The organism is Rhizobium sophoriradicis, from assembly GCF_003939025.1.
GTDB classification, from domain to species: Bacteria; Pseudomonadota; Alphaproteobacteria; order Rhizobiales; family Rhizobiaceae; genus Rhizobium; species Rhizobium sophoriradicis.
In genome coordinates this window covers 230687-288357 of the sequence record NZ_RQIH01000008.1, presented here as the reverse complement: position 1 = coordinate 288357, position 57671 = coordinate 230687, and the positions used below count along the sequence as shown (strand labels likewise).

The following is a 57671-nucleotide window of genomic DNA, read 5'->3' as shown; positions in this document are numbered from 1 at the left end:
CCTCGACGGCGCGACCGGCGGCATCATCATCGTGCTCCAGACGCTGATCTTTCTTGCCGCCTTCTTCCTGGCGCCCAAGCACGGCATGCTGGCAAGCCGGCGCAGAGCCGCGCAAGCTCTGGAGGCATCCCCATGAGCGGTCTCACCGTCCTGCTGGCGCCGTTCCAGTTCGATTTCATGATCAATGCCTTGATCATCTCGGTGCTGATCGCCATCCCGACTGCGTTGCTCTCCTGCTTCCTTGTGCTCAAGGGCTGGGCACTCATGGGGGACGCCATGAGCCATGCCGTATTCCCAGGCGTGGTCATCGCCTATATCGTCGGCTTCCCCCTAGCGGTCGGCGCTTTTTCGGCGGGGATGGTCTGCGCGCTTGCCACCGGCTTCCTGAAAGACAACAGCCGTATCAAGCAGGACACGGTGATGGGCATCGTCTTTTCGGGCATGTTCGGGTTCGGCCTGGTCCTTTATGTGAAGATCCAGTCCGAGGTACATCTCGATCACATCCTCTTCGGCGATATGCTCGGCATCGGCTTCCGCGACATCGTCGAGACCGGAGCCATTGCGGCGCTGACGGCCATCATCATCGCCGTCAAATGGCGTGACCTGCTGCTGCACGCCTTCGATCCGGCGCAGGCAAGAGCGGTCGGGCTGAAGGTGAACCTCCTTCATTACGGCCTGCTCTGCCTTATTTCGCTGACGATCGTGGCAGCGCTTCGCTCGGTCGGGATCATTCTCGCCATCTCGCTGCTGATCGCACCGGGCGCCATCGCCTATCTGCTGACGCGCCGCTTCAGCACGATGCTCGCTGTGTCGGTCGCAATCGCGGTGATCACGGCTTTTGCCGGCGTCTATCTGTCCTTCTTTATCGACAGCGCGCCGGCCCCGACCATCGTTCTCCTGTTCGCTGTCGCCTTCATTGGAGCCTTCCTCCATGCCACGCGCAAGGCCGCGCAGATCGAAACCAGAGAGGCGAGCTGAGCAGCAGTCGTCGCTGGACCACCGCCCGCCTCCGCAACGGAGCGTCATCGGTGCTGTCGATTTTTGCGATAAGTTGATTTATTCGGTCTTGTTTCCTGGCTTCTCCTGAGGCTATACCGCGGCCGCATATACTCACGCACCGGGGATTTCTTCGTGACCAACCTCAAATCGCTACTGGCCGCCTGCGGCCTCTCCGCCCTTATCGGCCTTGCCGCAACCCCATCGCTGGCGGGTTCGACGACCTACCCGCTGACTCTGGAAAACTGCGGCGCTGAGGTGACCTTCAAGAAGGCGCCCGAGCGGGCGATCGGCCTCGGCCAGAACAGCGCGGAAATCCTGCTGCTGCTCGGCCTTCAGGACAAGATGGTGGGCACCGCCTTCTGGCCGAGCAAGGTCCTGCCGCAGCTTGCCGAAGCCAATGCCAAGGTGAAGCTCCTCACCGTCGAGATGCCGACCTTCGAATCGATGCTTGCCGAAAACCCCGATTTCGTCGCGGTGGCGCTGCCTAGCCTGGTCGGGCCGAACAGCAAGATCGCCAAGCGCGACGATTTCGACAAGGTCGGCGTCGCCACCTATCTCTCGCCTAGCACCTGCCTCAGCACCAAGGACGTCAAGGACCAGTACGGCAGCCGCGCCGAACTCTGGAACATGGATCTTCTCTACAAGGAGATCGACGAGCTCTCGAAGATCTTTAACGTCGCCGATCGCGGCCAGGCGCTGATCGCCGATTTCAAGGCGCGTGAGGCGAAGCTCCGCTCCAGCGTTTCCAAGGACGGCAAGAACCTTTCCTACGTCTTCTGGTTTTCGAGCCCCAGCCCGTCTGCCGATGCCTATGTCGGCGGCAAGAACGGCGCCTCCGGCTTCATCGCCGACCTGCTCGGCGGACATAATGCGATAACAGCGGAAGCGGAGTGGCCGACCGTCGGCTGGGAGGGCATCATCTCCGCCAATCCCGACGTGATCGTTGTCGCCAGCCTCGACCGTAACCGCTGGGAGCTCGACAAGCCTGAAGCCAAGATCAAGTTCCTGAACAGCGATCCGGCCGTCAGCCAAATCCCGGCGGTCAAGAACAAGGCGCTCGTCGTCATGGACGGACAGGCGATGAACCCAACCATCCGCACGATCTACGGCGCCGAGCAGGTGGCCGAGCAGCTGAAGGCCCTCGGTCTCCTGAAGTGACCGAAGCGGGCCGCCCCTTCCGGCAGTTGGGAGCAGCCGTCGCGCTGCTCCTGGCCTCCCTCTGCCTTATCGCTGTCGCTATCGGCGTCAGCGTCGGGATCGGCGACCTGCCGATCCCACTCGCCACTACATTTTCGGCCGTCACCAACCGGCTTGGCTGGACCACCGTCGAACTGAACCGCATCCATGAGACGGTGATCTGGGATTATCGTCTGAGCCGCGCGCTCGTCGCCGCTTTCTGCGGTGCGGGGCTGGCGCTGTCGGGCGCCGTCATGCAGTCGTTGTTGCGCAATCCGCTTGCCGAACCCTATGTGCTCGGCATCTCGGCTGGCGCCTCCACCGGGGCCGTCGCAATCGTCATTCTCGGCATCGGCTCCGGCGCGGTGTCGCTTTCACTAGGCGCCTTTGCCGGCGCATTCGCCGCCTTTTTCTTCGTGGCGCTGCTCTCGAACGGCACGCGTGGCGGCGCCGACCGCACCATCCTTGCCGGTGTCGCCGCTTCGCAGCTTTTCAACGCCTCGACCTCCTATATCGTCACGACCTCGGCCAATGCGCAGCAGGCCCGCGACGTCATGTTCTGGCTGCTCGGCAGTTTCGGCGGCGTGCGCTGGCCGGAGTTCGCGCTGGTCTCGATCGTCGTCGGCCTCGGCCTCGCCGCCTGTCTGCTCTACGCCCGCGTGCTCGACGCTTTCGCTTTCGGCGACGAGGCAGCCTCCTCGCTCGGCGTCAATGTCGGCCGTGCGCGCATGGTGCTCTTTGCGCTGACGGCGATGATGACGGCGACGATCGTCAGCATGGTCGGCTCGATCGGTTTCGTCGGCCTTGTCGTGCCGCATGTCGCCCGATTCGTCGTCGGGCCGCTGCATATCCGCCTCCTGCCGGCCTGCGCGATAGCGGGAGCGATCTTCATGGTGTTCGCCGATATTGCCGCGCGCGCCCTCATTCCCGGTCAAATCCTGCCGATCGGCGTGGTCACCGCGCTCGTCGGCGTTCCCTTCTTCTCCATCATCCTCTATCGGTTCCAGCGCGCATCATGAGCATCAAGGCCGACAACCTCACCTGGAAAATTGGTAGGAAGACCATCGTCGACGGCGTATCGCTGGAGGCGCAGCCGGGCAGGATGCTGGGCCTGCTGGGGCCGAACGGTTCCGGCAAAACCTCGTTGCTGCGGCTTCTCGCCGGCCTGCGGCGGCCGCATTCCGGCAGCGTCACGCTTGACCGGAACGATATTGGAAAGATCGGCCGCCGTTCGATCGCCCGGCGCATTGCCTTTGTCGAGCAGCATGCGACGACCAATGCTAATCTGAAGGTCATCGACGTAGTCAAACTCGGAAGGTTTCCGCACCGCTCCATGTTCTCGGGCTGGACGAAGGCCGACGAAGAAGCGGTCGAGGCAGCGCTCACCCGCGCCGGCATGGCGGAGAAGCGCGACGATCGCTGGCAGAGCCTGTCGGGCGGCGAAAAGCAGCGCACCCACATCGCCAGGGCGCTCGCCCAATCACCGCAGGAGCTGATCCTCGACGAACCGACCAACCATCTCGACATCCAGCACCAGATCGGCCTGATGCGGCTCGTCTCCGGCCTGCCGATCACCAGCATCGTCGCCCTGCACGATCTCAACCATGCCGCCATGTTCTGTGACGAGCTGATCATCATGCAGCACGGCAGGATCGTCGCCTCCGGCGCGCCTGAGGAAGTGCTGAGCGAAAGCCTGTTGCGCGACGTCTTTTCCATCGACGCCCGCGTCGAGGCCTCCCCCTATCATTCGCGCCCGCACATCCACTACCTCAGGTGAGGTGGCCGGAGCCGCGCGACGCTGTCACGTCACGATCTGCAGCGGCAGAGCCGTTGTTTTTTTGATCGTTTTCAGGACGATGCTCGACTTGACCGAGGCCAGATTGTCGGTGACCCGGATCATCCTTTCGAGAAATTGGCTGAGATGGTCGAGATCTCGCGTCATGACTTTCATCAGAAAATCGGCGTCCCCCGTCTGCGAATAGCACTCCAAGATCTCCGGCGCAGTCTCGATGAAGCGATGGAGCCGCTCGTTTCCACCTTCGGTATGCGCTCTGAGGCTGACGAGCGTATGGGCGACGACGCTGAAACCCAGTTTCGCGGGGTTGAGAATGGCCACGACGCTCTGGATATATTGCTCCTTGCGCAGCCGTTCCAAGCGGCGTGCGCATTGGGTGGCGGACAGGTTGACCTTCTGCGACAGCTCGCCCTGCGTCATCTCGCTGTTTTGCTGAAGCGCCGCGAGCAATTTGATATCGAACTGATCAAGCATGACTCACCCGAGATGAGAGGAATTTCGGCATAGTATAGCCATTTTACGCAGAATGTCTGCACCGACACACTGAAACAGGCAGACAATCGCAGAGTTTCGCCGTGGAACTTCAGTTAATCTCCAACCAAAGGATAAAACGGAGGTGTACCTGTGTTTGAAGAACTGAATAGCCGGCCGGCCGACAGCCTGCTTGCCCTCATCAAAGCCTTTCAGGCCGACGAGCGGAGCAGAAAGATTGACCTCGGCGTCGGCGTCTATCGCGACGCGATGGGCCGCACGCCGGTCATGCGGGCCGTGAAGGCGGCGGAGCAATTTCTTCTGGAGACGCAGGACAGCAAGAAATATCTCGGTCCGGAAGGCGATCTGCAATTCGTCCGTCTGCTGCAGCCGATCATTTTCGGGCAATCGCCGGCCTCCGAGCAGCGTCTTGTCGGCATTCAGACGCCGGGCGGCAGCGGCGCGCTGCGTCTCGGCGCGGAACTCATCCAGACGGCAAAGCCATCGGCGAAGGTTTTGCTGGGCACGCCGAGCTGGCCCAACCACGCCCCGATTTTCGGTTCGGCGCGGCTGGCCGTAAGGGAATATCCCTTCGTCGACCTCACCTCGCAGCAGGTGAAATTCGAAAGCATGAGCGAGGCTTTATCTTCCGCCAACCCAGGCGATGTCGTGCTTCTTCACGGCTGCTGCCACAACCCGACCGGCATCGATTTCACCATGGAAGAGTGGCGGCGGATTGCCGAGCTCCTCGTCGCGCACAGGCTGGTACCGTTCATCGATCTTGCCTATCAGGGGCTCGGCGACGGGCTCGAACAGGATGCAGCGCCGACACGCATGATCCTCGAAGCCGTCGACGAGGCGCTGATCGCCTATTCCTGCGACAAGAATTTCGGTCTCTATCGCGAGCGCGTCGGCGCGCTCTATGTCATGGCCCGCAACAGCAATGAGCTCGGAAAGGCTCAAAGCAATATGGCCGCCCTCGCCCGCGTCAACTGGTCGATGCCGCCCGATCATGGTGCGGCGATCGTCAGGACCATTCTCGAAAATGCCGAGATGTCGGCAATGTGGCGCGCCGAGCTCGATGAAATGTGCGAGCGCGTCAACGGCAATCGGGCTTCACTCGCCGACGCAGCACCCGATCTCGCTTTCATCCGCCGGCAGCGTGGTCTGTTCTCCAATCTCGCGATGTCGAAGGATATCGCGGCGGTCCTCCGAGCCAGGCATGGCATCTACATGGCCGATTCCGGGCGGATGAATCTTGCCGGTATGCAGCCGGCCGACGCCGGCGCCATCGTTGCCGCACTTCGAGCCGAAGGTTGCTTGAAGCAATAGTGGCATAACCGAACCCAAGTCATTGGATTTCCAGATGAACAGGAAAGAAACGACCGGCCAGGCGATCGCCCGTTCGCTTGTCGCCCATGGGGTCGACACGGTCTTCGGCATTCCGGGCGCCCACATGTATGACTTCAACGATGCCCTTTACGGCGCCGGCGACAAGCTTCGCTTCATCCATACCCGGCATGAACAGGGCGCCGGCTACATGGCCTACGGCTATGCCAAATCCACCGGCCGGATTGGCGCCTATACCGTTGTCCCCGGCCCAGGCGTCCTCAATTCCGGCGCGGCGCTGTGCACCGCTTACGGCGCCAATGCCCCGGTGCTTTGCATTACCGGCAACATCATGTCCCACCTGATCGGCCGGGGCAGAGGCCAGCTGCACGAGCTGCCGGATCAGCTCGCGACAATGCGCGGAATTGCCAAAGTGGCGGAGCGCATCAATCACCAGTCCGAAGCCGGCCCCGTTTTATCAGGGGTCGTTTGCAAGATGCTCTCCGGCCGGCAGGGTCCGGGGGCAATCGAAGCGCCTTGGGATGTGTTTGGACAATCCGGTCCCGAAGTCAATCTCCCCGTTGGCGCCAGCGCGCCTCATCCGGCCGTCAACGCCGATCAGGTCGCTGCCGCAGTGGCACTGATATCAGGCGCCAGGAATCCGATGATCATGGTCGGTGGCGGTGCGGCAGATGCCGGGGCCGAGATTGCCGCTCTTGCGGAACTGCTGCAGGCGCCGGTTACCTCGCATCGCTCCGGCAAGGGCATCGTCGCCGACGACCACCCGCACTATCTGAATTTCGTCGCCGCCTACGAATATTGGAAGAAGGTCGACGTTCTGATCGGCATCGGCAGCCGGCTCGAATTGCAGTTCATGCGATGGAAGTGGCTTCCCAAGGGCCTCAAGATCATCCGCATCGATATCGATCCGACCGAAATGGTTCGTCTCAAGCCCGAGGTGGGCATCGTCGCGGATGCCGAGGCCGGAACGCAGGCGCTGATCGATGCGCTGGCAGGTTGTCGTCACGAGGATCGCACCAGCGAGTTCGCCGAACTTAATAAAGAAGCCAGATCTCGTTTCTCAGGCGTGCAGCCGCAGCTCGCCTATCTCGATGCCATTCGCGAGGTTCTTCCAAGAGACGGCTTCTTCGTCGAGGAAGTCAGCCAGATGGGCTTTACCGCCCGCTTTGCGTTCCCGGTCTACGGTCCTCGCCAATATGTGACATGCGGCTATCAGGACAATCTCGGCTTCGGCTTCAACACTGCGCTGGGCGTGAAGATAGCCAATCCTGACAAAGCCGTCATTTCGATTTCCGGCGACGGCGGCTTCATGTTCGGGGTGCAGGAACTTGCCACCGCCGTCCAGCACAAGATCGCCGTCATCGCCATCATCTTCAACAATTCGGCCTATGGCAACGTGCTGCGCGACCAGAAACAGGCCTATAATGGCCGCTACCTTGGGTCCGATCTCACCAATCCGGATTTTGTCGCCCTTGGGAAGAGCTTCGGTGTCCGGTCATACAGGGTGACGAGCCCCAGCGAATTGAGAATCGTGATCGAAAAAGCCCTATCCCTCGATGAACCGGTTCTCATAGAAGTTCCCGTCGACAAAGGATCTGAAGCAAGCCCCTGGCCATTCATTCATCCGGCTCCCCACGTCGAGTGAACCCGATCACGGCGACGGTCCCGTGAGGAAGATCGTCGCCAGCGGCGGCAGCGTCAGCGACAGAGAGACCGGTCGTCCGTGGGCGGGGATGGGTTCGGTCGAGAGTGCACCGTTGACAAGGCCGGAGCCGCCATATTCCCGCGCATCCGTCGTGATCCGCTCGATCCACAGGCCGTCCTGCGGAACGCCGATCCTGTAGTCGTAACGCGGCACCGGCGTGAAATTCGATAGGACAAGCACGGATGAGGAGCGGTCCTTGGCATAACGGAGCATGCCCAGAACGGAATTGACGGCGTCATCGGCTGTCGCCCATTCGAAGCCCTCGGGATGAAAATCGCCAAACTGCAATGCCGGTTCATCGCCGTAAAACGCGTTCAGATCCTTCACCAGGCGCTGAATGCCGACATGCGCCGGCCGGTCCAGCACCTCCCAGCTCACCGAAGCGTCGTGGTTCCATTCGCCCGGCTGGGCGACTTCACTTCCCATGAACAACAGCTTCTTGCCGGGATGGCCCCACATGAAGGCGAGATAACTGCGCAGATTGGCGAATTTCTGCCATTCGTCTCCCGGCATCTTCGTCAGCAGCGAGCCTTTCCCGTAGACCACCTCGTCATGGGAAATCGGCAGCATGAAACGCTCGGAATAGGCATAGATCATGCCGAAGGTCATCGTGCCGTGGTGATAGCTCCGGTAGACGGGATCCTTCTCGATATAACTCAGGCTGTCGTGCATCCAGCCCATGTTCCATTTGATATCGAATCCGAGCCCGCCCTCCTCCGGCGGTTTGGTCACACCCGGCCAGGCCGTCGATTCCTCGGCGATGGTCATGGCGTGCGGGCTACGCTCGTGAATGATACTGTTGAGGTGCTTGAAGAACTCCACCGCCTCCAGGTTCTCGCGCCCGCCATACCGGTTGGGAATCCATTCGCCCTCGTTGCGGCTATAGTCGCGATAAAGCATCGAGGCGACGGCATCGACGCGCAATCCGTCGACGTGGTAGCGCTCGAGCCATTCGAGCGCGCTGGCGATCAGGAAGCCTTTCACCTCGTTGCGGCCGAGATTGTAGATCAGCGTGTTCCAGTCGCGGTGAAAGCCTTCGCGGGGATCCTCGTGCTCGTAGAGCGCGCTGCCGTCGAAACGGGCAAGACCCCAGACATCCGTCGGAAAATGGGCCGGCACCCAATCGAGGATGACACCAATGCCGGCGCCGTGACAGCGATCGACGAAATAGGCGAAATCCTCCGGCGTCCCATAGCGGCCGGTCGGCGCGAATAGGCCGAGCGGCTGGTAGCCCCACGAGCCGCCGAACGGATGCTCCATGATCGGCAGCAATTCGATATGGGTAAACCCCATGTCGCGGACATAGGGAACAAGCCGCTGGCTGAGCTCGGCCCAATCGAGATAGCTGTTGCCGTCCTGCCGGTCGCGAAGCCAGGAGCCGGCGTGCACCTCGTATACGGAGATCGCGCCTTCGAGCCTCGCTTGCCGGTCGCGGCCTTTCATCCAACCGTCATCGGTCCATCGGAACGGCGTCGACGATGCAACGATCGAGGCGGTAGATGGGGCGGCCTCGCTTGCCCGCGCCACCGGATCGGCCTTCTGCGGCAGGCAATTGCCATGCGCGTCGACGATCTCGAATTTATATCTTTCGCCGGGGGCCAGCCGGGGAACGAATAGCTCCCATACCCCGGCCGATTGCCTCAGCCGCATCGGGTTTCGCCGGCCGTCCCAGGCATTGAAATCGCCGACGACGGAGACCCGGCGGGCATTCGGCGCCCAGACGGCGAAACGAACGCCCGCGACGCCGTCGACCGACATTGCCACCGCGCCGAGCGTCCGGCTCAGACTATAATGGGTGCCTTCGGATATCAGATGAAGATCGAGTTCTCCCAGCAGTAGACCGAAGCTATAGGGATCTTCGGTGAGCTGCTCACCATCCGGCCATTGGATCCGCAGCCTGTATCCCATTCTCGAAGCCGTGGCAGCCGCAAACAGGCCGGACGGGTGAGCGATGCTGAAAGGCGTCACCACCCTGCCGCTTGATGCTTCGATGAGATCGACCGCCTCTGCTCCGGGCAGATAGACGCGCACGACGGTCATGCCGCCGGCCTCGTGCGGACCAAGGATCGAGAAGGGATCGCCATGGCGCCCCTCGATCAGAGCCCAGAGCGCATCGTGTCCGATGCCTGAAAGAAGTTCCGAGCGTTCAACATTCATGCATTGACCCCCGCTAAGCGCGATACGATTTCGGTAAGGCCGGCGAGCGGGATCGGCAGCCACTTCGGCCTGTTGCGGGCTTCATAGGCGATTTCATAGGCGGCCTTTTCCAGAAGAAAGGCATCCAGCACCCGCCTGCGTTGTTCGGCCGGCATGGCAAGCGCCTTCGAGGCGGAGACGGCCTGCCAATAGGCCGCGAGGAAGGCCGCCTCGGCATTGCGTCCGAAACGGGCAATGGCATCGCGGCGGACCTCGTTCTCATGTTCTGTCACCGCGTCATTATCGAGCTGGGCGGTGGCGACGAGATAGCTGAGCGAGCGCAAAAGCCCGGCGACATCGCGCAGGGGAACCGTCTTGGCCCGGCGCTCGGCGAGATTTTTCGCGGGCTCGCCTTCGAAGTCGATGATGACGGCATCGCCTTCGCTGACCAGGATCTGGCCGAGATGGAAATCGCCATGCGTCCGCGTCATCAGCGTGCCGCGGGCGCTTTCGGCAAGGCTCGCGCCAAGCTCGACGAGTTCGGAGCGGCGCTCGAGAAGCGGAGCGGCGAACAGATCCACGGCGGGATCGGCATTCTCCTCGCGTTCGGCAAGCTTTGACATGGCAAAAGCGACCTCGCCCGCCACGGCCTTCTTGATCGCCTCCACCTCATCGTCGCCGGCAACAACAGGGCTGAACGCGGCATCCGCGTTCTCGCCGGCGAGCACCACATGCAATTCGCCCAATCTCATGCCGACCATGGCGACGAAGCTGATCAGCGGCCGGAAGACATCGTCGCCGGGCTCTACCGCCGGATCGGCCAGCACGAGTTCGTCGGCTGCGCGCCGCAGATTGTTCAGCATCCAGTTCCAGGCGTCGCCCTGGTTGCGGATCGCACCCTGGACGATGATCAGGGTCGAGCGGCGCCCGCTGGAATCCGTGTGCGCGACTTCGCCGAGCAGCGGCGCGGTGTGGTCGTAGCCGGCGCGGGTCAAAAACCGCGTCATCTCCACCTCGGGATGGATGCCCGGGAAAATGTGCCGGATCAGTTTGATCATCGCAATGTCGCCGACGATGAGCGAACTGTTGGATTGTTCGGCCGAAAGCCAGTGGACCGGCATGTCATCGGTGATCTGAAGGCGGTCGAGCCTTTCCGTGCCGAGGAATTCCAGGGTGCCGGTGCGCCCGGTAGTACGCGAGCGGTCGGCAAGCCCGCGCAGGATGCCGCGCGCCATACGCTCCACGGCAAATCCATCCGTCAGGAATCCGACCCGCCTGCCCTGCCGGACACGCCCGAGCGCAAGCTGCTGAGTCAGCGCCGATGGCTGCGCATCGTCCCAGGCGACGGTCAGCGGCAACTGGTAGGATTCGGTATGATCCGGCAGCACCGCTTCCAATTCGCCGAGAACGACCCCATCGGCGAAGGGTATCGGCGTTGCGGAGATCAGCCTCGCCGCCTGAAGCGGCTGATCCTTGGCTCCGAACCAGCGCCGTCTTTTGAGATAGGCCGGCAGAATTTCGCTGCTCAAGACACGGGCATGCGCAGGTTCGTCAACGAGATCGAGCAGCCCGCGGCGCAGGACCATCGTCATGAAATCAGGTAGCTGCTCGGGCGGCGCGGTACGCCAAGCCGGCGGATCGGCATCGGCCTCCAGCTGAAACCAGAAGAAGCCGTAGGGGGGCAAGGTCAGGAGATAGGTCAACTGCCCGATCGGCGGAAAGGGCGACATGCCGGTCAGCTCGATCGGCACGCGGCCTTCGAAGGCCGAAAGGTCGAGCTCGACCGCCTGGGGCAGCCGCGAGAGGTTTGCGACACACATCAGCGTCTCGCCGTCATATTCCCTGAGGTAAGCGAGGATCTTGCGGTTCTCGGGCGAGAGGAAGCGTAGCGAACCGCGCCCGAAGGCGGGATGCCGGCCGCGCAGCGACAGCATCTTGCGCGTCCAGTTGAGCAGCGAATGCGCATCCGTGCTCTGCGCCTCGACGTTGACCGCCTCGAAGCCGTAAAGCGGATCGGCGATCAGCGGCAGGACGAGGCGCGCCGGATCGGTGCGGGAGAAGCCGCCGTTGCGGTCCGGTGACCATTGCATCGGCGTCCGCACCCCGTCCCGGTCACCGAGATAGATATTGTCGCCCATGCCGATCTCGTCGCCGTAATAGATGACAGGCGTCCCCGGCATCGACAGAAGAAGCGCGTTCATCAGCTCGATGCGGCGGCGGTCGCGCTCCATCAGCGGCGCCAGGCGCCGCCTGATGCCGAGATTGATGCGGGCCCGCTTATCGGAGGCATAGGTTTCCCAGAGATAGTCGCGCTCCGCATCCGTCACCATTTCGAGTGTCAGTTCGTCGTGATTGCGCAGGAAGATCGCCCACTGGCAATTCTCCGGAATCTCAGGCGTCTGGCGCAGGATATCGGTGATCGGGAACCGATCCTCCTTGGCGATCGCCATATACATGCGCGGCATCAGCGGGAAGTGGAAAGCCATGTGGCATTCGTCGCCGTCGCCGAAATATTCGCGTGTGTCCTCCGGCCACTGGTTGGCTTCGGCAAGCAGCATCACGCCGGGATGCGTAGCATCGAGGGCGGCGCGGATGCGCTTGAGGATCCCGTGGGTTTCCGGCAGGTTTTCGTTGATCGTCCCCTCACGCTCGACGAGATAGGGGATGGCGTCAAGACGAAAACCGTCGATGCCGGTCTCCAGCCAGAAGCGCATCACCTTCAGCAGTTCCTCCATGACAAGCGGGCTGTCGAAGTTGAGGTCCGGCTGGTGGGAATAGAAGCGGTGCCAGTAATAGGCGCCGGCAACCGCATCCCATGTCCAATTCGATTTTTCGGTGTCGATGAAGATGATGCGCGTTTCCGGAAATTTCTGATCGGTATCCGACCAGACATAGAAATCCCGCTCGGGTGAACCCGCCGGAGCCTGGCGGGCGCGCTGGAACCAGGGATGCTGGTCGGAGGTGTGGTTGATGACGAGCTCGATGATGACGCGGATATTGCGCTGGTGGGCGGCGTCGACGAAGGCCCGGAAATCCTCCAGTGTCCCATAGTCGGAGCTGACATTGCCGTAATCGGCGATGTCATAGCCGTCGTCGCGGCGCGGCGAGGGAAAGAAGGGCAGCAGCCAGATGGCGTTGACGCCGAGCGCAGCGATATGATCGAGCTTGGCGTGCAGACCGGCAAAATCGCCGACGCCATCACCATTGGCGTCGTAGAACGACTTGATATGCAGCTGGTAGATGATCGCATCCTTGTACCAGAGCAGCGGCTCGGTGTTGCCGGGGTTCATCGTGTCCATTCATGCCTCCGCTGCGCGAACGCGCCAGATCGCAAAGGGCAGAATCTGAGGATTGAGACTGATAGTCTGCCGTTTGCCGTTCCACCTGAAACGATGCCCGCCGACCAGATCCTCGACGTCGAGCGCGCCGCCGTCCCCGAGTGACCATTTCCAGAGCGGCAGCTCCACGTCGCTTTGCTGGAAATTATGGGGGTCGAGGCTGATCGCGATCAGCAAAACATTGTCGCGCGCGCGGCTCGCCTTTTCGAAAAACAGGATATTGTCGTTCCAGGCGTTCAGCAGCGTCAGCCCGAGATGCGAATGCAGCGCGATGTTTTCGTTGCGGATGCGGTTGAGCATCCTGATTTCGGCAATGATGTTGCCCGGCCGGTCGTAGTCCCAGGCGCGGATTTCGTATTTCTCGCTGTCGGCATATTCCTTGCGCTTGGCGTCGGGGCGCCCCTCGCAAAGTTCGAAACCGTTGTAGACGCCCCACAATCCGGAAAGAGTAGCGGCGAGTGCGGCGCGGATCAGGAAGGCCGGGCGCGGCGCGTTCTGCAGAAAATCCGGGTTGATGTCGTGGGTGTTGACGAAGAAGTGCGGCCGGAAGAATTCCTTCGGCGCCGTCTCGGTCAGCTCGCGCATATATTGCTCGAGCTCCCACTTGGCGTTGCGCCAGGTGAAATAGGTATAGGACTGGGAGAAGCCGATCTTCGCCAGCCGGTACATCACCTTCGGCTTGGTGAAGGCTTCCGACAGGAAGACGACATCGGGATGGCGCGCCCTGATATCGCCGATCAGCCATTCCCAGAACGGAAAGGGCTTGGTGTGCGGATTGTCGACACGAAACAGCTTGACGCCCTGGTCGACCCAGAGCTGGACGATATTCCTCAGCTCCACCCATAGGGAAGGCAAGGCGTCTTTCGTGTAGAAATCGACATTGACGATATCCTCGTATTTCTTCGGTGGGTTCTCGGCATATTTGATCGTGCCGTCGGGACGCCAGTCGAACCAACCGGGATGCTCCGTCAACCAGGGATGATCCGGCGAGGCCTGGATGGCGAGGTCCAGCGCAATCTCCAGCCCGTGCCGGCCCGCCTCCTCGACCAGTCGGCCGAAATCCTCGAAATCGCCGAGCTCGGGATGGATGGCGTCGTGGCCGCCCTCTTCCGAGCCGATGGCATAGGGGCTTCCGGGATCGCCGGGTGCGGCCTTCAGGCTGTTGTTGCGCCCCTTGCGGTTGGTCGAGCCGATCGGGTGAATGGGCGGGAAGTAGAGCACGTCGAAGCCCATGCCGCGGATGTCAGGCAGTCTCGGAATAACATCGTCGAAGGTGCCGTGCCGGTTGGGATCGCCGCTCTGGGACCGCGGGAAGATCTGGTACCAGCTGGCGAAGGCCGCTTCCTTACGTTCCGCATCGACAGCGCTTGCCGTTGAGCGAAGCCGGAACGGCCGCCTGTCGGCCCTGTTCATCAGCTCGGATGTCTCGGGAGCGAGCAGGATCGTCGTGCGCTCGCGATCGGACGCGTTTTCGAGGCTGTCGATCAGAGCCTGCAAGTGTGCGCCGAGCGCTGCCGGCGCTTGCGCCTGCGCCGCGCGAACGAGGTTCAGCCCCTCCTGGAGCTCCAGCTTCAGGTCCAGTCTCGCATCGTTCTTCTTGGTCAGCTCGTAACGGAAGACCGCGAACGGGTTCCTCCAAGCCTCGACCGCGAATTCGTAGCGGCCCATGCGCTCCAGCAGGAATTCGGCCCGCCAGCGGTCGTTCTCGACCAGTTGCATCGGCGTCTCGTTCCATTCCGCCATGGCGTCATGCGGCCGCCAGAGCAGGACGGCTGCGAGCGGATCGTGACCGTCGGCGAATATATCGGCCTCGACGGTGACGCTCTCGCCGACGACGCGTTTGACGGGAAACCGCCCGTCATCGACCCGCGGCATGATGTTTTCAATGGCAAGCCGCGGCGACGCCGTCGCCTGCTCGACGTCGAAGGCCGGCCTCGATGTGATCGGCTCCGGCGCCTTGCCTTCTATCACCCGGGTCTCCCCTGCCCGCAGGCGAAGGGTCGCGCCATCGGCAGTGACGGGAAGAAAACCGGAGGCGGCCTCGCGAAGCGCCGTCACCGGCGCAGGCGCGCTTCGCCTGAGGTCCCGGTTGAGCAGGATGAAGCGCACATCTGACGCGCTGCGAAGATCCTGCGCCTCGGATTGAACAAGCACCGAAACCGGCCCATTGGCATTGCGGATCAGACGAAGCGACGGAGCCCGCGCCTGGCCGGCCTTGCCGATCGCGCTGTTGGCGAGCCGGATCTCGGATGAGATATCGAAGGCGAGATCATGACGCAGCCTGCGCAGGCCCGAGCCATCACCATGGGTCGGATCAAGCGGTGTCGCCGCACCATATTCGAAACCCATGGGAATCATGAGGCCGCCGCCGAGCGAGGCGGCAAGCCGCAGCGCTCGGACGGCGCGCCGCTCGAGAATTTCACGGCTCTCGGTCCCATGCGCGATGCGCCTCGCGAAGGGCGGCTCGGGAAAGGCAACCTGCCAGCCGAGCGGCTCCTGGACACGATGCTCCTCAACGAACCATCTCTCGTCGAGATCCCACCACGCCATCGATGAAAAACACCCAGCGAAACCCGCATCGGCGATGGCGCTTCTCACCGCAAAGTCGGTGCCGGGCGTCCAGGCGAAGAATTGCGCTTCCGCCCTCTCGCGCACACCCACGATCAGCGACTTGAAAAAGGCCGGCGCCGCCCGGTCGATCCCGAGAACCCGATAGCCGGAAAGACCGCCGCCGGACAGACGCCGCAGCCGTTCGGTCCATTCCGTCAGAAGCTGCGATTGCCGCTCCGCTCCCATCATGGTCATCGGCTCCGCCGGATCGAGCGGCGAGCGCCGGGGATCGACGGGACGAAAGCCTGCTTGCGGGTCCTGCGCCTTGCCGTCGAGCATCAGGTCCATCATCAAGCCGACGCCGCTCTTGCCGGCGGCCTCCACCAGCCGCGACACTCCATCCGCGACCGCGCTTCCGAGCTGCAGCTCAGGATCGAGGCCATCAAAGTCTTGAGAGGAAAAGACGCTGCATTCCTTGCCCCGGTCAAACAGGGGAGCCGTCAGCACATGGTGGAAACCGGTATCGGCCGCATGGTCGAAAACCTCGCGCCATGCATCGATACCCTGGAGAAGTAGCGGATTGACATAATAGATCCTGGGTGGGGTGCTCACCGCACCCTGCTTCGCAGATAACAACATCGGCCGCCGCCTCGAGTTTGCTTTTCAGGCAAACTTCCTTTGGCGGAGGTTGTTCCACGCGACCCGTCAATTTACGGCTGCATGGGACATCGCAGTCGGCTTGCGTGCTATGTCTCGCTTCCTGGAGCATCGACACCGATCGCTCGACATCAGACAAGCACGGCTTCTTCGAAATCCGCGAGGAGGCCAGACGCTTTATCTCGCAGGAAAACGCCAAAGAGCAGTGGGATTTGTTGGAACCTAATGCGAAAGTGCTGGTCCTCGCTGCGGACGCAATGGACCCCGAAAAGCCTTGGTCGCTCCACCCAGCGAAATCGTGATATGCGCAGCCGCCGTGCCGAATGGCATGATGAGGCGGTGGGATGTGCATGTGGCGGTGGAGCGGAAGCCTGCCCGTCCGTAGAGGAAGCAGGTAACATTTGTGATATCAATCGAATTCTCGCGATTTTACAAAGGCGACCAGACGTGAACCCACAGGTGGAACTAAGCTCCTATCCCGGACTCGACGAGCGGATTGTGATCGTCCGGGCGGGAGACGAAGTGGATGCTGTGTTTGTCAGGACCAAAAGGTTCAATGTCATGATCGATACGCTCGGCACGCCCGAGCTGTGCCGGAGAGCGCTGGATCTGCTTGAGCAAAGACCCGAGGCGCGCCCACTGGTCGTTGTCAATTCGCATATGGATTGGGATCATTTCTGGGGAAATGCCGCCATTGCAGGGCGTGCTCCCATCATCGCGCATGCCGCAGCCCTCGACCGCCTGCGCGACCCAGCGACACGGCAGGTCCTGACTGATAAGGCGAGCGAGGAATCGCGGTTTCGCGATGTGGAGATCATCGGCCCCGACATCACTTTCTCCGGCTCGATGGTTCTGAACGGCGGCGATCTGACGCTCGAACTCATCCATACTCCGGGACACACGCCCGACCATATCGCCGTCTGGATTCCCGAATTGCGCATCTGCCTCGCCGTCGACGCAGTGGAATATCCCATTCCTGAGGTCTGGAGCAGAAGTGCAGATGATCTTCGCCTGATCCGCTCCTCGCTCGAGCGTATCCGTGACCTTGATGCGAGGCTGGTCATCCCTGCACATGGCAGGACGTCCTCCCCTTCGACGGTCGCTGAAAACCTGGCCTATTTCGAAACTTTGGCCGATCGCGTCGGTCGTTTGAGCGGGAGCCGGCTCGCGGACCCGGAACTCGGCAGCGCAAGTGGGTTCAGGCTGGAAGACTTCGTCGCCATTCCCCAGGACATGCCCTCGGCGACTTTGGCGTTCTACCGGAGCTGCCATGAGACAAATCTGGGCGCCACGATTGAGGCTCATGGCGAGGGGAGGCCATGACGTGAAACAGTTGGAGGGCGGACGGACCGGGCAGATCTGGCGCGACGGCGATAGCGTGATCAGACCATCAGGCGCATGGACGCCGACGGTGCATCGGTTTTTGCGCCATCTCAGGAATAGAGGCTTCCGGGCAGCGCCGGAGCCCATCGCGATATCAGCCGAAGGCGACGAAGTCGTCAGCTACGTCACCGGGCGCGTCTGCGAAGACCTCAGCGATCCCTTTGTCGGATCGGAGAGCATGCTGATATCGGCAGCGAGGCTTCTGCGCGGGTTTCATTCGGCCTCTGAAGGTTTTCTGGAAGCGGATGGCGAGATCAAAGCATGGATGCTGCCGCCGCAGGAGCCGCGGGAGATCGTCTGCCACGCTGACTTTGCGCCTTATAACGTCGCCACCGTAGATCACGAGGCTGTCGGGATCATCGACTTCGACACCGCCCACCCCGCTCCGCGCCTGTGGGATCTCGCCTATGCGGTCTATCGCTGGGCGCCTCTCTCCGATCCCGCCAATCCGGCTGTTGCATTCAGTCTCGACGAGCAGTTGCGGCGGGCGGAAATCTTCTGCACCGCCTATGGAGCGACGGCGGAAGAACGGCGCCTGCTTCCGGAGATGATCTGCAGGCGGCTTCAAGCTCTCGTCGACTTCATGCTGGCAAGTGCGGCTGCCGGAGACGAAGCCTTCGCCGAGGATGTCTCGGCGGGAGACGCACGCCTCTATCTGAACGACATCGGTTATGTCGGCATGAACCGGGATCGGCTTTTGAAAGCGCTGTCCTGACTAAAGCGTGTCGCGATTTTTCAGATTCGCTCGTTGTGCTTTAGCTCTTTATCTTCTCGCATGTCGTTGCCGCAAAACCGCTGCACACTTTTGCGCGACATGCTTTAAAGCCACTTCCGCCTGCGGAAGAAGGTGAAAAGGCTGAGGCAAAGGACACCGATGACGCCGAGCACGACGAAATAGCCGTATTGGAACTTCAGTTCCGGCATATCGTCGAAATTCATCCCGTAAATGCCGGCGATCGCCGTGGGGACGGCGAGGATCGCCGCCCAGGCGGCGAGTTTGCGGGCAATCGCCGTCTGCTCCGTCTGGCCGATCATCACGCTCGCCTCGAAGGCGAAGGCGAGGACCTCACGCAACGCGTCGATATCCTCCTGGACCCGACGCACGTGATCCGTCACATCGCGAAACAGCGACTGCAGCGTCGGATCCATGCCGGGAAGGTCGATGTGCTCGTATCGCCGGCAGACATCCACCAGCGGCACCACGGCGTTGCGCAGCCGCAAGAGCTTGCGACGCAAGAGGTACAGCCGTTCGATGTCGGACTTTCCCAGCTGTTCGCGCAGCACCAGATCTTCGAGTTTCTCGACCTCCTCCTGCACGACCTCGATGACGGGCATGTAGTTGTCGACGATGAAATCGAGGATGGAATAAAGGATGTAGTTCTCGCCATGGGCAAGCGCGGCAGGCGTCGCCTCGCATCGCTGCCTGACTGCCAGATAGGAAGAGGACTCTCCATGGCGAACGGAAACGACATAGCCGCGGCCGACGAACAGATGCGTTTCGCCGAAGATGATCTCGCCATCCTTCATATGGGCGGTGCGGGCGACGATGAACATCGCGTCCCCGTAAATCTCCAGCTTCGGGCGCTGATGGGGCTGCGCCGCATCCTCGATCGCCAGCGGATGGAGATTGAACTCGGCCTGCACCTGGTGCAGCAGCACTTCGTCCGGCTCATGCAGGCCGATCCAGACGATGGCGTTCTCCCGGCTGCGCCATTCGCCGGCTTCTTCTATTCTGATGTCGCGAATGCGCTGCCCGTGCTGGTATACGGCGGCAGCCACCACGCCCCGCCGCTCATGCCGCGGCGAGTCAGAGCCGTTGCCGGCCTGCGACGAAACACTGTCTGGATCCTTCAACCGTTCCAAATCCTGCCGTCCTCCATTTCCAGGAATAGCACCGCTATCCCAGCCTCCTCGCCGATCCGCATCGCGGCGATCATAATGCTATTTCACTAAACATGCATCCGCCTTGGTGGAAGCCGCGCAGGCGCAGGACGGCATCATGTGTCCGTCGAGATATCGTCCCAGTCCTGATCCATGTAGCCGATCAGCCAGTTGAAGGCGTAGTGGCGTTCGTAAACGACGCCCTTGTCCAATCCGGCGGGCGGTTCCTCTCCCTTCAGCCGGGCGTTCACGACAGCCCAATCATAGCGGTAGATCAGGTCGGCAGCGTCGAGCAGCTCCTTCTGCGGGCGCAGCCTGGCGCGGCGCATCAGCCCATCCGTCCCCAGCTCCCTGAGCGTGTTTGCGATGAACGGAACATCGCAAATATGGTCGGGACGTTCGAGCTCCGGCGCAATCCCGAGCGCCCATAACATGACGTGGACGCCCTCGTAGCGCCAAGCGAAATTCACCCGGTCCTGCTCCGATGGGTTGGGATCGTCCATGAATGCCCGTTCCTTCGGAGTAAAAAATTGTGCCGCGTCGAACTGCCGGATGAGCGTCTGGCCCATGGCGTGGTCGCCGGTCTCACCTTTGACGGCAACGATTACAAGCGCGATGGCGCGCTGAACGACAACCTTCCTATCGCGCCGGGTGCTGCCGCTCTCCGTTTCGAAGGCCGGCAGATGATCGATGGTCGGCACGCCTTCGGACTGAAGCTGGGCGATAGACCGGGCTTTGCGGGCCTGCGCCTCGTCAGGGGTTTGAGAAACGGCTGTCTGCACCGGAAGGATCAATGCAAGAAGGACTGAAAATATGCGCTTCATCATGACTGGCTCCTGTCATCGCTGACGATTATGGATAGGCATTTTCCTGTCTGAGCGGGATCATGAACACGCAAGGCGCGGCAAGTTTCCGGAAAACTGGTAAACGGCCTTGTTACCTCTCGGAACACATCGTTAAATTCTTTTCGTTACAAAGAGATCTCATCAAGCCGGTATGACGCCGGGACCGTTCGATGGGGACTTTTAATGCGTCGTCCAAACATTAAATCGAGTTTGCTGTTGATTTTCAGCGGCATAGCTCTTCTTTTCGGTCTCGTCGCCTATCTTGCGGTCGATGGTCTCCGAAACACGAACGGCTCCACCGAGGAAATTGCAAACCATTGGCTGCCGAGCGTGCAGGCTTCGCAGGCGATCAATCTCGCCATGTCGAATTTGCGCCTCGCCTATCGTGATCACATCATCGCGCAGACGGATGCGGAAAAGAAGACACGCGAAGAGGCCATCAATGTCGCCGAGGATACGGTCGGCAAATCGGTGGACGCTTATCTTCAGCTGGCGTCATCCGACCATGAGCGCGAGCTGATCAAGACGATCAAGGAGAGCGTCGGGGGCTATATCGCCAGCAGTTCGCAGCTGCTCGCCCTTTCCCGCGCCAACAAGACCGAAGAAGCCGGGCAATATCTGGGCGGCGAGATGCGCTCCTATTCGGACAAGCTCAAGGAAGCGACGTCGAGCCTGGTCGAGCTTGATGTCAGCGGCAGCAACAAGGCTGCCGAACTCAGTAAGGAAACCTTCGCCTCGATAGAATTCTACCTTCTTGCCGCGATCGGACTTGCGGGATTGCTCGTTCTCGGCGCCGTCGCCTTCGTGCTGAAGAGCATCGCCAACCCGATCGCCGGCATCACCGTCTCGATGCGGCGCCTAGCCGAGGGGGACACCGGCTCGGAAATTCCCTTTGCCGACCGCGCCGATGAGGTCGGCTCGATGGCTGCGGCAGTAGAGATCTTCCGCCAAGCGGCGATTACGAACAAGCGGCTGGCGCTGGACGCCGAAGAAAACCGTAACAAGGCGGAGGCCGATCGCGTTGCCGCCCAAAAGCAGGCGGAAGAAGACGCTTCGGAGCGGCTGCGCATTGCCACCTCGGGTCTTGCCGCCGGTTTGAAGCGGCTCGCCGCGGGCGACCTCGCCTTCCAGCTCAACGAGGCCTTCGCTCCCGATTTCGAGGCGCTGCGCCACGACTTCAACCAGTCGGTAGCACAGCTCGGCGCGACGCTGAGAGCAATTTCCGAAAGCATCGGCACGATCGACGAAGGCACGCGAGAAATTTCTTCCGGCGCCAGCGATCTTTCCAAGCGCACGGAGCAGCAGGCAGCCTCGCTCGAGGAGACGGCCGCCGCGCTGGAACAGATCACCGCCAACGTGTCGAATTCCAGCAAGCGGACCGAGGAGACGCGCACGGTCGCCACAGAAGCAAATCGCAGCGCCGGGATCTCCGCAGAAGTCGTCTCCCATGCAGAGGAAGCGATGGAACGCATCGAGACCTCGTCGCAGCAGATTTCCAACATTATCAGCGTCATCGACGAAATCGCATTCCAGACCAACCTTCTGGCCCTGAATGCCGGCGTGGAAGCGGCGAGAGCCGGCGAAGCGGGCAAGGGCTTTGCCGTCGTCGCCCAGGAAGTGCGCGAACTCGCGCAGCGCTCCGCGAGTGCTGCCAAGGAAATCAAGGGCCTGATCCAGAATTCCTCGAAAGAGGTGGAGAGCGGCGTGAAGCTGGTGCGCGATACCGGTCAGGCTTTGAAGACCATCGGCGGCTTCATCACTCAGATCAACCAGCACATGGATTCGATTGCCACGTCTGCGAAAGAACAGTCGATCGGCCTCAGCGAAGTCAACGTCGCGGTCAACCAGATGGATCAGACCACCCAACAGAACGCGACGATGGTGCAGCAGTCGACGGCGGCATCGGACTCGCTTGCGCAGGAAGCCCAGAAGCTTCGCGAGCTTGTCGCCCAGTTCAGGCTAGACGATACGGCCTCCGGCCAATCCACCACCCTTCGCGCGACGGCGAGATCCATGGCCCAACCCGCCGGCCGCCCTGCCATCCATGCGGTTGCCGCACGCCGCTGAACGAACGTCTGCAGGAAATCCGAGGTAAAAGGCGCCCGGCCATTTGCCCGGCGCCTTTTATTTGGTCATGCGGCGAAGGCCGGATTGCGCCGCGCGCCCATCCTCAGCACGAAATAGATCGCTCCGCCGATGGCGACGCCGAAGAACCAGCCATAGGTGCCCCACCAATCTGGCAGGATCGAGGTGAAGGTCGGCAAGATCGAGGAGAACAGCGCGCCGACCGCGAATGCGATGAAGGCATTGCCGTGCCAGCCGTTCTGGAAGCGGAACTCGCCATTCTCGCGGTAGAGCGCTTCAACGTTCAGCTGGCTCTTCCGGATGAGATAATAGTCGACCATCATGATGCCGAAGATCGGACCCATCGTCGAACCGATGAAGTTGACGAAATGTGCCGCACCCGTTTCCCAGGGAGCAAACGGATAAAGCACGAGAGCGATCAGGGCGGCGATATATCCCCCGCGTTTGAAGTTGATCTGGCGCGGGAAGACATTGGCGAAATCGAAGGCCGGCGACACGAAGTTCGCCACGACGTTGATGCCGAGCGTGGCGACTGCGAAGGTCAAAGCGGCAAGCAGCGCCAGGAACCAGCTATCAAATTTCGCCGAGATCATTTCCGGATGCAACAGCACCTCGCCGTAGACAGTGAAGGCGGCTGTGGTCGTGACGCCTGCGACGAGGCAGAAGGCCAGAAGATTGATCGGCAGGCCCCAGAGGTTACCCTTGCGCAGCGCCTTTTCGCTCGTTGCGTAACGCGAGAAATCGCAGAAATTCAGGTAGAGCGCAGCGAAATAGGTGATCCAGGTGGCGGCGACAGCGGCAAGCGCCGCAAACGAGCCGGGCTCGCCCGGCACGCCGGCATCCTTGGTCTTTTCGATCAGCACGTCGCGCGGGATCTCCGAACCGAAGGAAAAGGTGCCTGATTTGGCGACCAGATAAACCGCGAGGATCAGCATCATGATCCAGACGGCAGGGCCGGCCCAATCCTGGAACTTGCGGACCGTTTCCATGCCACGTTGGATGATCAGCAGTTGCAGCGCCCAGACGATGACGTAGCAAATGAGCTCCAGCGTCGAATGTCCAAGCATGTGGCTGTTCTGGTGAAAGGCGAGCAGGCTCTCGTTGCGGATCAGCAAGGCAACGATCGCACCGGACGCCGCGGCCGTCTGCGCCCCGTACCAGAAGCAGGCAACCACCGCACGGACGAGTGCCGGAACGTTGGCGCCGAAGGTGCCGAAGGACGCTCGCGCCAGAACCGGAAAGGGTACGCCGGTGCGCACGCCGGCATTGCCGACCAGGCTCATCAGGAAGAAGATGACCAGAGAGCCGATGCCGATGGCGATGACGAAATTGACGAAGCTGCCGCACAGCAGGAACAGGCTCGCCGCCAGGTAATAGCCCCACAGGCTGTGGACATCAGACGTCCAGACGTTGAAGATGCTGAATGCACCCCATTTGCGCTCCGCGGCGGGTGCAAGGTCCTCGTTATACAACGAGGGAGACGGATCTCGAATGCTCATGAATGCCCTCCCATATCCCCTGTGGCGACTCGACCACGGGGGGAAGTCTGCGCTTCATTTAGGCATCTGACAATTTAATAGTCACATTGTACACAATGCTGATGGCCGCATTGTACAGATCCTCCGGAGCGCGCCCGGGCCAGTCAGTGCGCGCCGACGAAACGTCCGGCCAGGCGAAACGGGCTTGCGACGGCAGCGCCGGCCGCATCGAAGACATAGGCGCCGACATCGCCGGCGGATGCACGCTTGCCGCTTTCGAAGGAGGCAAGCTGCGCGCCGTACTTGGCGAGCGACGCGTAGCGGTCGTGCCCCAGCCCGTCCGACGCCTGGATCGACGTGATGTCGATGACCCGAAGCCTTTCCCGCAAGGCTTCCTCCCCGATGACGGGATCGTCGATATCGAGGCGTCCAACCCGCGGCCTCTCTCCCGCAATGAAGCTCGAAGCAACCAGCGCCCGGTCGTCCTTCGAAACAAGAAGTGAGATCGGGATCGGCATTCGCCCGATATCCGCAAGCTGCGAGCGGAAGACGTCGACGTCGATATCGGGGGCGGCGAGCACCACCGCCAGCTTGCTGATGACATCGTCGCGATGCTGCAGCTTGAGCTGCCGCACGGTTTCCATGACCAGGAACCCGCCCATGCTGTGTCCGAACAGGATGATGCGTTTCACCTTGCCGGAAGCAGAGAGCGAGGTGACGAGCGAACCGAGTTCGCTACGCGAGGAAAGCGCTGCGTCGCGGTCGGCGACATATCCGGCGACGGCTGCGGCCGACGGCCAGGAAAACAGGATCGGGGCACCCGGAATTTTCGCGTCCGCAGCGATCTGCGCGGTGCGAAACAGCGCTTCCTGATAACTGTAATTGTAGCCGTGCACGAAGATGCCGATGGTGCCGTCGGATTGCACGGAGCGGATTGCCTCCTGCACGAAGGCATCCTTTGGAAGCTGCTTGCGCCCGGTGACGGCAAATTGCCGTTCGGGATCAGGCCTTGACGTCGGATAGCTAATCACCGTGCCCTTCCGGCCGGGAGGAACTGAAAATTCGTACTGTTCATAGGTAAGGGTCTCGGACCATGCGCTCCCGAACCCGCCTAGGATGGCATCAGCGCTCCGGTTGGTCGCAGCCAGGACGCTCACCCGTTCGGAGGTGACTTCGGAATGAAGCGCCTCATTCAGATGAACCGGCTTAAGAACATTCGGCGACGGCCTTGTGGCGCAACCCGAAAGCATGGTGAGCGCGATCGCCGCAAGGATCACTGGGCCTGCTTTCGGTAGCAATTTCAAACGCCGTTTCACTATCGCCCCCTCCCCTTCTATGCCGAAGACGCGTTTCAGTGCGCTCATGTCGAGGTCCCACACCCTGCTCCCGCGTGGGATGGCTTTGCTTGCGCCACCCACGCCTTGCGTTCGGTCCGTGTTGCAAGCCGCGGCGGCATGAGGTGGCTGTCAAAGCCTGTCCTCATGCTTCCGCCGCGGCATCGGCCCGAACGCCTTCATCCCTCGGGATCCTGAACCAGGCGACGTAGAGCGCCGGCAGGAACAGCAGGGTGAGCGCGGTTCCGATGACGATGCCGCCCATCATGGCGTAGGCCATCGGCCCCCAGAAGATCTCGCGCGAGATCGGGATCAGGGCGAGGGTAGCGGCCGCCGCCGTCAGCATGATCGGCCGCATCCGGTGTTCGGTCGCCTCGATCACCGCCTGCCACGCCGCGACCCCTTCGGCGCGCAGATGCTCGATCTGCACGACCAGGATGACCGAGTTGCGGATCAGGATGCCGATCAGCGCCAAAATGCCGAGGATCGCGACGAAGCCCATCGGCGCGTTGCTTAGCAGCAGTGCCGCAACCACGCCGATCAGCGCCGTCGGCGCGACCGCAAACACCAGGAACAGGCGGCTGAAGCTCTGCAACTGGATCATCAGGATCGTCGCCATCGTAAACAGCATCAGCGGCGCCACAGCGGCGATCGGTCCCTGAGCTTCGGCGCTCGATTCGACCGCGCCGCCCACTTCCACCTTGTATCCCACGGGAAGGTTCTTCTGGAACTCTTCCACCTTGGGCTTCAGCTGGTCGACGATCGTCGCCGGCTGCGTCGAACCGATCACCGCCGCCTTGAGGGTGATGGTGGGTTGCCGGTCGCGACGCCAGATCGTCGGCTGCTCGAGTTCGTAGCGGAAATTCGCAACCGCCGAGAGAGGCACGACCTTGCCGTTGGAGGTCGAGAGCTGCAGATTCTCAAGCGTCTGGATGGAGTCCCGCTCGGATGCCCTGGCCCGGCCAACGACGTTGACCAGGTAGATGTCATCGCGGATCTGCGTTGCCGTGGAACCCTCGACGATACCGTTAAGCGCGGTTGCGATATCCTCGGAGGAGACGCCGAGCTGACGCGCCTTGTCCTGCAGAACATCGACCTTCACGACGCGGGAGGGTTCGTTCCAATCCAGCACCATGTTCGACAGAAGCGGGTGGGTACCGACAACGCCGGCAAATTGCTGTGAGATGTCGCGCACCTTCTGAATGTCCGGGCCGCTGATACGGTACTGAACCGGCTTGCCCACAGGCGGGCCGATGTCGAGCAGCTTGACGAATGCGTCGGTGCCGGGAAAGGTCTTGGTCAGGTAGTCCTGAAGCTCCGCCCGGACCTTGTCGCGCACCTCAAGCCCCTTGGTGACGATCACCGTCTGTCCGAACGACACGTCGGGCGTCTGCACGTCGAAGGAGAGGATGAAGCGCGGCGCGCCCTGGCCGACATAGGTCGTCCAGTGATCGATATCCTTGTTACCGGCCAGCATCTCCTTTTCGAACTTGGCCATCTGCCTGTTGGTCTCGGAAATCGAGCTGTTGTGCGGCAGATTCCAGTCGATGACGAGCTCGGTTCTGTCCGAGTTCGGGAAGAACTGCTGCTGCACCAGCCCCATGCCGCCGACCGAAAGGGCAAAGACGCCGACCGTCAGCACGATGGTGACCCAGCGCCAGCGCATCGCCAGTCCCAGGAGCCAGGAGAACACGGCGGCGAAGCGCCCCTTCTTCTCGTGATGCGACTTCATGGTCTTCGGCAGGATCGTCACGCCGAGAAGCGGCGTGAACAGCACCGCCACGATCCAGGAAACAACCAGAGAAACCGCGATGACGACGAAAAGCGTGAAGGTGAATTCGCCGGCGGCGCTGTTGTTGAGACCGACAGGTATGAAGCCGGCGACGGTGACGAGCGTTCCCGTTAGCATCGGAAAAGCCGTCGAGGTATAGACGTATGTGGCAGCTTTCTTCAGATCGTCGCCCGCCTCCAGACGGGCCACCATCATCTCGACGGCAATCATGGCGTCGTCGACGAGCAGCCCGAGCGCGATGATGAGTGCGCCGAGCGAGATGCGCTGCAGCGAGATGCCGGAATATTCCATCACCACGAAGGTGATGGCGAGCACGAGGGGTATGGAAATCGCCACCACCAGGCCGGCGCGCAGACCGAGGCTGATGAAGCTGATGACGAGTACAATGAGGATCGCTTCGAAGAGCGCGCGAGTAAAGCCTGAGACAGCTTCGTCGACGACATGCGGCTGGTCGGAAACACGGTGGACATCGACGCCGATCGGCAGATCGGCGACGACCTGTTTCATCTCGGCATCGAGCCCCTCGCCGAATTCCAGAAGATTAGCGCCCTGCTTCATGCCGATGGCAAGGCCGATCGCCGGCTCACCGTTGAAGCGAAACAGCGCCGATGGCGGATCGACGTAGCCGCGCGTGATCGTGGCGACGTCGGTCAGCGGGAAGAAGCGGTCGTTGATGCGCAGGTTGATCGACCGCAGGCTTTCCTCGGATGTGAACTGTCCGCTCACCCGCAAGGCGATGCGCTCCGGCCCGGCATCGACGAAGCCGGACTGCGTCACGGCGTTCTGGGCCTGCAGGGTCTGGATGACCGACTGCTGGTCGATTCCGAGCGCTGCGATCTGGCGGGTGGAGAATTCGAGATAAATCGCCTCGTCCTGCGCGCCGATCACGTCGACCTTGCCGACATCAGGCACCTTCAGAACCTCGGAGCGAGCGTTTTCGACAAGATCGCGAAGCTGCCGCTGGGTCAGGCCGTCGCTGGTGAAGGCATAGATGTTTCCGAAAACATCGCCGAAACGGTCATTGAAGAACGGACCGACGACGCCGCTCGGAAAATCGCCCTTGATGTCGGCGATCATGTTGCGGATGCGCAGCCAGGTCGGCGCGACATCCCTCGCCTTGGTCGTTGGCAGAAGCTCGACGAAGACGGTCGTCTGACCGGCGACGGTCTGGCTCTTGGTATAGTCGAGCGATTCAAGTTCCTGCAGCTTCTTCTCGATCCTGTCGGTCACTTGCCGCGTCACCTCCTCGGCGGAGGCGCCGGGCCACTGAGCGGTGATCACCATCGTCTTGATCGTGAAGTTCGGATCTTCCTCGCGGCCGAGGTTCAGGTAGGAGAAGGCGCCTGCGAGAATGAAAACGATCATGAAGTACCAGACGAGCGATCGGTGTTCGAGCGCCCAGTCGGAAAGATTGAAGGACTTCACTGGCTGATCTCCTGGTCGATCTTGATGGCCTGGCCATCTTGAAGTTTATGCACGCCGGCCACGACCACCCGTTCTCCGGGTGCGAGCCCTTCGGTGACGCGGACAGTGCCGTCGTCGACGACCTCGCCCGCGATCCTCACGCGGCGCAGCGACACCTTCTTGCCGGGCACGTCGACGATCCAGACGCTCTGGCCGTCGCTGCCGGTAAGGATGGCCGAGGAAGGCAGCACGATCTCGGGCTCCGCCGATATCGTTGCAGAGGCGGTGATGACCGAGCCGAGCCTGAAGGCTTCAGGTGGATCGGTGAGCGCGATCTTGGTCCTGCTCGTGCGGGTGGCGGTCTCCGCCTCCGGCGCAATCTCACGCACGATCCCCGAGGTGCGGATTGTCGGATCGAGTTGCAGCGTCACTTCGAAGGGTGCGCCGATCTTCAGTTTCTGCGCGGCTGCCTGCGGCACGTCGACGACGGCGTCGCGTTTGTCCGGCCGGGCAATGGTCACCACCGTCTGGCCGGCCGATACGACCTGACCTACCTCGGCCGAAGTCGCCGTCACAACTCCATCGAATTCCGCCCGAAGCTGTGCATAGCCCAGTTGCTCCTTGGCCTTGTCGAGATTGGCCTGCGCCTTGGCCACGGCGGCCGCGGCCGTCCGCCTTGCCTGCTCGGCCTCTTCGAGCGAGGCTTCCGTGCCGGAGCGTGATTCCACCAGCGCGCGCTGCCGCTGCTCCGTGGTCACCGCGTTTCTAAGCTGGGCATCGCTGTTTTCCACATCGGACTGGGCACTGCGCACGGCAAGCTCCAGCGCCAGCGGATCGATGGCGGCGACGACGTCACCCTTCTTGACGACATCGCCGACATTGACATTGCGGGCAATCATTCGCCCGAGTATCCGAAAGCCGAGTTCGGTCTCAATCGTCGGTTCGATGGTGCCGGTCAGGCTGAGGCTCGTGGCGGGCGTCTGCCTGACCGTTGTCGACAGCACCGGACGAGGCGCGTCCGTCCTCTCTTCTGCCTTCGGCTCGCAGGAGGACACCAGGGCCGTGCCCAGCATAAGTGCGACTATCTTTAGACGAATACTCACTTGGACGCTTCCTTGACGTAAGACACGATCTCGCCGGGCCTGAGGAACTTGGTGCCGTCGGTCACCACGACATCTCCCGCCGACACGCCCGATTTCACGACGAAGCTGCCGGTCTCGTAGCCGGCGACGTCGATTGTCCTGGCCGAAACCACGGAGCATGCGGGGTCGATGATCCAGACGGCCGGCTTGCCGTCCTTCGAGGTCATTGCCGACCAGGGCAGCTGGATGACGTCCTGTGGGAGGTAATTGAATCGTCCAACGACGGGAGCGCCCAGCGGAATGGGAGCATCGCTCGATATCGCCACCTTGACCTTGATGGTGCCGGTGGCGGAATCGATCGTCGGCGAAATCTCGCGAACCTTTGCCGTGATCTTCTGGGTCGGATCCGACAACAGAGTTACGGTGCCGTCGCCTTCGATCGGACGCAAGAACGCGCTTTCCACCACCTCGAAGACGGCATCGCGATCGCCATCATGAGCAAGCGTGAAGACGACCTGAGCGGCCTGCGCCACCTGTCCGACCTCGGCATTGCGGGCGGTGATCACCCCGTCGGCATCCGCTTTCAGCTCCGTGTAGGACAAGGTGTCCTGAGCTGTTTCGAAGAGTGCCTGCGCCGACTTCGTCGATGCCTGTGCCGTCAGAAGCGCCTCCTGCGCCTGATCGAGCGCGGCGCGGGTCGTTACCTGCGTCCGAAACAGGCTCTGCTGGCGGTCGAATGCAAGCTGCGCCTGGGTCTGCTGCGCCTCGGCCGACTGTAGATTGGCCGCCGCCACATCCAGGTCGGCCTTCTGCTGTTCCGGATCAATGCGCGCGAGGAGCTGCCCCGCCTTTACGGACTGACCGACCTCGACCAGCCGTTCGATGATCTTGCCGCTGACGCGGAAGGACAGGTCGGTCTGGACGCGCGCCCGCACCTCTCCCGTAATCGCGCCCCCCTGAACCAGCGGCTCAGGCTTGGCGACGACGACACCGACCTGCCGCGGGGTCGGCTCAGCCGGCCCGCTCTCATCGCTGCAGGATCCGAGACCGATGGCGCATACGATCGCGATCAGAATGGTTCTCATAATTGACCTCTTGCTCTCAACGGCAGCTCCTATATAATTGACTGACGGATTAGTCAATGAAACTTTGCGTCGCAGGAAAACGACGGGGAAGACAGGAAATGGCAGCTCAGAAGAAGCTCACACGCGCGGAGCAGAAGGCCCTGCGCCCCGTCCAGATTCTGGATGCGGCTTTCGAGGAATTCGTCAGAAGCGGTTTCGCCGGCACGCGCGTCGAAGACATCGCCGACAGGGTCGGCGTCACCAAGGGCACGGTCTATGTCTACTTCGGGACCAAGGAAAAGCTCTTCGAAGCCATGATCAACCACTTCTCCGTGCCGTTTCAGGAACTGCTCGCGATCGCCGATCGGCTCAGCGGCAGCGCTACCGACAGGTTGATTTCCATTCTCGGCCTCTTCTACGAACAAATTCCAGAGGACCGCGCGACGCGAGAGTTGACGCGGCTGGTCATCTCGGAGGGGCAGCGTTTCCCCGACCTGATCGATCGCCACCACGATCAGTTCATTGCGCCGATCATCGCCAAGATCGACGCCCTGATCCTGGAGGGCGTGGCGTCGGGCGAGTTTCGCCCAATTCCGGTGGAATTCTCCGACATCGTGGTCGCGCCCATCCTGACGACGACGGTCCTGCGGCTGATATTCGACGACCGTCGCGTACCCACTCCCAACAAGGAGGCCTTCCTGCGGACCTATTTCGACCTGCTGTTCAACGGTCTGCTTGCCAAGCCTCACTGATCGGCAATGGCTCCCGGCGCCTGCATTCATCGATCGATGCAGACGGATTTCGCCGAAAGCAGTAAAATAGCTGCGGGCACGTAGCTTTTCTGAAGTCTTTATGTGAAAACATCGAGTTAGCTCGTGCCTTCAAAGGCGCCACCTGAACTCGTGACGGAAAAAGTGGAACGCAAAGTCAATCTTAAAGATGTCGCGCGCGATGCCGACGTGTCGCTGAGCACGGCCTCGCACGCCTTGAACGGAACCGCGCCGCTGACGGTCGAGGTGCGCGAAAGGGTTCTGGATTCGGCAAAACGTCTGGGTTACCTCGACCGCCGGAGAAAAAAGGCGACGATCGCTGCCCTGCACGTTCTGCTTCTCGCCATTCCTGATGACGCTGCGCCGGAGAGCGACCTCAACCTGGTGAGCTGGACGATCCTCAACGGTCTCAGGAGGGAATGCGAACGCCGCGGCATTCGGATCGTGCCTTTCGTCAGCACCGGCCGGCGCATCGACGGTGCCCAGGTCAGACAGATCGCGCTGGCGGAGCGGGCCGACGGCATCGTGGTCCTGAACGACGATCAGCCGGAACTGATCCGCAGCCTCGCCTCCGCCGATATGCCCGTCGTCATCGTCAATGGCGAGGACCCGACCATGCTGGTCGATACGGTGACCCCTGAAAACCGCTTCGGCGCCCGGCTCGGTATCGAGCACCTGCTGGGGCTCGGGCATCGCCGCATCCTGCACCTGACCTGGAAGGGCCGCACCACCATCCAGCGCCGTTATGACGGCTTTTCCGATGCCTTTCTCGCGGCACAGCTTCCGGTGCCGGCGGAGATGATCGTCGAGGCCGAGGGATATGAGCCCAGGCACGGCGAGGCAGCCATCAACGCGCTGCTCGACCGCGATCCGACGATGAAAGGCGCCAGCGCCGTCTTCTGCGCGGCCGACAATCTGGCCCTCGGTTGCCTGAAGGCATTGGCCGATCGCGACATCCGCGTGCCCGAAGCGATTTCCGTCCTCGGCTTCGACGACATCGTCCCCGGCGAGTTCAGTCGCCCGCCGCTTTCGACGATCAGCGTCCCCACGGACAGGCTCGGCGCCGCGGCACTCGCACTCATCGAACAGCGGCTGATCGCCAACGATCCGCAGCGGCCGGCTCATCGCCTGGAACTCGGATGCCACCTCGTCCTGCGCGGCAGCATAGCGCCGCCGGGTTGAACCGCCTGTAAGGTCGGGGCTCGAACTCCAAAGCTCAGATCAGCGCAAGCGCTCGGCCCGCAGTCGTGTATCCCGTGGGCTTTCGCCAAAAGTGCTGCGATAGACGATGGAGAACCTGCCGGCATGAGCAAACCCCCATATCGCGCAGATTTCGCGGACAGATTGCTGATTCGTCGGATCCCGCAACTGCTCGCGGGCTGCCTGCAGCCGGATCGTACGGAGATAGCCTGCCGGCGACGTCCCCCGGAAGGCCTTGAAACCCGTTTGCAGCGCACGAAGGGAAACGCCGACGTCATCGGCGACCATCGTCATGGTAAGAGGTTCCGCGATATTGGCATGCATGTACTCGATGGCCCGTCTGACATGCCAAGGCGCGATCAGCGACACGTTCTTCCTTTCGAGACGATCGGAAAGACGGTGGCGTGCGAATCGGATCACCAGGTGAGCGAGAGTTTCGCTCATCGCTGCCGTCGCAAGGGGTGAAGACAGCAGCGGACCACCGTCGCGCATACCCTGTACAATCGTCTGCACCAGATTGCCGATGAGTTGGCCGGCCTGTGTCGAGAGATCCAGAATGGGCTCCAGGTCGAGCGACTCGGAGAGCGGCGTCTCCACCAGCGAAGTAAGCGCCTGCCTCACGACCTTCCAGTCCAGGAAGAGAGCATCCGAGCGATGCGGGCCACCCTGGAGGACGCGATCGCCGGCCTCGTGATTGTTTGCCATAAGAAGGTAACCGGCGCCGCTTTCGACCGTTCTCCTGCCGATCGACACACGAAAGGATCCGGTGTGCGGCAAGAAAAAGGTGAGATGTTGCGGGCTCTCGTCAAGCGTTCGGATTATCCAGGGGCTCTGATAGACCGAATGAACCGTCGTGAGTGCCTCGGTTCTTCTCAAATCCGCGGCCCAGGCAAAGTTCCGTTCGTTTTTCAGCGGCTGGGCGCCGAAAACCCCATAGCCTGCCGAAAAGGCCTGCACCATCGATTCGAAGCTGGTGCCTTCATGCGTCGGCACAAAACCGTAACGCCCATGCTCTGCAAGGCGGACCGTATTCTCGGGTCTCAATGAATCCATGCAACTCGATTCTTTTCCCTTGCTACATGACTCGTCATCTCGACTGGTATGACCAATCTCGATGAGGTAAGCATGACCGGCGAAACCACGGACGACTTCCTTGCCCCGCAGAAGCAAAGCGTCCCCTTCACCTGCTTCACACTCACAGTGTAAATCAAAATGATCGGAAAATGAAGTACGTTCCTCTGAACCATGTCGCTGCACATTTCTTGCGAGACACACAACCGGCACGAGTGGCTTCTCGCAACGAACGGGACCTCTTGCGGTTGATCTGGAAGTCTCCCGGCATTGAGCGCTCCGATCTGACCGAGCCGCTGGATCTGACCCAGCAATCGCTGCATAGGATCGTCGGACGCCTTCATGAGCGGGGAATGCTCGTCTTTTCCCAATCGGAAAATCGGCGCGCGGGACCGCCGAGTCCGGAACTGACGCTCCGAAGGGACTGGTGTCTGACGCTCGGCATCTCCATTAACGTGGGTTCGATCGGCCTTTGCCTCATGGGTTTCGGCGAGCCGTTGGAGAATATGGAAATCCCGCAGGCTGGGTCCTCACTTTCCGTGGAGCTGGAGCGAATAGAGGCGGCGGTCGAAGACATTCTTGCCCGTCGCGGCGCCGGACGAAGCGATGTTCTCGGCGTTGGCCTGGCAGTCGCCGGCCACCGCATGCTGGAGACGGCATTCAACTGTCCGCTGCCGCTCGCCCATTGGTCGCTGATCGACCTTGCCCCCCTGCTTGGAGAGCGCCTTGGTCTGCCGGTCTGGGCTGACAATGTCGCCAGGACCGCTGCCTTGGCGGAAGCGATCTTCGGCGTCGGCCGTGACGTCGCCGATTTCGCCTATATCGCCCATCTTCATGGCTATGGCGGCGGCCTAGTTTGCGGGGGCATGCCATTCCGCGGCAGCTTCGGAAACGCCGGGGAATTCTCCGTTCTCTTCGGGCGTCAGGATTACGACGATCGACCCGCTCTCAACCAACTGCTCGAACATCTTCGCACCAAGGGGCGGCTGGGGCTGACCCTGAAGGACCTGAAGAACGAAAACCTGGTGGATTGGGACGGCGTCGAGGAGTGGGTCGGCCGTGTCACGCCGGCCCACAATCGGGCCATCAATGCGATCTGCGCGATCTTCGACCCGGCTTTGATCGTGCTGGGCGGCGAGCTTCCGCATTCACTCGCAAGAATGCTGATCGAACGGACCGAATTCAATAATCTGCCTCGGCACGGCGCATTGCGCGACGTTCCGCGGCTTGCCGTGGCGCAGATCATCGATGCCCCCGGCGCAATCGGTGCGGCCTTGATCCCCCTCTTCGAAACCGTTTTGTGATATTTCGCCCGCGGCAGGGTACCCGTTGCGGGCATTGCCTCACACAACATTTGAAGCGGCTCAGGCGATCGAGCCTGAATCGCTCCTGTCGAAAGCGGGAGGCCATAGCTCTACCCGCGCAATGGTGCCGATGTCGAATTCGGCCTGAAGGCGATCTGCCTCGCCGGCAAGCGTTGCGGCTGCGACGCCCGTGCGCCAGCTTCGCCTACTTCATCCCCGTGCCGGCGATGCCGGTCGTGATGTATTTCTGCAGGAACAGGAACACCACGGTCACGGGCAGCAGGCTGAGGAAGGTCATGGCCAGGATATAGTGCCACTGCACCGAGAACTCGCCCTGGAAGGCGTTGAGGCCCACCTGCAGGGTGAAATTCTCGCGGCTGTTGAGGACGATCAGCGGCCAGAGGAAATCGTTCCAGCGCCAGAGCACGGAGAAGATCGCGAGAACCGCGAGAGCCGGCGCCGTCAGCGGCAGGATGATGCGCCAGAAGATGCAGAATTCACTCGCGGCATCGACGCGCGCCGCTTCGATCAGTTCGTCCGGAATGGTCAGCATATATTGCCGCAGCAGGAAGACGGCTGTGGGAGAAGCGATGGTCGGCAGGATGACGCCCCAGAGGTTGTCGGCAAGCCCCACTCCGACGATGACGAGATAGGCAGGCACCATGACCACGGCGAGCGGGATCATCAGCGTCGAGATGATGATGACGAAAACCGTTGTGTCGCCGCGAAATTTGTATTTCGACAGGGCAAAGGCAGCCATGGCGTTGACGATCAGCGTCAGAAGCGTCGCAACGACGGTGACGAACACCGAATTCTTGAGGAAGGTCAGGAAGTTGAAGCGCGTCAGCGGATCGGTGTAGTTTTCGGTGGCAACGGTCATGTGCTGCACCGGCGTGATCCCCTTGACGTCGACGCTGACCGGCTGTCCCGGATTTGCCGGATCGACCATCTGGGCCTTGAGCCCGATGCGCCGGACCATCGCCATCTCACGCGGTTGGCCGTCGATCGTGACTTGCCAAAGGCTGAGCGGCTTGTCGAAGCCGGGCACTGTCTGCTCCACGGCGGCGCGCGGCAGCAGCGTCGGCGGAAAGCGGGTGATTTCGGCCGCCGGCTTCAACGAGGAGAGGCCGGCCCAGAGCACCGGAACGAGCACGGCGAGCGTGCCGCCGATCAACCAGACCCACGACAGGATGTCGGTGATGTCGATGCGTCCGGCCCGGCGCGTGCGCGTCATGAAGCTGATCGGATTCAAAGATCTGTTCATCTCAAGACTCCATTCGCTTGCCCAGGCGCAGCTGGATGAGGGTGAGAACCAGAAGCACCAGCCCCATCAGAACCGAAGCGGCCGAGGCAAGGCCGAAAAGGCGAAGATCGCTGCTGAAGGCCATCTGGTAGATATATTGGACGATGAAGCTGTTGGCCGTGCCAGGACCGCCGCCATTCGTCAGAACCCAAGCTTCGTCAAAGATCTGCACTGACTTGATCATCAGAAGGATGAATACGACGAGCAGGTTCGGCGCAAGCAGCGGCAGCGTGATCCTGAACAGCATACGGCGCGGCGAGGCGGCGTCGATTGAGGCGGCCTCATAGAGTTCCTTCGGGATCGCCTGGAGACCGGCAAGCAGGATGAGCGTGTAAAAGCCCATATGGAACCAGACGGAGACCACGACGACGAAGAAGCGCGACCAGCCGACATCGAGCAGGAAAATTTCAGGAGGCACGCCAATCATCTGAAAGAAAGCGTTCAGCAGTCCGTTGCGGTCGAGGAACCACTTCCAGATCAGGCCGATGACGACCGGCGACAAGAGAACGGGGTAGAAGAACATCGCTCGGAAGAAGCCGCGCGCAAAGATTGCCCTGTTGAGGATCAGCGCCGTGATCAGCGCCACCAGCAAAGTGGCGATGACGTTCAATGCGACGAACCAGAGCGTGTTCCACACCGCCGTCCAGAACAGCGATTCCTGGCAGGTGCCCGGCTGCAGATAATTGCCGCAGGACAGCAGGGCGCGGAAATTGTCGAAGCCGACGAAGGGCCGCTCCGAGACGAAGAGATTGGTGCCGCCGGTGAAGGCGTAACCGACCGCGATGGCGATCGGAAGAAACGTGAAGATGGCGAACAGAACGAGGTTCGGCGCCAGGAACAGCCAGGGCATGCGCTTGCGGCCGAAGAGGCGTTCGAACGCATTCATCGGAGCTTCAACCACCCTCATCGCCGTGTCGCCCGCCTGGGAGAGCAATGCAGCCGCAGCCATGGTCAGCGCCTCCCCTGTCCGGATCGGCGGGCAAAAGCCAGCCCGCTTTCGGGCTCGAACAGATGAACGCGTGCCGGATCGGCATCGATCATGATCCGGTCACCCTGAATGGGCGCGAAATGGCCGGCTTCATGAATGATGATCTGCTCCTCCTGCCCGGCAAGATTGCCGTAGACATAGGTCTCGGTGCCGAGTCCCTCGTGATACTGGACGATGAACGGCAGGCCCTTTTCGCCGGAACGGGAGAAATGCGCGGGCCTTATGCCGGCAAGCACCTCCTGACCGACCGTGATGCCCTTGGGATCGACATCGCTGACGATCCTGCCGCCGCCGACGACATCAATGGCAACGCCGCTCTCGCCGATGGCTGCGACCTTGCCCTTGACGATGTTCATGCGCGGTGAGCCGAGGAAACCGGCTACGAAGAGATTGCGCGGATGGTCGAAGAGTTCGAGCGGCGCACCGACCTGCTCGACGCGGCCGGCGCGCAGCACGACGATCTTGTCGGCCATCGTCATCGCCTCGACCTGGTCGTGCGTCACATAGATCATCGTCGTCTTGATCTCGCGGTGGAGCTTAGTGATCTCCGCCCGGGTCTGGACGCGCAGCGCCGCATCGAGATTGGAAAGCGGCTCGTCGAAGAGGAAAATATCCGGTTCGCGCACGATCGCCCGGCCGATCGCCACGCGCTGGCGCTGACCGCCGGAAAGCTGCTTCGGGCGCCGGTCGAGATAAGGTTCGATCGCCAGCATCCTGGCGGCTTCGGCGATGCGAGCGTCGATTTCAGCGCGCTTGAACTTCAGATTCTCCAGGCCGAAAGCGAGATTCTTGCGCACGCTCATATGCGGATAAAGCGCATAGGACTGAAAGACCATGGCGATCTTGCGCTCGGCCGGCGAAAGGGCGCTGACATCGCGGCGGCCGATCGCAATTGCGCCCGACGTGACCTCTTCGAGGCCGGCAATGACGCGCAGCAGGGTCGACTTGCCGCAGCCCGATGGGCCGACGAAGACGACGAACTCGCCGTCCTTGATATCGAGATCGACGTCATGCAGCACTTTGACGGAGCCATACGACTTGTTAACGGTGGAAAGTTTCAGTTCTGCCATGCCCCACTCCCATCGGGTGCCGCCGTTTCGAAGACGACGTCGATTGCGTTCCAGCCTTGCGGCAGCGGTGTCGGCCTTGTGATCCGCACCTCGTTCATCAAGATCCCGGTGACATCAGCCGCGTAGACGGCGGGCATTCCGCCGGGATAGTTCTGCAGGCCGATTACCCGCCCGTCCGCGCCGCGCGTCCAGGCATTGGCGCGGCCGCCGCCCTCGGCCTTCGGCGCGAGATCGGCATTCGTCGGGCGCAGGTCGTAAGACTGCGCGGTGCCGAGTTCGCCGGGCCGCTGGTCTATGCCGATGCGCGACAGCGATACATTGCGGATGCCGGCGGGCGAAGTCGAGATGACGGTGATCGCCCCCTCCATGCGCCCGGTAATGTCCTCGACAATGAGGTTTTCGACGGCGCCTGCCGGACGTTTAGCGACACGGTCGACGACATTGACGGTCAGCGCCTCCCCCGAGCCCCAGAAACCGTCGAGCGTTTCGCGGCATTCTACCGAAATCCGCGAAAACCTCACATTCGAGATCCGGCCGCCGTCGCGCGAAAATATGCCGAGCGCCCTATTGGAGGATGAGACGCTGCAATCCTCGAAGACGACATTGCTAACGTCGCCATGCGTTTCCGTGCCGATCTTCAGCGCGCAGCTGAGGCTCTGAACGGAGCAGCGGCGGATAAGAATATTCTCGCACCGCCCTATGGCGACACCCTGCGGGCCGATGCTGGTCTTCAGGCATATGCCGTCGTCGGCCGTCGATATCGTGCAGTCCTCGATGACGGCGCCGCGGCAGGCATCGAGCACGATGCCGTCCGTGTTGGGAAGGCGACGGTCGTTTTCGATGGTGACGTTGCGGACCGCGACATCGGTGCAGTTGACGAAGTGCAGCGTCCACATCGGCGAACGGCTGATATTCAGCGAGCTAATCTCGACCTCGCCGCAGCTCTCGAAGACGACGACGCGCGGGCGGAATTCCGCCGGAATGAAGGTCCCCACCGTCTCGTCGTCACCGATGATGAAGCTCTCGCAGCCGGCCTCGATGCGCCCCGGCCCCGTCAGGCTGATCCGCCGCTCACCCTTGGCGACGATCATGCCGCGATCCGACTTCTCGGCGATCACCGAAACAATCGTATGCGCGTAAGCCTCATAGTCGGGAACAGGACGCAGGATTGCGCCGGCGGTCAGATGCAGTTCGACGCCCGAACGGAGCTGGAGCCCCCGGCAGAGGTGGATGCCCGCCAGCAGCTCCAGGCGTCCGCCGCCGGAAGCCGAGAGATCGTCGATCGCCGCCTGCACGCGGCCGGTATTGTCGCCTTCGAGCGCCTCAATCGCGACGAGGGAGGTGGCACTCATTGGCGTCGGCCGCTCTCGATAAGGACTTCGGTCAGCAGCAGCATGGTCAGTGCCTGACCGTAGGGCGTCGGCAGGTTCGGGATGCGCCTGTAGAAATCGAGGTCATGGCCCATCGGCGTGCCGTCCGAAACGCCGTTGACGACGCCCTCTTCGTCGATCTGCGCCAGCACGGCCTTCAGCGCGCGCTCGGCATGGACCTTGTCGCTCTCGCCGAGAATGCCGGCATCGATAGCGCGCAAAATGCCGTAGGCGATTCCCGCCGTGGCCGAGGTTTCGAGCGGCGAGGACGGGTCGTCCAGCAAGGTCGTGAACATGCCGTCCGGCCGCTGATATGCCTTCAGCGAGCGCACCTGGCTGACGAGAACGTTCGACAGGAAGCGCCGGTCCTTCTCGCCGAGGGTCGGCACGAGATCGAAGAGTTCCGGGATGGCCACGGTGATCCAGGCATTGCCGCGCGCCCAGAAAGCTTTGGCGAAATTGTGCCGGCCGTTGAAGGTCCAGCCGTGATACCAGAGCCCGCTGACCGGATCGGAGAGATAGCGGGTGTGGATGACGAACTGATAGACGGCCTCGTCGATCCAGTCGTTGCGCTCGCAGAGCACGCCGGCGCGCGCGAGGAACAGGCAGGCCATGAACAGCGTGTCGTCCCACAATTCGCCGTCGTTGAGGCGTTCCTTGACGACGTGCTGGAAGCCGCCCTCCTCCGTCTTCGGCAGTTCCTTGACCAGCCATTCGGCCCAGTCCTCGACGAGGGCGCGGAAATCCGGACGATCGACATGCTCGACGAGGATCGCCAGCGGCAGCATCGGCGCCGTGCTGTTGATCTGGCGTGGCGGCAGCCCGCGTTCGATCTGGCCGCTGTACCAGACGACGAGCTCCTGCAGCGCCTTCTGGTCATTGGTGGAAATCGCGCGCCGGAGGAATCCGTAGAGGCCGACGCCGACTTCCCAGTCCCACTCGTCGAACTGGATCCCGGAGGTGGCGCTTCCACTGACGAGACCTTCCTTGATGCCTCTGAGCCGGCTGAAGGCCGTTGCCACGCGATCGATCGTCGTCAGGAGGGCGGCGTTATCGACAGATGCTGTGTTCATGCTGGAGACCTATGTTTCAGGAGTAGAAGGGTCCGTCAGTGCCGGCGCCGGACGCCGCACTGTCGTGGGTGAGGATCGGGTGCGGCTGATCATGCGTGAACGGCCGGGGCTTGCCGCCGATCGAAAGACCGTCGGCATAGGAAAGAGAGAGCGCCGGGCCGCCGGGCGGCGTCAGCTTTAGCTGGCGAAGCGCAGGATCGAAGGCAACCGTCGTCTGGCACAGGCGTTCGAGGAAGGCCTTGAAGGCGTCGCCATTGCCGCATCCGACGATGGCCGCCCAGCCGCAGAGCGACCCATAGGAGCGCGCCTCGCGGCCGGCGGTCGGCCCCTCGGTAATCAGTTCCAGGCCGTTCGAGGCCCAAAGAGCGGAAAATCCCCGGCCCGACCGGGCGATCAGCCATTTGTCCTCGACGATGAGATCGTCGAGACCGTCGCGGCCGATATAGGCATGCGTCCATGCATGCCGCGCGTCGCTTGTGTCCTCGATCAGCAGGGCGACATCGCGATGCTGGGCGACCCGCGGCAGGATGCCGTTACCGGCCCAGTAGGACGGTCTTTGATTGCCCCAGGGATCGTCCTCGCCGGGATGGTTGACCCACAACCTCGCCATCGGATGGCCGGCCAGCCTGATGTCGAGGACGTGCTGCTGGTGACCCTTCCGGCCGGTCTTGTGATCGACCACCGTCGAAAGCTGCGCCGCCTCGTTCTTGAACAGCACGAGCTTTCCGCTCTCCAGCCCCTGGCTGTAGCGTGCCTCGACGCTTCTACCCCTGGGAAGGGCTGCAAGCTCTGCGAGATCGGCCGGCGGCTCGTAGCCGCCGGCGCAGAACATCGTCAGCGCCGCCACCCCATTGTTCAGCCAGCCGGTGCCGAAAGCGACCTGGGCGAAGGGTGCAAGCTCGGTCAGCGGGCCGGCGCGCAGTTCCTTGTCGTAGGCGCGGCCCTGCGAGCCGGCCGGAACACCGGCCAGCGTATGAAGGGCGATCATGCGGAAGATGAGATCGATCTGGCCGCGGGCGCGATCGGCAATCCAGCTCTCCGCCCAGCGCTCCAGCGCCAGCAGGCCGATGAAATCGATCGGGTAATAGGCGGCCGAATTCCACTCCGCCAGGCCATGCGCCTCGACGCTGTCGAACCAGTGCCCGAGCCGCTCGACGGCAAGTTCCGCTTGCTGTCGTCCCGTCCGTCCGGAGGCGGAGAACACCGCATCGGGGAGAAGAAGCCCCGCCAGCAGCTGGCTGGTATGGAAGCAGAGCACATGGTTCTCGCTCCAGAACCACATCGCGTCATTGCCGGGCTCGTCGACCCAGTAGCGGTAGGAGAGAACGGAACGGCGGATGCGCTCGACCGTCGCCTCGGGCATGCGGTCGCCATAGGCGCCGAGAAGCCACAAGAGCGGCACCATGATGAAGTCCGAGCAATCCTCCCGCGCATCGATCGAGGCGAGCGTCGCATCGACGATGCGGTCGAAGCTTTCCTGGTCGGTATGGCCGGTTTCCATCATCGCGATGAGGCGCCCGGCGCGGTTGGCGCCGAAGCGGGCGCTATATTCCAGCGCCTGGCGCTTGCGGGCGGAAAGCGACGCCTCTGCCGGCAATGGCGAGATGCTGCTCATGAAGGCGGCATCGATGACGCGGGTGACGGAGCCAGGACCGGAGCCGATCGTCATGTGGATGCCATGATAACCGTCCGCAATGCCGCAGACATCCTCGGCGATCAGACGGCCCCGATGGGCGTGAAGGGTCAGTTTCGCATGGGCGAGAACCGGCCGTTCATGGCCGTGGCCGACGACCTTGAGTTCGACCGGCAGGTCGCGCTCGGGCGCCGTGTCGAAGATGATCTCCAGCGGCCGATTGACGAAGACGTCGCGGGCCGGGCGCACGCCACGCGAAAGCGCTTCCAGCTCGCGCACCTCGTCCTGATCGAGCGCGACCGGCAGCAGCACGCAGAGCGGCTCCTTGTCCAGCATTTCGAGCTCGAAGAACCACGTGGTGTCGCGTTCGGCCAGGTCTTCGGTATGGACGAGAATTTCGTTGTCGCCGGCCTCGAGCCGCAGCACTATCTCGGTTGCGTTCTCGGTGTTGCGGTTGAACGGCTCGAAACGCACAGCCTCTTCGCCGTTGACCCAGATGCGGACGCCGCCGCAGGTCTTCAGCGCGAGCTTGAGTGCGCGCGGGGCTTCCGTCCTGAACGTGCCCTTGAGCCATCGCCGCACATGCGTGGGCACATGCCAGAAGCTGGTAAACTCGACGCGCCGGTTCGAACCGGGAAGATAGAGGCTTTCGGTCGGCCAGGACGTGTCCGGCTCCAGCGCCCGCCCGACCATGCTGGACCAGAAGGCCTTGCGGCACGGCAGGTCGCCGACATCGACGAAACCGTTGATGAAACGATAGTTCACGCGATCTTCGGCCGGGGCCGGCTCGCCGGGAAAAGAGCGCTCGATGAGGGCGGAAACGGCCCATGCCGTGATCGTTTGCCCCTCGGCCACGCTGTAGGCTGGCGCCGAGTCGTCCGGCTGCTTGATGCTTTCCGTTTTCACAGATCGCCTCCTCCGCAATCCTATGAAAATATTTTCATTAGGTGATTTTGACGCGTTATTTCTGAAAATTGCTCAAAAACATCGCTATTCGCTTAGAAAATAGCTTGACGGAACGAATGTCAAGTATATGAAATTCACTTATCGATGGCTTATGCCGCGATTGATGAAAATGTTTTCATGGGAGGATGAAAATGAAAACCTATCTCTCAGGGGCTTTCGCACTGGCGCTGGCCACCGTTTCTTTCGCCTGGTCCAGCGTGGCCATGGCCGAAACCCAGACGATCACCTTTCTCTTCACCGACGACGACCAGGCTTACGTCGAGCGGATGGAAGCGCTGAGCAAGGAATTCGAGACGGCGCATCCCGACATCAAGGTGAATTTCGTCTCGTCGGGTTACGATGCCGTCGCCAAGCAGCTGCCGGTGCAGCTTGCCATCGGCGAAGGTCCCGACGTCGCCAAGATCACCGACTGGCAGCTGGCGCCCTATTACCTCGACATGCGGCCGCTGATGAAAGACCCGGATGGTTTCGCCAAGCTCCACGGCGACAGCCTGAACACGCTTCGTTTCCCGGGCGTCAATGATCCGAATTCGATCAACGGCTATGTCGCGTCGCAAACCTTCAACCTGCCCTTCGTCAACAAGACGCTGTTCGAACAGGCCAAGGAACCGCTTCCGCAACCGACCGCCACGCTGAAGGACATCGTCGAAGCTTCCGCACGTGTCGCCAAGGCAACCGGCGCCCAGATCCCCTTCACGATGGACCGCTCGGGCCACCGCTTCTCCGGCGCGGCCTTCTCCTACGGCTCCAACTACGTCAAGGACGGCAAGTTCTCGTTCCCCGACGATGCCGCCAAGCGCTACATCACCGATCTCTACAACTGGACGAAGGACGGCTCTTTCCCGAAGGAAATGTGGGGTGCGGCCGGCGGAACCCAGTACAAGAACATGGGTGACGAGTTCGTCAACGGCAATGTCGTGACCTATCTCGCCGGCAACTGGATGGTCAATCCGTTCCAGAAGAAGATCGCCGACGCCTTCGACTGGACGGCGATCAGCGCGCCCTGCGGCGATGCCGGCTGCTATGCGATGCCGGGTGGCACCGCGATCGTCGGCTTCAAGCGCACCAAGCATCCTGAGGCTGTCGCCGCTTTCATCGAGTTCCTCGGCTCTGAAAAGATCCAGCGTGAAATCGCCGAAAACTACGTCATCCTGACCGGCGCCGACATCAAGGATCCGCAGTACAAGCTCGAGAGCCAGAATGCCAAGGACGCCATGGCCGTCTTCCTTTCGGCCCGCAACAGCGCGCCGAAGGCAGCCCGCGACCTCGAACGCCTCAAGGGCTCGTCCGCCATCTATCAGCTCATCGTCCAGCGGATGAGCCAGCTGATCGTCGGCGAACTTTCCCTTGAAGACACGTTCAAGGCGATGAGCGCGGACGTCGACAAGGTCAACGTGGCGCTCGCCGCCAACAAGTAACCGGCCGCGCCTGTCTCCCACAGATTGCGCGCTGCATCAGCCACGGCCTCGCAACAGGCCGTGGCTGATCGTTTTTGGCCTGCTCTGCAACAAAGTCCGCGCACGGTCGCTCGGGTCATGAGGCGGTCGCAACGGCAATGGCGCTTGGGCGCTCGCTCGGACGATCCGGCTAGCCGCCGCGGCAGATCGGCGCGGATGGAAAGGATGGTTCCTTGGCGTCGTGACACGGACTTCGCGAGAGGCTATAGGCGTGTCGGCCTGCGCGGCGCGCCGGCGTCAGGCTCAACTTACTGAAGCCGGCAAACCGGCGGCAGTCCAGCCCATTGAGGTGCATCTCCATGCCACTCGGCTCCGAGCATCCGCTGCGAAGGGAACTTCACAACGAGCTCCATGCGCGCCCGTCGCTTTATTTCGATGGCGACACCGATGTCTGGCACGTCGCCATCGTCGGCGAGAATGGCCCTCCTTCGCTGCCCGGTTCCCTGCCGGGATTGGAAGATGTAACCACGACCGGCGAAGGCAACCACGGCATCGGCCGCGTCGGCGACGGCCGGCTGAAATGGGAAGCCCATACCGAGTTCCTCACCCTCACATTCGTCGTGCCGGCATCGACCGAACCCGGCAGCAACCCGCCGGAAGCCTTTCGAGCCTGCTGCAGCCGGATTGGCGGAAAGGTCATAGCCGCCGTGCGCGTGCTGGTGCGCGACGAAAAGGATGGGCGCACGCTGGAAAAACCCAAGCTCGACTATGTCGCTTCGCGGGTCGGCGGCGGCGACGCGGAGGTGCATTCGAACTTTCGACTGACCGACAGCGGCTTCCTCGAGTTCCTGTTTTTCAACCGTAATCTCAACGCCTATCGCACCGGCCGCATGGTCCGGCGTTTCCTGGAAATCGAGACATATCGGATGATGGCGCTGCTGGCGTTGCCGATGGCGCGCGAGACCGTGTCGAAGCTTTCCGCCTTTGACCAGCGGCTGGATCTCCTGATCGTCCATATGCAGAGCGCCGTCAAAGTCGACAAGGCGCTGCTGTCCGAGGTGACGAGGCTCTCCTCAGACGTGCTCAACTTCTCGGCACTCGCCCGCCACCGCTTCGGCGCGACGAAAGCCTATGCCGAGATCGTGGCGAGCAGGCTGTCGGAGCTTCGAGAAGAGCGGGTCGAGCAAAGGCAAAGGCTGGGTACGTTCATCGACCGGCGCTTCCAACCGGCTGTCCGCTCGGTCTATGCGGCGGAACGGCGCCTCGACGAACTGGCCGAACGCGTCAGCCTGGCCGGAGACCTGCTCAGAACCACCGTGCAGGTTCAGCTCGAAGATCAGAACGCCTCACTGCTGACCTCGATGGAAGAGCGTGCGCGCATCCAGGTGCATATCCAGCAGGCGGTCGAAGGCTTCTCGGTCATCGCCATCACCTATTATACCGTCGGCCTTGCGAAGATATGCCTCGAAAGCATCTCCGCACTGGGTGTCGATCCGCATGTGACGAAACTCGCTGTTCTCGGCGCCATCCCTCTCGTGTTCTTCGCCGTCTGGACCGCGGTTCGCCATGTCCGCAAAAGCATCACGGGTACGCCGCACGTTCCGACAGCCGGAAGCCACTGACACGACCGCCGCCCTTTCGAGGCGGCGGCGTTCTCTTGCTGCGTTAGAGCCTTTCCTGGTTAGATTGAAGCATTCTTGCGACGGCATCACGTCTTTGATTTTCGAGGTATTAGCGTCCGCCGAAGCCGGAGCCGACGGTGATGCCCTTATAAATCACCCGCTGCAGCACGATCGCGAGAATGACGCCCGGCACCATCGATATTGTCGCGCCGGCCATGATGTAGTTCCAGGAGGTGCCCTGCTGCGTCTGGAACAGAGTGAGGCCGAGCGGCAGCGTGGCTTTGTCGAGGCCGCTTGTGGCGATCAGCGGCCAGAGAAAACTCTTCCACTGCGCGATGAAAGTGAAGAGCGACAAGAGGCCGATGGCTGGCATGGCAAGCGGCACGATGACGGTAACCAGGATGCGCAGGCGAGACGCTCCGTCCATCATCGCCGCCTCGTCGAGATCCTTGGGAATGCCGAGAATAAACTGCCGCAGCAGGAAGGTACCGAAGGAGGAGAAGGCGACCGGCAGGATCATGCCATGATAGGTGTTGATCCAGCCGAACTTGCTGACGACGAGGAAGAGCGGGATGACCAACATCACCTGCGGGATCATCAGTGTGCTGAGATAGGTGAGCAGCAGCCCTTCCCGTCCGGGAAACCGCAGGCGGGCGAAAGCATAGGCGGACAGGCAGGAGACCACGATCACGATCGCGGTCACACCGCACGCGACGATGAAGGAATTCATCAGGAAGGTGCCGAAGGGCAGCGAAACCAGCGCCTCGACGAAATTGCCCCACTGATATTCCTCGGGCAGGATGCGCACCGGCACGGTCAGCACTTCGTTATTCGAGCGCACCGCGTTCGACACCATCCAGAAGAACGGAAAGAGGAAGAGCAGCGCGACCAGCGATAGGCCGGCATAGCTGAAGAAAGTGCCGATGCGCCGCAGGATGCGGCGCCGGCCCGCAGAGACGGAATGCGGATGTCGTGAGCTCGCTTCAGTCGTCATAATGCACCCATTTGCGCTGCATGTGGAACTGCAGGATGGTGAGGCCCATGATCATGACGAACATCACCCAGGCCAGCGCCGAGGCATAGCCCATCTGGAAATTGGTGAAGCCCTTCTGGTAGATGGCAAAGCCGAGTGTCGCCGTCGCCGAGCCCGGACCGCCGCGCGTCATAGCGAAGATTTCGTCGAAGACCTGCAGAGAGGTGATGGCCGTCATCACCGTGGCGAAGAAGACCGTCGGCGAGATGAGCGGCAGGCGGATGCGCCAGAAGCGCCGCCAGGGCCCTGCCCCATCGATCATCGCCGCCTCGAGATAGTGCTTCGGCACCAGGTCGAGCGCGGCGTTGAACATCACGACGTTATAGCCGACATTCGCCCAGAGCGTGACGAGCACGACCGCCTGCATCGCCCAGCTCGAACTCAGCAGGAAATTCGGCAGGCCGAGGCCGAGCCACCGGATGACGCTGTCGGCGAGCCCGTCCGGGGTGAAAATCAGTAGCCACACCACGGAGGCTGCGATCGTCGGCGTGAAGGTCGGCAGGAAGAAAATCACCCGGAAGATCGCTTTGCCGCGCTTGAGGCTCGATATCCAGACCGCCAGCGTCAGCGAGACGATGATGTTCAGCGCTAGATATTCCACCGCGAAGAACAGCGTATTGCTGAGGATGGTGTAGAAAGCGGGATCGACGGTAAAGAGCTTGATATAATTCTGGAAGCCGACGAAGGACGGCGTCGTCAGCAGCTGCCAGTTGGTGAAGGACAGTGCCAGCGACGCCAGGATTGGCAGCGCCATGAAGATCATGAAGCCGAGGAAACTCGGCAGCAGGAACAGCATGGCCGTCTGCGTCTCCGGCTTCAGGAAGCGCCGTGGCTGACCGGTCTGCAGGGTAATTTCGGCAACGGCGCTGTCCGACATGTCTTCCTCCATACGCGGCAATTCCTGCCGCCGCGCTCTATTGCTGCGCGAGGCTCTGGATAGACTCCATCGTCTGCTTGGCGTCGGCGCTGCCGCCGAAGGCCGGCGGGAAATACTGGTTGAAGAGGTTTTCCACCGCCGCCCAATTGTTGGTGATCACATAGGGCACCGAATGCGCCAAAGAATAATCGAGCGCCTCGCCGCCATTGGTGATGTCCTTGGCCGCCACCTTGTACCAGGAGGATTGCGAGGCCGAGCGGGCCGGCAGCGCGCGGCCCTGTTCGGCGAGATATTGCAGCGCCTCGGGACTGGTCAGCACCTGGATCGCCTTCCAGGCCGCGTCCTTGTTCTTGCTCGTCGTGGCGATGCCGAAACCGGAACCGGCCGTGACCGCGGCCAGTTCCTTGGCATCATCGCGCGGCAGGGTCGTGAGGCCGATCTTGAATTTGGCCTTGTCCTTCATGCCGATGATCGACCAGGGCCCGTCGACATACATGGCGACGTTACCCGAATTGAACCGGCCCTGGATGAATGTGCCGACATCGGCGCTCGACGGCACCAGCGGCGCGATCTTATCCTTGGCGGGAAAGCCGATCACTCTCTCGGCGGCGGCAATGGCGCTGGGATTGGTAAGGTCGAGCTCTCCGGCATCGTTGACATATTTATCACCCCAAGCCGCCGCCAGGACGGAATAGTTCTGCGGAGTGATCCCGAAGCCGTACTTGCCGTCTTTCGTCAGCTTCTTGGCGGCGTCGGTAAATTCGGCGAGCGTCCAGCCCGGCTTCGGCAGCGGGATACCTGCCGCTTCAAGCGCATCCTGGTTATAATAGACGACCCAGGGACCAACGTCATAGGGTAGACCATAAAGCTGCTTATCGACCGACATGCCGCCGATGATCGATGGCGTAAAGGCGCCGATGTCGAATTTATCCGCCTCGATCCGTTCGTTCAGCGGTTCGAGCAAGGAATAGAAATTCGGCATGCGCAGCGACTGCATGGAAACGATGTCGGCGAGCTGGCCTGACGCCGCCAGCACCGGCAGCCGCGTCCAGTAATCGACCCAGCCGGTCGTCGTCAGCGTCACTTTAATATCGGGGTATTTGGCGGTCACCATGTCGGCCAGGTGCTGCCAGCCCTTGGTATCGGCCTCGGAACCGGTCCACATCTGCCAGGTCAGGTTGATCTGCTCGGCCGATGCTGTTGTGGCAAAGAGGCTGCCGCTGATTGCGGCAAGCAAAAGCGTTTTCTTCAGAACCTTCATGGGTTTCTCCTCCCTCCATGACGCAATGAACACGCGATGCGACCGAGTTCACGCCTTGAGGACGATCTCGATCACCGGGACGGTAACGTCAGGTCGCCGGACCGGCAGTTCGAGCGTGATCATGCCCTCCGGCACCATCACGCCGATATTGGAGTCCACATCCCTGGTGTGGCTGAGCCAGCGTACTTCGCTGGCATCGTGCAGGAACTGCACATAGGCGATCCTGTCGGCGAGGCCCTCGATATGAATGTGGCGGTAAGGCCAGTTGTAGACATGCAGATAGAGGCGGTTGCCGCGCTGGGTGTAACGGCAGCCGGCCGGCACCGGAAATGCAGAGGGACCGGCGCCGTAGATCGAGCGCCCATTGACCTCCATCCAGTTCTGGTAGACCTCGAGCGCGGCGATGGCGCGCCCGTCGAAGGTACCGCGACCGGTCGGGCCGACATTCATCAGAAGGTTGCCGCCGAGCGCGACGGAATCGATCAGTAGCTGGATGATCTGCTCCGGGCTCTTCCAGCTGTCCTCGTCGCGGTGATAGCCCCAGGAGCCGCTAAAGGTGTGGCAGGCTTCCCAGAGCACCCCTTGGCTGGCGATGGCGGGCGCCACGCGCGGCGTATACTGCTCCGGCGTCGTCACGTCGGGCAACTTGCCCGGCGGCAGATCGAGGCGGTTGTTGACGATGATTTCGGGCTGCAGCTCACGCACCAACTCCAGCAGCCGCTCGCTTTCCCAATCGGCGCGGCCCTTGCCGGGCAGGCCGCGATATTCGCGGCCGGGATAGCTGAAATCGAACCAGATGATATCGATGCGGCCGAAGCCGGTCAGAAGCTCGCGCACCTGCTCGCGCATATAGGCGGCGTAATTGGCGATGTTGCGACCGGCATTCAGCGCGCCAGCCTCGGGGTGGTTGCGCAAGGGGTGGTGAACGTCGATCGGGAAATCGGGGTGATGCCAGTCGAGTAGCGAATAATAGAAGCCGATCTTCAGCCCCTCGGCCCGAAACGCTTCGACCAACGGCGTCAACAGGTCCTTGCCGCAGGGCGTGTTCGGTGCCTTGTAATCGGTGACCTTGCTGTCCCAGAGGCAGAAGCCTTCGTGGTGTTTGGTCGTCACCACTACATATTTCATGCCGGCAAGCCGGGCGCGGCGCGCCCAGGCCTTGGGATCGTAAAGATCGGGATCGAAATTCTCGAAATAGCGCTGGTAATGGTCGTCGTTCAGCTCTTCGCGGTTCTTCAACCACTCATGTCGCGCCCCGAGCGCATAAAGGCCCCAATGGATGAACATGCCAAGGCGATCATGGCTGAACCAGGCGTGCTTGCCCGGCTGGCGTTCCGAACTCGTCACAGGTTTCTCCTCCCTGTTTTTCCGGTTCGACATCATATCGAACCGGTTCGGTGACTGATCATCTTTCTTGATACTGTCTCTGTCAAGCTGAAATTGAGATACCGCCGAATACAGCCGAATACCTAAAAGTTGGACCATAAGAGCGGGATCAGTTGCGCAGACCATTAAAATCTGACAAACAGAAAGCTTTAGAACCGGTTCGATAGACATGACGACCATACGAGATGTCGCGCGCCTGGCGGGGGTTTCGATCTCGACCGTCTCGCTCGCGCTCAACAGCCCGAAACGGGTCGGCGCCGAGACGCTCGACCGCATCCAGCAGGCGATCAAATCCACCGGCTACCGTATCGATCCGGTGGCCCAGACGCTGGCGCGCGGGCGCAGCTCGCTCATCGGTTTCGTGTCGGCCAATCTCGGCAACATGTTCTTCGGCGATATCCGCCGCGAGATCGAGCATCAGGCGCTCGACCGTGGCTATTTCGTCCTGATCGCCGACTCCTCCGGCAGGGCTGATCTCGAACGGGCGCTGCTGGAGCGGATGGAGGCCCAGAAGATCGCCGGCATTGCGCTGGCGACAAACGGCCACGGCGCGGAATACGCGGCGTTCCTGCGCGACTTCAAGACGCCGATCGTGATGTTCGATCAGAAGGTGGAAGGTGCCGAGCGCGATTTCGTCGGCTCCGACAATCCGCTGACGACCACCATCCTGACCGAGCACCTGCTGCAGCTCGGCCATCGGCGCATTGCCTTCATCTCCGGTCCGAGTGGCCTGCACACGGCCGATGAACGCCTGAATGGCTTCATGGATACGATGGCGGCCGCCGGCGTCGATGTCGATCCGTCGCTGGTCACCGAGGGCGGCTATACCAGGACGGGCGGCCATACGCAGGCGATGCGGCTGCTCACCCGCCGCGACCGGCCGACCGCCATCATCGGCGCCAACAACATGATGGGGCTCGCGACGCTGCAGGTGATGCAGGAAATGGGCTTCCGCTGCCCAGAGGACGTATCGCTGGCGATGGTCGACGACGTGCCCTGGAGCAACGTCATCACGCCGCGCATCACCATGGTGGTGCAGGATGCGCACAAGCTCGGCGAGCTGGCGGCGCAGCGTCTGCTGGCAAGAATCTCAAGTCCCGAAGCCGCCGCCGAGCCGCCGCGGGATTTCATCCTGACCCCGAGATTCGTGCGGGGGGAGTCGACCAGGCGGCTGTGAGCAATACTAAGCCTGCGACGCGGCGGGAGGACGCTTCCAACGACATGGCTTAAGCCTCCAAGCTTTACCGATCTTCACGCGTATGCCAGAACCGCAATACATAGATGACCGACTGCTGGATTTCGTAACGCAGCTCATATCGGCCAACGAGAATGCGGCGAACCTCTCGAGGATCGAACTCCTCCAGCCGCTCACCAAGGCGTGGCTGCTCAAGCAGCCGTAGAGGCGCCGTCGTCAACGCCTGCACAGTCCGGGCCGCCACCTGTCGATTAACCGGCGCGATAAAGGCATAAAGGCGATCAATGTCCGAGACCGCTTTGCTCGTCCACTTAAGTTCCATTACCGAGGCAATGAAACCGGCGCATCGCTGTCGAGGCTATCAGCCCAAGCCTGGACGGACTGGTGATCGATGACGTTGCCGCTGTCCACATCAGCCAGCGCCTCAAGCGTCAAACGTCGCCGTTCCTCCTCTTGGTCGATCCACGCCGTCAGCGCCTGCTTGACGATCCAGCCGCGCGAGCGCTCAAGTCTCACTGCGAGTTGATCGACCTTCTGCGCGAGGGGTAGAGGCACGTGCGCGGTCAGCACTTTAGTTTCCATCGAAACCTCCTTTTGAATCAGCATCAATCATAGCGATTGGTTCTGATGAAGTCCATGTCGAGGTGCATCAGTGCCGCACCGCCTTTCCTCCATTGTAAGAAAGCGAAATTTGTCATACATGTGTGATGAATCGTAAATTTCCGAGTGCCGCCGGCATCCGGATCAAGGCCGATGCGGGGTGAAGGCGTGGCTATGCAGGGGAAGGATCGCGGCAGAGGCTCGGGGTCGCTGGTCTCACGGGTCGGCGAAAGCCTTCGGCAAGCCATTTTGAGCGGGCAGTATGCCGCCGGCGACAAGCTTCCGAGCGAGCATGAACTCACCGAAACGCATAGCGTCAGCCGAACCGTAGTGCGCGAGGCCGTCGCCGCGCTTCGATCCGACGGGCTTGTCGAGGTGCGCCAGGGAGCCGGGATTTTCGTGATCAGCCCCGACCCGGCGCTGTCGGGCCGGAAGGTCGACAAGGCCCGCGTCGCTTCGGATCTCGAAGTGCTCGAGATCCGCACCCCCGTCGAAATCGAGGCAGCGGGGCTTGCTGCGCTCCGCCGTTCACCGGCGCAGGAGGAGGCGATCTTCGAATGCCACCGGAAAATCCTCCATTGCATCGAGACGGACAAATCCATCCGCGAGGCGGACCTGGAACTGCACGTCGCTATCGCCGAGGCGACGAACAATCCGCTGTTCAAGCACTTCCTGGAATCCCAGGGCTCGGCGATCATCCCGCAGTCGAGGCTCGTCCCTGAGACCAGAACCGCCGAGCAGACCGCCTATCGCAAGCTCATCCATCGCGAACATGAAGCGATTATCGTCGCGATCTCCGATAGGGACGATCAGGCGGCGCGTAACGCCATGCGCGAGCATCTGGTAGGCAGCCAAACGCGATATCGCAACCTGCTGAAGGATCTGCGCAGCTTTACAAGCTGAGGGCGGCGGCAAGCGCCGCAAACTCTTCGGGCATCACGGGGCCAAGCCATCATCCGGCAGCAGCAGGCGAATCTGCTGGCCGATTGCGTCATCACGTCTATTGTAGGGCTGCTGCGCAGCCCCTATTCCCCATGCGTCATGGACGGGCTGTCTACCCGCCTGCGGCTGAAAGCTAGTTGAAAGCTTCGGCGTCATAGGAAAGGGCAGCATCGTGGAGGAGACACGGGTCAAAGGTGGCGAGACGACGATGCGGGTAAACCACTAGGAGGAGTTTTCCATGCGTTCTTCACGCAGCCTTTTGCACACCGTCGCTTTTTCCGCCCTCATGGCCGCGGCATCGCTGACCACCAGCGCCGCCCATGCGGCCGACAAGATCACCATCATGGTCGGCGGCTATGAAAAGCAGATATATCTGCCCGCCAAGCTCGCCGAATCCCTCGGCTACTTCAAGGACGAGGGTCTCGATGTCGAGCTCCTGAACGAAGCGGCCGGCGTCGATGCCGAAAACCAGCTGCTGGCAGGCGCCGTCCAGGGTGTCGTCGGCTTCTACGACCACTGTGTGGATCTCCAGGCCAAGGGCAAGTTCGTCGAATCCATCGTCCAGTTCAGCCAGGCGCCGGGCGAAGTCGAAATGGTGTCGAGCAAGCATCCGGAGATCAAGTCGCCGGCCGACTTCAAGGGCAAGAGCCTCGGCGTCACCGGTCTCGGCTCGTCCACGAATTTCCTGACCCTCTTCATGGCCTCGAAGGCCGGCCTGAAGCCCGGCGACGTCGTCACCATTCCGGTCGGCGCCGGCGGCACCTTCATCGCCGCCATGCAGCAGGACCAGATCCACGCCGGCATGACGACGGAGCCGACGATCTCGCGCATGATCAAGACCGGCGAAGCGAGCGTTCTCGTCGACATGCGCACGGTTGAAGCGACCCGTCAGGCGCTCGGAGGCACCTATCCGGCCGCCTCGCTCTACATGGAAACGTCCTGGGTCGAGGAACACAAGGAAGAGGCGCAGAAGCTCGCCAACGCCTTCGTCAAAACGCTGAAATACATCAACACGCATTCGGCCGCCGAAATTGCCGACAAGATGCCGAAGGATTTCTACGTCGGCGACAAGGACGGCTATATCAAGGCTCTCGAAGAGAGCAAAGGCATGTTCACGCCCGACGGCGTCATGCCGGAAGATGGTCCGAAGACCGTGCTTGCCGTGCTGTCGGAGTTCTCCAAGAACGTCAAGGGCAAGCAGATCGACCTTTCCAAGACCTACACGACGGAATTCGTCAAGAACGTCAAGTAAGTCAGTCGCGCCGCTCCCGGCTCCCAAGCGGGAGCGGCCTCCGTTCGATCAGGGCATTGCGTGCGCGCCCTCAAGCACGCCTCAGGTATCACCATGCAACAGGACAACACTCAGATCCCGGCGATCGAGCTGATCAATGTCAGCCGCCGCTTCGTCTCGCCGACCGGCAAGTCGCTCACCGCACTGCGCGATTTCAACATGACGGTCGCCCGCGGCGAGTTCGTCGCCGTCGTCGGCCCCACAGGATGCGGCAAATCGACGACGCTCAATCTCGTAACGGGCCTCGCACGCCCCTCCGCCGGCGAAGTCCGGCTGATGGGCGGGCCGATCACCGGCATCGACCCGCGTGTCGGCTTCGCGTTCCAGACCGACGCGCTCTTTCCCTGGAAGAATGTCATCGACAACGTCATGGCCGGGCCGCTGTTTCGCAGTAAATCACACACAGAGGCGGAAAAGAGCGCCCGGGACTGGCTGGCGCGCGTCGGCCTTTCGAAATTCCTGCACCACTATCCCCATCAGCTCTCCGGCGGCATGCGCAAGCGCGTCTCGCTGGCACAGACCTTCATCAACGAACCTGAAATCCTGCTGATGGATGAACCCTTCTCGGCGCTCGACGTGCAGACCCGCACCGTCATGCACGAGGAACTCCTGAAGCTCTGGGCGGAGCGCAAAGCCTCGGTGGTGTTCGTCACCCACGACCTCGAAGAGGCAGTCGCCCTTGCCGACAAGGTCTATGTGCTGACCGCCGGCCCGGCCACGGTCAAGTCCGTCTATACCATCGATCTGCCCCGGCCGCGCATCGTCTCGGAAATTCGCTACGAGCAGAGCTTCATCGATTACTGCAAGACGATCTGGGAAGACCTGCGCGAAGAGGTCGAGACCAGCTACCGCCGCGCAAGCGAAGCTGCCTGAGGGAGGATCTCATGGCAAACATCACATTCGAGGCCGGTTCGGCCGCTCTCTTCCGTCCGGGCACATCCGATGCCGAGATCGAAGCCACCGCATTGAAGGCGATGCGCCGGCGCAACACGCTGGTGCGCTTCTGGCAGATCGCCATTCTGGTCTTCGTGATCGGCATGTGGGAGCTCTCCTCCCGCCTGCAATGGATCGACCCGTTCTTCTATTCGAGCCCGAGCGGCGTTCTCGAGCGTCTCTACGAATGGGCAACCGAAGGCACCACCGAGGGGTCGCTCTGGTACAATCTCTGGGTAACGATGGAAGAGGCGCTGATCGGCTTCTTCGCCGGCTCGATCACCGGCGTCTTCGTCGGCATCGGCCTCGGCCGCAACCGGTTCCTGTCGGATATCTTCTCTGTCTACATCAAGGCGATCAACTCGATCCCCCGCGTCGTTCTCGCGCCGATCTTCATCATGATCATGGGCCTCGGCCTGCCGTCCAAGGTGGCGCTCGCCTTCATCATGGTGTTCTTCGTCGTCTTTGCCAACGCCTTCCAGGGTGTGCGCGAGGCCGACCGCAACATGATCGCCAATGCCCGCATCCTCGGCGCCTCTGACTGGCAGGTGACCCGCACCGTGGTCATTCCCTCGGCGATGAGCTGGATCTTCGCCAGCCTGCACGTCTCCTTCGGCTTTGCGATCATCGGCGCGATCGTCGGCGAATTCGTCGGCGCCCGCTTCGGCATCGGCCAGTTGATCTCGATCGCCAAGGGCACCTTCGACGCGGCCGGCATGTTCGCTGCAATCCTCCTCGTCATGGTCGTGACACTCGTTGCCGAATACATCATGACGCTGATCGAGAACCGCCTGGCGAATTGGCGGCCGCAGCAGCAGCTCGATACGCAGTAATCGGATCGGCCTCCTCCCAAGGCAGATCGAAATGAAGGCCGGGCGTGAAGCCCGGTCTTCGTTTTTTGATGGCAAGGCTCGTCTCTGCCCGCTTCGTCTGGCGCCTGCCCCTCATCCGGCTGCCGCCACCTTCTCCCCGCCTGCGGGGAGAAGGGAAGATGCCGCGACCTCTCCATTCCCTGTCACTCTCTCGCAGGGCAAGTCCCCTCGCCCCGTTTACGGGAAGAGGGTTAGGGTGAGGGGCAGCCATGAGGTTCGAACCGGACAGCCGCGACACAAGCCCGGCTTTCGTTTGATACCTCTCCGATCTAAGCAAGCGGCAGCCGCACCGTCACAATGAGACCGCCGCCTTCCGCATCGCCGAGCGACACCCAACCTCCGGCGCCTTCGACGACCTCGCGAACGATCGCAAGCCCGAGGCCGCTTCCCTCGCTTTCGGTTCCCATGATCCGGTAGAAGCGTTCAAAGACATGGTCGCGCTCACTCTCGGGAATGCCCAGACCACTGTCCTCCACGGTCACGACTGCACTTCCGTCCGCCTGTCCGACCGAGACGGTCACCCGTCCATCCGCGCCGCTGTAGCGGATTGCATTGTCGATGAGGTTGACCAGCATTTCGCGCAGCATCGTGCCGTCGCCCTCGACGATGACGGGGCCGTCCGCTTCCAGGCCGACATCGATGTTGCGCTTCAGCGCCTCTTCGGCATGCGCTTCCAATATCTCGCGGGCGGCCTTGCTGAGATCGGTCACGTCGCCACGCGGGCGCCGGCTGCCGGGCTCGGCCCGCGACAAGGTCAGGAGCTGGCCGGCGAGGCGCGAAATCTGCCGGGTGCTCGTGCGAAGCGCCACCAGCGCCTCGTCGCGGCGAACCGCATCGCCTTCGCGGGCAGCCACGCTCGCCTGCGTCGAAATCAGCGCGAGCGGCGTTCTGAGCTGATGCGCTGCATTCGATACGAACCGCCGCTGCGCCGCCATCTGGCTCTGGACGCGCTGCATATGGTCGTTCAACGCATGGACGAGTGGGCGCAG

At 61.9% G+C, this 57671-nt stretch carries 45 protein-coding genes and 1 pseudogene (2 of these 46 running past the window's edge); 21 read left to right on the top strand and 25 right to left on the bottom strand.

The features are described 5' to 3' along the window. The 5 genes from EFR00_RS15790 to EFR00_RS15770 all read left to right on the top strand — a co-directional run. A protein-coding gene (locus tag EFR00_RS15790; RefSeq protein WP_141399532.1) for a metal ABC transporter permease crosses the window boundary here: on the top strand, positions 1-136 show its end. It extends 722 nt beyond the left edge of the window; the window shows 136 of its 858 coding nt (coding positions 723-858); its start codon lies off the left edge, out of view; its stop codon occupies positions 134-136. Continuing rightward, positions 133-978 carry a metal ABC transporter permease gene (locus EFR00_RS15785; RefSeq protein ID WP_077989114.1) on the top strand — a complete coding sequence of 282 codons (846 nt, stop codon included), beginning with the start codon at positions 133-135 and terminating at the stop codon, positions 976-978. Before EFR00_RS15790 ends, EFR00_RS15785 begins: the two co-directional genes overlap by 4 nt. Before the next feature lie 153 nt (positions 979-1131). Then, positions 1132-2157, top strand: coding sequence for an ABC transporter substrate-binding protein (locus EFR00_RS15780; RefSeq protein WP_040141801.1), 1026 nt, complete (start codon positions 1132-1134; stop codon positions 2155-2157). After that, positions 2154-3194, top strand: coding sequence for a FecCD family ABC transporter permease (locus tag EFR00_RS15775; protein ID WP_040141803.1), 1041 nt, complete (start codon positions 2154-2156; stop codon positions 3192-3194). The genes EFR00_RS15780 and EFR00_RS15775 overlap by 4 nt, the downstream gene beginning before the upstream one ends. Beyond that, the gene (locus tag EFR00_RS15770; protein ID WP_077989113.1) at positions 3191-3952 is read left to right on the top strand and encodes an ABC transporter ATP-binding protein; all 762 of its coding nucleotides are present in this window, start codon (positions 3191-3193) and stop codon (positions 3950-3952) included. The genes EFR00_RS15775 and EFR00_RS15770 overlap by 4 nt, the downstream gene beginning before the upstream one ends. Positions 3953-3976: 24 nt before the next feature. Here EFR00_RS15770 and EFR00_RS15765 read toward each other — a convergent pair whose 3' ends face one another. Then, a complete protein-coding gene (locus EFR00_RS15765; RefSeq protein WP_009995216.1) occupies positions 3977-4444 on the bottom strand; it encodes an Lrp/AsnC family transcriptional regulator in 468 nt (155 codons plus the stop codon). A 150-nt stretch (positions 4445-4594) separates the two neighbouring features. Here EFR00_RS15765 and EFR00_RS15760 point away from each other — a divergent pair, with 150 nt between their 5' ends. Then, entirely contained in the window at positions 4595-5773 is a 1179-nt protein-coding gene (locus EFR00_RS15760; RefSeq protein ID WP_009995215.1) for an amino acid aminotransferase, read from the top strand. A gap of 34 nt (positions 5774-5807) precedes the next feature. Next, complete coding sequence (locus EFR00_RS15755; protein ID WP_077989167.1) at positions 5808-7436, top strand: thiamine pyrophosphate-dependent enzyme; 1629 nt, start codon at positions 5808-5810, stop codon at positions 7434-7436. Between the two features lie 6 nt (positions 7437-7442). Here EFR00_RS15755 and glgB read toward each other — a convergent pair whose 3' ends face one another. The 3 genes from glgB to EFR00_RS15740 are packed head-to-tail and all read right to left on the bottom strand — an operon-like array spanning position 7443 to position 16159. Beyond that, a complete protein-coding gene (glgB, locus tag EFR00_RS15750; protein ID WP_077989112.1) occupies positions 7443-9653 on the bottom strand; it encodes a 1,4-alpha-glucan branching protein GlgB in 2211 nt (736 codons plus the stop codon). After that, positions 9650-12931: a maltose alpha-D-glucosyltransferase gene (gene treS, locus EFR00_RS15745; RefSeq protein WP_077989111.1), complete on the bottom strand. Its 3282-nt coding sequence runs from the start codon at positions 12929-12931 to the stop codon at positions 9650-9652. The genes glgB and treS overlap by 4 nt, the downstream gene beginning before the upstream one ends. Then, positions 12932-16159 carry an alpha-1,4-glucan--maltose-1-phosphate maltosyltransferase gene (locus EFR00_RS15740; RefSeq protein ID WP_077989110.1) on the bottom strand — a complete coding sequence of 1076 codons (3228 nt, stop codon included), beginning with the start codon at positions 16157-16159 and terminating at the stop codon, positions 12932-12934. 77 nt (positions 16160-16236) lie between these two features. Here EFR00_RS15740 and EFR00_RS33570 point away from each other — a divergent pair. The 3 genes and pseudogenes from EFR00_RS33570 (at position 16237) to EFR00_RS15725 (ending at position 18275) form a co-directional block, all read left to right on the top strand. After that, positions 16237-16562 (top strand): annotated as a pseudogene (locus tag EFR00_RS33570) (hypothetical protein). A 62-nt stretch (positions 16563-16624) separates the two neighbouring features. Beyond that, positions 16625-17500 carry an MBL fold metallo-hydrolase gene (locus tag EFR00_RS15730; RefSeq protein WP_077989109.1) on the top strand — a complete coding sequence of 292 codons (876 nt, stop codon included), beginning with the start codon at positions 16625-16627 and terminating at the stop codon, positions 17498-17500. A gap of 1 nt (position 17501) precedes the next feature. Further along, the gene (locus tag EFR00_RS15725; RefSeq protein WP_009994434.1) at positions 17502-18275 is read left to right on the top strand and encodes a phosphotransferase enzyme family protein; all 774 of its coding nucleotides are present in this window, start codon (positions 17502-17504) and stop codon (positions 18273-18275) included. Between the two features lie 104 nt (positions 18276-18379). Here EFR00_RS15725 and EFR00_RS15720 read toward each other — a convergent pair whose 3' ends face one another. Both EFR00_RS15720 and EFR00_RS15715 read right to left on the bottom strand, forming a co-directional pair. Further along, positions 18380-19423 carry a magnesium and cobalt transport protein CorA gene (locus EFR00_RS15720; RefSeq protein ID WP_077989108.1) on the bottom strand — a complete coding sequence of 348 codons (1044 nt, stop codon included), beginning with the start codon at positions 19421-19423 and terminating at the stop codon, positions 18380-18382. 134 nt (positions 19424-19557) lie between these two features. Then, the gene (locus EFR00_RS15715; RefSeq protein ID WP_077989107.1) at positions 19558-20268 is read right to left on the bottom strand and encodes a DUF4272 domain-containing protein; all 711 of its coding nucleotides are present in this window, start codon (positions 20266-20268) and stop codon (positions 19558-19560) included. A 201-nt stretch (positions 20269-20469) separates the two neighbouring features. Between EFR00_RS15715 and EFR00_RS15710 the strand changes: the two genes are divergently transcribed. Continuing rightward, positions 20470-22353, top strand: a complete 1884-nt coding sequence (locus tag EFR00_RS15710) for a methyl-accepting chemotaxis protein (protein ID WP_077989106.1) — start codon at positions 20470-20472, stop codon at positions 22351-22353. A gap of 65 nt (positions 22354-22418) precedes the next feature. On the opposite strand, the gene EFR00_RS15705 is transcribed toward EFR00_RS15710, so the two are convergent. From EFR00_RS15705 to EFR00_RS15685, 5 genes are all read right to left on the bottom strand, one after another. Then, positions 22419-23870, bottom strand: a complete 1452-nt coding sequence (locus EFR00_RS15705) for an NCS1 family nucleobase:cation symporter-1 (protein WP_040141824.1) — start codon at positions 23868-23870, stop codon at positions 22419-22421. A gap of 143 nt (positions 23871-24013) precedes the next feature. Beyond that, a complete protein-coding gene (locus EFR00_RS15700) occupies positions 24014-25213 on the bottom strand; it encodes an alpha/beta hydrolase (RefSeq protein WP_086156608.1) in 1200 nt (399 codons plus the stop codon). 115 nt (positions 25214-25328) lie between these two features. After that, positions 25329-28400, bottom strand: coding sequence for an efflux RND transporter permease subunit (locus tag EFR00_RS15695; RefSeq protein ID WP_077989105.1), 3072 nt, complete (start codon positions 28398-28400; stop codon positions 25329-25331). Continuing rightward, complete coding sequence (locus EFR00_RS15690; protein ID WP_077989104.1) at positions 28397-29482, bottom strand: efflux RND transporter periplasmic adaptor subunit; 1086 nt, start codon at positions 29480-29482, stop codon at positions 28397-28399. Before EFR00_RS15690 ends, EFR00_RS15695 begins: the two co-directional genes overlap by 4 nt. Beyond that, a complete protein-coding gene (locus EFR00_RS15685; RefSeq protein WP_077989103.1) occupies positions 29479-30546 on the bottom strand; it encodes an efflux RND transporter periplasmic adaptor subunit in 1068 nt (355 codons plus the stop codon). Before EFR00_RS15685 ends, EFR00_RS15690 begins: the two co-directional genes overlap by 4 nt. Before the next feature lie 98 nt (positions 30547-30644). Between EFR00_RS15685 and EFR00_RS15680 the strand changes: the two genes are divergently transcribed. After that, entirely contained in the window at positions 30645-31277 is a 633-nt protein-coding gene (locus EFR00_RS15680) for a TetR/AcrR family transcriptional regulator (protein ID WP_077989102.1), read from the top strand. A gap of 162 nt (positions 31278-31439) precedes the next feature. Beyond that, positions 31440-32477: a LacI family DNA-binding transcriptional regulator gene (locus EFR00_RS15675; RefSeq protein ID WP_077989101.1), complete on the top strand. Its 1038-nt coding sequence runs from the start codon at positions 31440-31442 to the stop codon at positions 32475-32477. Between the two features lie 39 nt (positions 32478-32516). On the opposite strand, the gene EFR00_RS15670 is transcribed toward EFR00_RS15675, so the two are convergent. Further along, positions 32517-33539, bottom strand: coding sequence for an AraC family transcriptional regulator (locus tag EFR00_RS15670; protein ID WP_483475616.1), 1023 nt, complete (start codon positions 33537-33539; stop codon positions 32517-32519). Positions 33540-33718: 179 nt separating this feature from the next. Here EFR00_RS15670 and EFR00_RS15665 point away from each other — a divergent pair, with 179 nt between their 5' ends. After that, positions 33719-34870: an ROK family transcriptional regulator gene (locus tag EFR00_RS15665; RefSeq protein WP_077989099.1), complete on the top strand. Its 1152-nt coding sequence runs from the start codon at positions 33719-33721 to the stop codon at positions 34868-34870. 205 nt (positions 34871-35075) lie between these two features. On the opposite strand, the gene EFR00_RS15660 is transcribed toward EFR00_RS15665, so the two are convergent. From EFR00_RS15660 to EFR00_RS15635, 6 genes are read right to left on the bottom strand one after another with little or no spacing between them, the layout of a single operon-like run. Then, positions 35076-36122, bottom strand: coding sequence for a carbohydrate ABC transporter permease (locus EFR00_RS15660; protein ID WP_406549805.1), 1047 nt, complete (start codon positions 36120-36122; stop codon positions 35076-35078). Between the two features lie 13 nt (positions 36123-36135). Then, positions 36136-37122, bottom strand: a complete 987-nt coding sequence (locus tag EFR00_RS15655) for a carbohydrate ABC transporter permease (protein ID WP_077989098.1) — start codon at positions 37120-37122, stop codon at positions 36136-36138. 2 nt (positions 37123-37124) lie between these two features. Further along, the gene (locus EFR00_RS15650; protein ID WP_077989097.1) at positions 37125-38231 is read right to left on the bottom strand and encodes an ABC transporter ATP-binding protein; all 1107 of its coding nucleotides are present in this window, start codon (positions 38229-38231) and stop codon (positions 37125-37127) included. Beyond that, entirely contained in the window at positions 38219-39583 is a 1365-nt protein-coding gene (gene pglB / locus EFR00_RS15645; protein WP_077989096.1) for a polygalacturonase PglB, read from the bottom strand. Before pglB ends, EFR00_RS15650 begins: the two co-directional genes overlap by 13 nt. Continuing rightward, positions 39580-40674, bottom strand: a complete 1095-nt coding sequence (gene bglB, locus EFR00_RS15640) for a beta-galactosidase BglB (RefSeq protein ID WP_077989095.1) — start codon at positions 40672-40674, stop codon at positions 39580-39582. The genes pglB and bglB overlap by 4 nt, the downstream gene beginning before the upstream one ends. Before the next feature lie 16 nt (positions 40675-40690). After that, positions 40691-43213 carry a hypothetical protein gene (locus EFR00_RS15635; protein WP_077989094.1) on the bottom strand — a complete coding sequence of 841 codons (2523 nt, stop codon included), beginning with the start codon at positions 43211-43213 and terminating at the stop codon, positions 40691-40693. A gap of 191 nt (positions 43214-43404) precedes the next feature. Between EFR00_RS15635 and EFR00_RS15630 the strand changes: the two genes are divergently transcribed. Together EFR00_RS15630 and EFR00_RS15625 are read left to right on the top strand one after the other, a co-directional pair. After that, complete coding sequence (locus EFR00_RS15630) at positions 43405-44691, top strand: ABC transporter substrate-binding protein (RefSeq protein WP_077989093.1); 1287 nt, start codon at positions 43405-43407, stop codon at positions 44689-44691. Between the two features lie 338 nt (positions 44692-45029). Next, a complete protein-coding gene (locus tag EFR00_RS15625) occupies positions 45030-46292 on the top strand; it encodes a DUF3422 domain-containing protein (protein ID WP_077989092.1) in 1263 nt (420 codons plus the stop codon). A 109-nt stretch (positions 46293-46401) separates the two neighbouring features. On the opposite strand, the gene EFR00_RS15620 is transcribed toward EFR00_RS15625, so the two are convergent. From EFR00_RS15620 to EFR00_RS15605, 4 genes are read right to left on the bottom strand one after another with little or no spacing between them, the layout of a single operon-like run. Then, on the bottom strand, positions 46402-47286 hold the full coding sequence (locus EFR00_RS15620) for a carbohydrate ABC transporter permease (protein WP_040141855.1): 885 nt from the start codon (positions 47284-47286) through the stop codon (positions 46402-46404). Next, positions 47276-48202, bottom strand: a complete 927-nt coding sequence (locus EFR00_RS15615; protein WP_077989091.1) for a carbohydrate ABC transporter permease — start codon at positions 48200-48202, stop codon at positions 47276-47278. The genes EFR00_RS15620 and EFR00_RS15615 overlap by 11 nt, the downstream gene beginning before the upstream one ends. A 37-nt stretch (positions 48203-48239) precedes the next feature. Beyond that, positions 48240-49463: an ABC transporter substrate-binding protein gene (locus EFR00_RS15610; protein ID WP_040141860.1), complete on the bottom strand. Its 1224-nt coding sequence runs from the start codon at positions 49461-49463 to the stop codon at positions 48240-48242. A gap of 48 nt (positions 49464-49511) precedes the next feature. Beyond that, positions 49512-50843 carry an alpha-L-fucosidase gene (locus EFR00_RS15605; protein WP_077989165.1) on the bottom strand — a complete coding sequence of 444 codons (1332 nt, stop codon included), beginning with the start codon at positions 50841-50843 and terminating at the stop codon, positions 49512-49514. Positions 50844-51018: 175 nt separating this feature from the next. On the opposite strand from EFR00_RS15605, the gene EFR00_RS15600 reads away from it, so the two are divergent. Then, positions 51019-52026 carry a LacI family DNA-binding transcriptional regulator gene (locus EFR00_RS15600; protein WP_077989090.1) on the top strand — a complete coding sequence of 336 codons (1008 nt, stop codon included), beginning with the start codon at positions 51019-51021 and terminating at the stop codon, positions 52024-52026. A gap of 64 nt (positions 52027-52090) precedes the next feature. On the opposite strand, the gene EFR00_RS15595 is transcribed toward EFR00_RS15600, so the two are convergent. Beyond that, complete coding sequence (locus EFR00_RS15595) at positions 52091-52366, bottom strand: type II toxin-antitoxin system RelE/ParE family toxin (RefSeq protein ID WP_077989089.1); 276 nt, start codon at positions 52364-52366, stop codon at positions 52091-52093. After that, positions 52366-52626, bottom strand: coding sequence for a CopG family ribbon-helix-helix protein (locus EFR00_RS15590; RefSeq protein WP_077989164.1), 261 nt, complete (start codon positions 52624-52626; stop codon positions 52366-52368). Before EFR00_RS15590 ends, EFR00_RS15595 begins: the two co-directional genes overlap by 1 nt. Positions 52627-52818: 192 nt before the next feature. On the opposite strand from EFR00_RS15590, the gene EFR00_RS15585 reads away from it, so the two are divergent. From EFR00_RS15585 to EFR00_RS15570, 4 genes are all read left to right on the top strand, one after another. Continuing rightward, positions 52819-53547: a FadR/GntR family transcriptional regulator gene (locus EFR00_RS15585; RefSeq protein WP_077989088.1), complete on the top strand. Its 729-nt coding sequence runs from the start codon at positions 52819-52821 to the stop codon at positions 53545-53547. Between the two features lie 277 nt (positions 53548-53824). Then, positions 53825-54838 carry an ABC transporter substrate-binding protein gene (locus tag EFR00_RS15580; protein WP_077989087.1) on the top strand — a complete coding sequence of 338 codons (1014 nt, stop codon included), beginning with the start codon at positions 53825-53827 and terminating at the stop codon, positions 54836-54838. 93 nt (positions 54839-54931) lie between these two features. Continuing rightward, on the top strand, positions 54932-55750 hold the full coding sequence (locus EFR00_RS15575) for an ABC transporter ATP-binding protein (protein ID WP_077989086.1): 819 nt from the start codon (positions 54932-54934) through the stop codon (positions 55748-55750). An 11-nt stretch (positions 55751-55761) separates the two neighbouring features. Further along, positions 55762-56643, top strand: a complete 882-nt coding sequence (locus EFR00_RS15570; protein WP_077989085.1) for an ABC transporter permease — start codon at positions 55762-55764, stop codon at positions 56641-56643. A 308-nt stretch (positions 56644-56951) separates the two neighbouring features. Here EFR00_RS15570 and EFR00_RS15565 read toward each other — a convergent pair whose 3' ends face one another. Continuing rightward, on the bottom strand, positions 56952-57671 hold the 3' portion of the coding sequence (locus EFR00_RS15565; RefSeq protein WP_077989084.1) for a sensor histidine kinase. It continues 681 nt past the right edge of the window; only the last 720 of its 1401 coding nucleotides appear in the window; its start codon lies off the right edge, out of view; it ends in the stop codon at positions 56952-56954.

What these genes read in the sequence shown, in the direction of transcription:
- EFR00_RS15785 (WP_077989114.1), top strand. Translation starts at nt 133, where the DNA reads ATGAGCGGTCTCACCGTCCTGCTGGCGCCGTTCCAGTTCGATTTCATG.
- EFR00_RS15765 (WP_009995216.1), bottom strand. Translation starts at nt 4,444, where the DNA reads ATGCTTGATCAGTTCGATATCAAATTGCTCGCGGCGCTTCAGCAAAAC.
- EFR00_RS15570 (WP_077989085.1), top strand. Translation starts at nt 55,762, where the DNA reads ATGGCAAACATCACATTCGAGGCCGGTTCGGCCGCTCTCTTCCGTCCG.
- EFR00_RS15650 (WP_077989097.1), bottom strand. Translation starts at nt 38,231, where the DNA reads ATGGCAGAACTGAAACTTTCCACCGTTAACAAGTCGTATGGCTCCGTC.
- EFR00_RS15590 (WP_077989164.1), bottom strand. Translation starts at nt 52,626, where the DNA reads ATGGAAACTAAAGTGCTGACCGCGCACGTGCCTCTACCCCTCGCGCAG.
- EFR00_RS15610 (WP_040141860.1), bottom strand. Translation starts at nt 49,463, where the DNA reads ATGAAGGTTCTGAAGAAAACGCTTTTGCTTGCCGCAATCAGCGGCAGC.
- EFR00_RS15680 (WP_077989102.1), top strand. Translation starts at nt 30,645, where the DNA reads ATGGCAGCTCAGAAGAAGCTCACACGCGCGGAGCAGAAGGCCCTGCGC.
- EFR00_RS15625 (WP_077989092.1), top strand. Translation starts at nt 45,030, where the DNA reads ATGCCACTCGGCTCCGAGCATCCGCTGCGAAGGGAACTTCACAACGAG.
- pglB (WP_077989096.1), bottom strand. Translation starts at nt 39,583, where the DNA reads ATGAGTGCCACCTCCCTCGTCGCGATTGAGGCGCTCGAAGGCGACAAT.
- EFR00_RS15685 (WP_077989103.1), bottom strand. Translation starts at nt 30,546, where the DNA reads ATGAGAACCATTCTGATCGCGATCGTATGCGCCATCGGTCTCGGATCC.
- EFR00_RS15575 (WP_077989086.1), top strand. Translation starts at nt 54,932, where the DNA reads ATGCAACAGGACAACACTCAGATCCCGGCGATCGAGCTGATCAATGTC.
- EFR00_RS15585 (WP_077989088.1), top strand. Translation starts at nt 52,819, where the DNA reads ATGCAGGGGAAGGATCGCGGCAGAGGCTCGGGGTCGCTGGTCTCACGG.
- glgB (WP_077989112.1), bottom strand. Translation starts at nt 9,653, where the DNA reads ATGAATGTTGAACGCTCGGAACTTCTTTCAGGCATCGGACACGATGCG.
- EFR00_RS15655 (WP_077989098.1), bottom strand. Translation starts at nt 37,122, where the DNA reads ATGGCTGCGGCTGCATTGCTCTCCCAGGCGGGCGACACGGCGATGAGG.
- treS (WP_077989111.1), bottom strand. Translation starts at nt 12,931, where the DNA reads ATGGACACGATGAACCCCGGCAACACCGAGCCGCTGCTCTGGTACAAG.
- EFR00_RS15615 (WP_077989091.1), bottom strand. Translation starts at nt 48,202, where the DNA reads ATGTCGGACAGCGCCGTTGCCGAAATTACCCTGCAGACCGGTCAGCCA.
- EFR00_RS15600 (WP_077989090.1), top strand. Translation starts at nt 51,019, where the DNA reads ATGACGACCATACGAGATGTCGCGCGCCTGGCGGGGGTTTCGATCTCG.
- EFR00_RS15700 (WP_086156608.1), bottom strand. Translation starts at nt 25,213, where the DNA reads ATGAGCGCACTGAAACGCGTCTTCGGCATAGAAGGGGAGGGGGCGATA.
- EFR00_RS15705 (WP_040141824.1), bottom strand. Translation starts at nt 23,870, where the DNA reads ATGAGCATTCGAGATCCGTCTCCCTCGTTGTATAACGAGGACCTTGCA.
- EFR00_RS15755 (WP_077989167.1), top strand. Translation starts at nt 5,808, where the DNA reads ATGAACAGGAAAGAAACGACCGGCCAGGCGATCGCCCGTTCGCTTGTC.
- EFR00_RS15715 (WP_077989107.1), bottom strand. Translation starts at nt 20,268, where the DNA reads ATGATGAAGCGCATATTTTCAGTCCTTCTTGCATTGATCCTTCCGGTG.
- EFR00_RS15665 (WP_077989099.1), top strand. Translation starts at nt 33,719, where the DNA reads ATGAAGTACGTTCCTCTGAACCATGTCGCTGCACATTTCTTGCGAGAC.
- EFR00_RS15595 (WP_077989089.1), bottom strand. Translation starts at nt 52,366, where the DNA reads ATGGAACTTAAGTGGACGAGCAAAGCGGTCTCGGACATTGATCGCCTT.
- EFR00_RS15740 (WP_077989110.1), bottom strand. Translation starts at nt 16,159, where the DNA reads ATGTTGTTATCTGCGAAGCAGGGTGCGGTGAGCACCCCACCCAGGATC.
- EFR00_RS15580 (WP_077989087.1), top strand. Translation starts at nt 53,825, where the DNA reads ATGCGTTCTTCACGCAGCCTTTTGCACACCGTCGCTTTTTCCGCCCTC.
- EFR00_RS15710 (WP_077989106.1), top strand. Translation starts at nt 20,470, where the DNA reads ATGCGTCGTCCAAACATTAAATCGAGTTTGCTGTTGATTTTCAGCGGC.
- EFR00_RS15605 (WP_077989165.1), bottom strand. Translation starts at nt 50,843, where the DNA reads ATGTCGAACCGGAAAAACAGGGAGGAGAAACCTGTGACGAGTTCGGAA.
- EFR00_RS15630 (WP_077989093.1), top strand. Translation starts at nt 43,405, where the DNA reads ATGAAAACCTATCTCTCAGGGGCTTTCGCACTGGCGCTGGCCACCGTT.
- EFR00_RS15770 (WP_077989113.1), top strand. Translation starts at nt 3,191, where the DNA reads ATGAGCATCAAGGCCGACAACCTCACCTGGAAAATTGGTAGGAAGACC.
- bglB (WP_077989095.1), bottom strand. Translation starts at nt 40,674, where the DNA reads ATGAACACAGCATCTGTCGATAACGCCGCCCTCCTGACGACGATCGAT.
- EFR00_RS15620 (WP_040141855.1), bottom strand. Translation starts at nt 47,286, where the DNA reads ATGACGACTGAAGCGAGCTCACGACATCCGCATTCCGTCTCTGCGGGC.